The following is a 57,671-nucleotide window of genomic DNA, read 5'->3' on the forward strand; positions in this document are numbered from 1 at the left end:
ATGAGGTGGTAACGTTGCCGGATTTCGGAGAGCGTGCCCCCTCATCCCGCTGCCGCGGACTTCTCCCCGGCGGGGAGAAGAAACAAGTGGCGCCCGCTCTAGCTAGAGCCTCACCCACCCAGCCGTTTCGTCGTTTCCCGCACGATCAGCTCGAAGCCGACATCCACCCTTGCGCCTTCGGGAACAACGGCATCCTTTTCCGCCTCCAGTATCGAAAGCAGCAACTCGCCCGCCCTGCGGCCAATCATCTGGGCATCGACGCGGATCGTTGAAATCGCCGGGTAACATTGCCGGCCGATATCGAAGTCGCCGAAGCCGAGGATGGAAATGCGGTCCGGGACACTGATTCCCCGTCGATGACATTCCATCAGCGCGCCGACGGCGGAAATATCCGATACGGCGAAGATGGCCTCGACATCCGGGGCCTTGGCCAGTAGCGAGCCGAGGGTCTTTGCCCCGTGGTCATAGGAGACCGGGGCGCTGCCCTCGCGGATGATGAGATCGTCGGCAATGCCGGCTTCCCGCAGGGCCGCGCCAAAACCGAGCAGGCGGCTTTCGCCGCGCCAGTCCTTCACATCGCCATCGGCCCTCGATCCGAGCGCGCCGATTCTCTTGAAGCCAAGCGATATCAGATGCTTGGCGGCAGTTCTTCCCACTTCGTAGTTGGAAAAACCGACCGCATGGTCGATCGGGTGTTCGGGAACGTCCCAGATTTCCACGATCGGGATACCGGCGCGCATCAGCACCTCGCTCGCCATCTTGGTATGCACCGTGCCGGCGACGACGATGGCATCGGGTCGGCGCTCCATCATGGTGCGGATGACGCGTTCTTCCTCCTGCAGATCGTACATGGTGTAGCCAATCAGCAACTGGTAATCGGCGGCGCGCAGCGCATTGGCGAGCCCCTGAGCGCTATCGGCGAAGTTGGAGTTGGTGAGCGTCGGCAGGATGGCGGTGATGAAATTGGTGCGGCGGGAAGAGAGCGAACCGGCGATTCGATCCGGCACATAGCCCAGCTTCTCGATGGCTTTCATCACCTTCTGGCGGGTCTCTTCCGACACCAGTGCGGGATCGGCCAGCACCCGCGAAACGGTCATCTTGGAGACGCCCGCGAGTTTCGAGACATCGCTCATGGTAGCTTTTTTTGACGTGACTAACGCTGCGGCCAAGGGCGTGCGCTCCATCAAAGCATGTCTCCCTAAATTCGAACCGGTTCAGGACAAGACATACACGAAGACAATAAGGGAAAGCACGCCGTATGATTGCAGATCGATGCGGCGTGCACCGGATTTATGCGACGCGGCTATAGACGAGATGGTAAAAACGTCCGTCGCACATGCTCATCATCTCATCCGTCAGCACCCGGCCTTCCAGCCGGACGGGGGAAACCAGCGCTTCCTCCACTGCTTCCATCGACGGATAGTCGATTTCCTGCACCATGATGATCGAGGCCGCGTCCGGGTCCGTGCGCTCGGTGCGCATCACCCGCACGGCCTGCGCATTCGGCATGCGTTTCCAGACCGGCAGCAATTTTTCCTCGACGATGCGGAAAAACTCCTCCTCCCGACCGGGGTGAATCCTGCCTTCGAAAATTGCCGAGCGTGTATACATCTTTCCTCCCGAATGAATGCCGACCCAAACAGTTCTGTAGATCGGACTTGCAATGATACCGATAACATGCATTATTGATCCTGCCAAGAACGTGAAGCGGTGTCGAACAGAGGAAAATCGATAACCAGCAGAAAACATTGAATTTCATGAGAAATTCATCTGGTTTTGTGCTTTCGCGGTTTCTTGGGAGGAGTTTTTAGTCAATCGCGTTAAAATGTTATCGAGAACATTTTCGGGTTTGCGCAAGGCCGCTGTTCCATTCTGGGCAGCCACTTATAAGGTTGGAGGAGAAACCATGAGCATATCCAGATTTCTGAAGAACATGACCGTTGCCGTTGGTGTTGCAGCAGCAACGCTTGCCGCCACCACGTCCGCCCATGCCGTCTCGCTCAGCGAGATCACGGCGCGCGGCAAGGTCAAGATCGGTGTTCTGACCGGTGCGCCGCCGATGGGCATGGTGGATGAGAAGGGCAATCCTTCCGGTTACGACGTCGATGTCGCCAATCTCATTGGTTCCTACCTGTCGCTGCCGGTGGAACTGGTGCCGCTGACGCCGCCTGCGCGTATTCCTGCCCTTCAGACCGGTAAGGTCGATTTTCTTGTTGCCACGCTTGCGCCGACCGGCGAGCGCGCCAAGACCGTGATGTTCACGCAGCCTTACAGCGCCTTCAACATGGACATCATCTCCGGCAAGGACCAGAAGTTCGAAAATCTCGACAGCCTTAAGGGCAAGCGCGTTTCGGTCAATCGCGGTTCCTCGCAGGAAACCGCGCTGCGCAAGGCCAATGTCGAAGGTCTCGAAATCGTCGTTTACGAAGACGATTCCACCAGCGCCCAGGCACTGCTCGCCGGTCAGGTGGATGCCGTCGCCCTTCCGTCCACGGTTGGCGAAGCGATCATCAAGCAGCGTCCGGAAGCCGGTCTGCAGGTTGGTTTCACCTTCTTCCAGCAGGGCAACTCCATGGCGACCAAGCTTGAGGATTTCGAGCTGCGCCAATGGCTGAACACCTCCATCTATCTCATGAAGATGTCCGGCGATCTCGACCGCATCTCGGTCAAGTGGACCGGCCGTCCGCTGCCGCAATTGCCAAGCTTCTGATTGAGCCTTTCAACGCGCCCGCCAGGAAGACTTCCGGCGGGCCCGGGAAATGTCAACGGAGTGACGCATGTCCTATACATTCCAATTCGGCGCGCTCGCCCAGTATCAGAACGAGATTCTGAACGGCATATGGCTGACGATCAAGCTGTCCGTCCTGTCCATCGTGCTCGGCTGCGCTTTCGGCATTCTTTTGGCCTCGCTGCGGTCCATCAATGGCGGCATCGTCCGCATCATCGTGGACGGTTATGTGGAAGTCATCCGCAATACGCCGTTTCTCGTGCAGCTTTTCATTGTCTATTTCGGCCTGCCGGGCCTCGGCTTCAGGGTAGGGGCGGACACGGCGGCGCTGATCGGCATGACGATCAATCTCGCGGCCTATTCGACGGAAATCATCCGCGCCGGCATCGAGGCGGTGCACAAGTCGCAGATCGAGGCGGGCGAGGCGCTGGGTTTCACCAAGTATCAGATCTATCGCCACGTCATCATCGTGCCCGCCATCGCCAAGGTCTATCCCTCGCTTTGCAGCCAGTTCGTGCTGATGATGCTGGCATCGAGCATATGTTCGGCCATTTCCACCCATGAGCTTGCGGCTGCCGCAGCCTTCGTGGAATCGCAGACCTATCGCTCCTTCGAGGTCTATATCGTCGTCACGCTCATCTATCTTGCGCTGGCGCTCAGCCTGCGGCTCATCCTTGCCCTTGTCGGCATGTGGCTGTTCGGCCGTCGCGTTGCCCGCAAGACGATGACCGCCATGCCGGAGGTGCAGTCATGACTCTTCGAACTTTCGGCTGGAACGAATTCGGCTTCCTGCTGACCGCCCTGCAATGGACCGTGCTTCTGACGATCATTGCGCTTATCGGCGGCGGCATCGTCGGCTTCTTCGTGGCGCTCGCCCGCACCTCGAATTTCAAGGCGCTGCGCATTGCCGCCGGCACTTATATCCAGGTGATCCAGGGCATTCCGGTGCTGATGATCCTGTTCCTGTCCTATTACGGCCTCAGCCTTGCCGGGCTGGAACTGTCGCCGCTCTTTGCCGCCGGCGCCTCGATGACGATCTATACATCGGGTTATCTCGCGGAAATCTGGCGCGGCTGCATCCAGGCGGTGCCGAAGCAGCAATGGGAAGCGTCGGAATCGCTGGCGCTGACCCGCGCCCAGCAATATCGCTACGTCATCCTGCCGCAGGCTATCCGCATTTCGCTACCGCCGACCGTCGGTTTCGCCGTTCAGGTCGTCAAGAATACGTCCATCGCATCGATCATCGGTTTCGTCGAACTGGCGAGAGCGGGGCAGCTCATCAACAATGCCACGTTCCAGCCGTTCCGCGTCTTCGTCGCCGTGGCCGTGCTTTATTTCATCGTCTGCTACCCGTTGTCCCAGCTGTCGCGTTGGCTGGAAAGGAGGCTTCATGCCGGAAGTAATCGTTGAAAACGTTCACAAGAGCTTTGGCGCTCTGGAAGTCCTCAAAGGCGTGTCGCTGACGGTCGGCCGCGGTGAAGTCTTCGCCCTCATCGGCCGCTCGGGTTCGGGCAAGAGCACGCTGCTTCGCTGCATGAACGGGCTGGAGAAGATCAATTCCGGCCGTATCGAAATCGCCGGTCACGCCATCGGGGAAGATGCCAAGGCGCTGCGCAAGCTGCGCACCGATGTCGGCATCGTGTTCCAGAGCTACAACCTTTTCCCGCATCTGACGGTCGGCGAAAACATCATGCTTGCGCCGCGCATCGTCAAGGACGTGGCGAAATCGGAAACGAAGGATATTGCCCGCGAAGTTCTGCAACTCGTCGGCCTGTCGGAGAAATTCGATTCCTATCCGGATCAGCTTTCCGGCGGCCAGCAGCAGCGCGTGGCGATTGCCCGCTCGCTCGCCATGCGGCCGAAGGTGATGCTGTTCGATGAGGTGACCTCGGCTCTCGACCCAGAACTCACCGAGGAAGTGCTGACCGTCATGGAAAACCTCGCCAAAGACGGCATGACCATGATCCTCGTCACCCATGAAATGGCCTTCGCACGCCGCGTCGCGACCGAAACCATCTTCATGCACAAGGGCAAGATCTGGGAGCAGGGTCGTTCATCCGAACTCTTCGCCAACCCGCAAACGCCGGAACTCCGGCAATTCGTTAAGGCCGATGTGAAGTAGTTCACCGGCGCAAAGGAAACTTCATGACCACTGAAATCGTGCAATTGTGCCCGCTCATCCCGGCACTGGAACAGGAACTTGCGCAGCGCTTCACCGTGCATCGCCTGTTCGAGGCTGCTGACAAGGCGGCGTTCCTTGCTGAAAAGGGTGCTTCAATCCGCGGCGTCGTCACCGGCGGCCACATCGGCCTTCCGGCGGATATCGGCGCTGCACTTCCCAATCTTGAAATTGTCGCCATCAACGGTGTCGGTTTCGACAAGGTCGATCTCGCCGAAGCCAAGCGACGCGGTTTTCGCGTCTCCAATACGCCTGACGTGCTGACGGCCGATGTCGCCGACCTCGCGCTCGGCCTCGTTCTGGCGCAGGCACGCAAGCTGCCGCAGGCGGATCAGCATGTGCGCACCGGCCAATGGCTGAAGGGCGATATGGGGCTTTCCACCCGCGTGGCCGGCCGCCGTTACGGCATCTTCGGCCTCGGCCGCATCGGTCAGGCAATCGCAAAGCGGCTGGAAGGTTTCGATGCGCGCATTTCCTACACCGCCAGAAACCGCCGCGATGTCGCCTATGATTATTATGACAGCATCGAGGCGCTTGCCGCCAATTGCGATGTGCTGATCATCGCCGCCGCCGCTACTGCCGAAACGCGCCATATCGTCAATGCGGATGTGCTGAAGGCCCTCGGTCCCCAGGGCGTGCTCGTCAATGTGGCGCGCGGCTCGCTGGTGGATGAAAAGGCGCTTGTCGAGGCGCTTTCGAGCGGCACGATCGCAGGTGCTGCGCTGGATGTCTTCGAGGACGAGCCGCGTGTGCCGGAAGCGCTTTTCGCCTTCGACACCGTCACGCTCGCTCCGCACGTCGGCAGCGGCACGCACCAGACGCGCCGCGCCATGGCCGATCTCGTTCTCGCCAATCTCGATGCCCATTTTGCCGGTAAAGAACTGCCGACACCGGTGGTGTGACCGTCAACGAATTGCCGCCTGTGGCCTTGACGGCGCAGCTTCGGTTGCGCCGTTTTGATTCAAGCCGGCAGGGCTTCGGGGAGGCTGCTGCAAAAGGCGGGTTTCCCGGCAATCTCCCGCCGTTGTTCATATTTATATAATACGTATAATCCTACTATTCTGCTTCCTTATAAAATGATGAGGCGGAGAGGTGCGTTCCAAAGGCCCGAAGACACCCGAAGAAAACCGGATGTCGCGAAAAAAGCGCGATGTCACGCCATCCGCCACTCGTGACATGAGCGAAAACAGCAATCCTTCCGACCGGCACACGCTTCTGGAAGCGATGATCGACCACGTGCCGGATTTTATCTATGCCAAGGATCTGGAAGGGCGCTTTCTTTTTGCCAATCGCGCCATCGTCACCGAAAACGGCTTTGACACGGTCGAGCAACTGATCGGGCTCACCGACTACGATATTCACGGCGAAGCGGCGCGGCGTGCCGGCATTCCCGATACCGAGGCGCGAGTGATGCGCACCGGCGAACCGGATCTCGGTTACGAAGAGCGCGCCATGCGCGGGGATATCGACCGCTGGCTCATGATGTCGCGCGTGCCGCTGAAGGACAAGGCCGGCAACATCATCGGCGTGGTCGGCGCCTCGCGGGACATAACCCAGAAAAAGGCCTCTGAAAGACTGCTTCAGGCGCAGGCGCATATTCTGGAAATGATCGTCGCGGCAGCGCGTATCGAGGATTTTCTTGAGGAATTCGTCAAGGCCATCGAAAATCTCGCGACCGGACTGGCCTGCGCGGTGCGGGTGTTCGATGCGGTGGAAGGAGAACCTTCCGTTTACGCCTCGCCGACGCTTGCGCAGCAGAAGGGGCTGGCCGCGCTGGTTTCCAGCGTCAGCGATCCAGAGAGCCTTGTCCATCCGGCAGAACACATGGCCTTCAGTTTCGATATTCCCGCCAGCGAGGGCAAGGCGCATGGTTTCGTGTGGTGCATGCTGGTCGGCCGCCAGCCGGATGCGGCGCTGGTGGAATTCATAGGGGCGGCAGCGCGCATGGCGGGGCTGGCGATCGACCGCAAAAGGGCGGCGGAACATATCGCCTTCCTGGCGGATCACGACATGCTGACCCGGCTGCCGAACCGCCGTTTCCTCGATACGAGACTGCCGGAAATACTGGCGGCGGCGGCAAAGGCGAACCGAAGGGTCGGTATCGGTTTTCTCGATCTCGACAATTTCAAGCAGATCAACGATACGCTCGGCCACAGCATCGGCGACGCGTTGCTGTCGAAAACCGCCGAGCGCATTGCGAAAAGCCTCCGGAAGAACGATCTCGTTCTCAGGGTGGGCGGCGACGAGTTCGTCATCATTCTCGAAGAGCGCAGGGACGATGTCGAAAACCGCCTGCAGCGCATCCGCGCCGCTGTCTCGCAGCCCTTGCGTATCGGCAATTACGATATCAAGGTCACCTGCAGCATCGGCATGGCCTTTTTCCCGGAGCATGGGGAAACCACGGCGGAAATCGTCGCGGCGGCCGATCTCGCCATGTATGAAGCCAAACATACCGGGCGCGATAGCATTGCCACCTTCACACCGAATATGGCGGATGATCTGAGAAAGAAGTTCACCCGCATCGAGGAATTGCGAAAGGCAGTAAAGAGGGACGAGTTCGTGCTGCACTTCCAGCCGCAGGTCGATCTTGTCAGCGGCCGGATCAGCGGCGTGGAGGCGCTGGTGCGCTGGCAGCACCCCACGGAAGGTCTGCTCGGTCCTGCGGAATTCATCGGGCTTGCGGAAGAAACCGGCCTGATCGTCGAACTCGGAGAAAGCATTCTCGAAAAGGCCTGTCGTCAGGCGCAGGCATGGGCCGCAGCCGGCCTGTCGCCCGTCAAAATGGCGGTCAATATCTCTCCGCGGCAGTTTCAGGGCGGGCTGGTGCAGCAGATCAGGTCGGTGCTCAAGGAAACCGGCCTTGCGCCATCCCTGCTGGAAATCGAAATCACCGAGACGCTCATCATTCAGGATGTTGAAACATCGGTGCGGATCATGCGGGCCATCAAACAGATGGGTGTCAGCCTGGCGTTGGATGATTTCGGTATCGGTTATTCCTGCCTCGGCATGCTCAAGACATTCCCGCTCTCGTGCATGAAGATAGACCGCTCGTTCCTGACCCATCTGCCGGAAAAGACCAAGGACAGCGCCATCGTCTCGATCATGATCCAGCTTGCCGGGTCTCTGGGCATCGATGTCATTGCCGAAGGTGTGGAAGCCGGCGAGCAGGCGACATTTCTACGGGATGCCGGCTGCCCCTACGGTCAGGGTTATTACTTCAGCCGCCCGGTGCCGGCAGAGGCGATCGAAGACATGCTGGCGAAGACGACGATATTCGCGACCGGCCTACCCGAAGGCCGCCTATAGGCTGCCTCGGGCGACCGGTTGTTTCAGAGTTGCCAGATATGGCTTTTCTGAGAGGCCGGGCGGACGTTTTGCCGCCTGCATCCTTTCTTCTTCCTCGATGAAAACCACTTTGCTTCCCCATGCCCGCGCGTGCTGACGCCTCCTGATCCGGACGGGACGGAAGCGTTTGTTGTTTTTGTGTCTTATAATTTAGAAATTTAAGGCAATATTTAAAAGTAATAAATTCTATTATTTTGAAATAATAATAAGAAATATTATATTTTAAACTATTAAATTGTTGTAATTTTACTACGAAATTGAATTGTGTACTTTATCTGTATTTGTATTTTGTCGATTTAAATTGCGAGTCTGCGGCAACTTCTGTCATTTGCTGAATCAGCGCAGGGAAGCGGGCGGCAGGGAAAAGACCAGCCCTCAAATTTGCGCATTCGTTGAAAAATTTTTGACTGGAGATTACAAATGAACATCAAGAGCCTTCTTATCGGCTCCGCTGCGGCTCTCGCAGCAGTATCCGGCGCACAGGCCGCTGACGCTATCGTCGCTGCCGAGCCGGAAGCCATGGAATATGTTCGCGTCTGCGACGCTTTCGGCACCGGCTTCTTCTACATCCCCGGCACCGAAACCTGCCTGAAGTTCGACGGTTACGTCCGTTTCCAGACGGACTTCGGTCGCAACCAGTCCGGCACTTCCGACTGGGATGCTGCGACGCGCGGTCAGTTCAACATCGACCACCCGCACCGACACTGAACTCGGCGCTCTGCGCGGCTACATCGGTCTGCGCGGCCAGGCCGACAACGACACCGACCGTAACATCGTTCTCGATCAGGCTTTCATCGAACTCAGCGGCCTGAAGGTCGGTTTTTACTACAACTGGTGGGATGACGGTCTCTCTGGCGAGTATGACCAGCTCAGCTCCAACCGCACCCGTCTGAACGCTGTCCGTTACACCTACGACGCCGGCTCCTTCTACGTTGGTGCCGCTACTGAAGAGCTGGAAGGCTCGCGCAAGGGTACATCAGAGCTTGGCGTTTCAAAGGGTGGCAAGTTCAAGACCAACACGAACGATGTCGGCGTCAGTGCTATCATCGGCGGCAAGTTCGGCGGCGTTAAGGCCAACCTGCTAGGCGCGTACGACACCAACCAGGAAAACGGTGCAATCCGTGCAATCCTCACGGCTGACATCGGTCCGGGCACCCTCGGCCTCTCCGGCGTATGGGCTTCCGGCGCCAACTACTACTACGAAGAATCCGAATGGTCCGTTGCAGCTGAATACGCCATCAAGGCAACCGACAAGCTGACAATCACCCCCGGCTTCCAGTATTTTGGCACGATCGACATCGGCGCAAACAACGACTTCGTAGGCAACCGCGATGCATGGCGTGCTGGCGTCGCTGCTGGCTACAAGATCACTTCCGGCCTCTCCACGAAGGTTGCGGTTACCTATCAGGACGTCGACGGCCGCGAAGGTCGCGACAGTGGTGCTGGCGACAGCTGGACCGGTTTCGTTCGTCTCGAGCGCGCGTTCTAATAGTCTACAAAAAGCATAGTAGGGTTAGACAACTCAGATCCACCCCGTTTCCGAACGGGTGAGTCACTAGCTCCAGTCAAAGTTCCTGACATGATGTCAGGTTTACTCCCCGGACCCCTCCAGGCCGGGGAGTTTTTGCGCTTATAGTCGATACGTGGATGGCGGCTCCGTCCATTTGGTCGGAGAATGCGCGCAGGCTTGCTGCTCTTCCCTTGCTCGCAAATGTGATACAGCAAAATCGGCTATCCCGTGAGGAGGGCAATTGAGTAATTGTCTGCAATATGAAATATTATTGTATACAATAAATCAGGTACTCCCATGGAATTCGATTTTACCGCGCATGAGCCGCAAAGCCGTTATCGTTTGCTGACCAATTTTATCGGTCCACGGCCGATAGCGCTTGTCACGACGCGCTCGGCCGCTGGTCACAACAATGCCGCGCCGATGAGCTTTTTCAACGTTTTCTCCCATGATCCGCCGATCGTTGTTCTCGGCATCCAGCCGCGTGTGACGGGCGAGGAGAAGGATACGATGGCCAATATTCGTCGCACCGGCGAATTCGTCATCAACATGGTCGATATGGCTCTGTCCGAACAGATGCTCGTCTGCGGCCTGGGTTTCGAGAGCGAGGTCGATGAACTTTCGATTGCCGGACTGACGGCCACGCCCTGCAGCAAGATCGATGCAAGCTTTGCGGCGGAATCGCCCTGCGCCTTCGAATGCCGTGTGGAGCGTTTGATCGATTATCCGCGCCGTACCCTTGTCCTCGGGGAGGTGGTGCACATGCATGTCCACAAGGATTGTCTCGATGCGGAAGGGCGTTATGTCGATCCGGACCGATATCAGCCGATCGCGCGGCTGCATGCCGATAATTACATCAGCTCGGATCGCCAATTCGTCCTCAAGGCGCCCGCGATGACCGACTTCATCAAGCCGGATGGCGAGTGAAGGGTCCTGCTGCTGAAGCGCCGAATACCTTTTGCCTGCCGCCGCAAACTCGAGAAAATGAGAGGGTAGGGCATCGCGGCGGCGATGACGATTGGTTTCGTTCCCGGCGCTGTGCGGCAGGTCAGGCGAAACGACGGATGGGTCAATGCCGCGATAAAGCTGCGTCCAGTGCGGTTGGAGTGGTTGACCGAACGTCGCGCCCATGACTGCCCGTACCTGACGGAATCCAGTCTCGCCACCCCGCACGGTTTTCAGGAAAACAACGGCATCCATTTGCGGGCTTCCCCGCCTCGTTCTAGTGTTCTCCTGCTCGAACCCTCCGCAGGGTCGCGAGCCACGCGGGAGGACGCATGATCGACAAGCTGGAATTTTTCATTGCATTGGCGCGCGCAGGGCATTTTGGCCGCGCGGCGGAGGAGTGCGGCGTTTCCCAACCCAGTCTCTCCGCCGCGATCCGGCAACTGGAGGACCAGCTTGGCGTTGTTCTTGTGGTGCGTGCGGCGCGTTATCAGGGGCTGACACCGGAGGGCCAGCGTGTTCTCGAATGGGCGCGTCGCATCGTCGCCGATACGCGCACCATGCGTGAGGAAATGCGGGCGGCGCGCAAGGGTCTGGCGGGCCACATCCGCCTTGCGGTCATTCCGACGGCCCTTGCGATGGTGCCGCGATTGACGGAATCCTTTCAGGCGCGGCATCCCGACGTGACCTTTTCCGTGACGTCACGCACCTCGCTTCAGGTCCTGAGCCAGATCGAAAACCTCGAGATCGATGCGGGAATCAGCTATCTCGACAATGAACCTCTTGGCCGAGTGACCACGGTACCGCTCTATTCGGAGCGATATCACCTGATTGCAGCAGCCGGAACGCCGCTCGCCGATCAGGAAAGCGTTACCTGGAAGCAGGTTTCAGGTCTTAGGTTATGCCTATTGACTTCGGATATGCAGAACCGCCGCATCATCAACAAGCATATGGCTGAAGCGGGCGTTGAGGTGAAGCCGACATTGGAGTCCAACTCCATGATTGTGCTGTTTTCGCATATCCGAACCGGACAATGGGCTTCAATAATGCCGCGTAACATAGCGGAATCATTCGGTTTTCCAAAACAGATCAGAATGATACCGATTACCGAGCCGGATGCGGAGCACCTAGTGGGGCTGATCGCGACCTATCGTGAACCGCACACGCCACTCGTTTCTGCGCTTCTTCATGAGGCGCGTCAGCGCGCAGCGGCGATGGCTTTTGATAGGAATTTCCTATCGGTTGACGAAAACACATTATTGACCTGATCCGGCCGACCTCGCCATTCTTCCGAACCATGCAGGGGCTGCGCTGGCACTGAAACATGTGCCGTTCGCCATACCTGCCCCTGTCGGTTTGGGAGGACTGGCTTATGAATATCCGTGCGGTTGCCGCAGATGAGGCGGCTCGTGTTTCCACCATCATTGACGAACTTCTCCACCTGGAGGGGCCATTGCTGCCCATTCTGCACGCGGTGCAGGAAGAATTCGGCTACATACCGGAAAGCGCCAAGCAGATCGTCGCATCCGCGCTGAATATTTCGCGCGCCGAGGTCCATGGCGTCGTGACCTTCTATCCCGATTTTCGAGATCATCCGTCCGGCCGGCATGTGCTGAAGCTCTGTCGCGCCGAGGCTTGCCAGTCGATGGGTGGCGAGCCTCTTGCGGAAACCATCAAGAACCGGCTCGGCCTCGACTGGCACGAAACCGCAGCCGACGGTTCCGTCACGCTGGAGCCGGTCTTCTGTCTCGGGCTTTGCGCACAGGCGCCCGCGCTGATGCTGGATGGCGAGCTTCATGCGCGACTGGATGAGCACTGTCTTGGCGACATTCTGGCGGAGGCGCGCCGATGAGTGTCACCGTTTTTGTTCCAGGCGATTCCGCCGCGCTTGCCGTTGGCGCAGACCGTGTCGCCGAAGCAATCGGCCGCGAGGCGGCCAGCCGCAACCTCGAGGTTCATATTGTCCGCAATGGCTCGCGCGGCATGCTCTGGCTTGAAGTGCTGGTGGAAGTGCGCACCGAACATGGCCGTATTGCCTATGGGCCGGTCAAGGCCAGCGACGTTGCTTCACTTTTCGATGCGGGTTTTCTCACCGGCGGCGAGCATCGTCTCTGTCTCGGGCCGACGAAGGACATTCCGTTCCTGAAAAGCCAGACGCGCCTGACATTTGCCCGCTGCGGCGTTACCGATCCATTGTCGCTTGCGGATTACCGCGCCTATCAGGGCTTGAAAGGCCTCGAAAAAGCCGTCGCCATGGCGCCGGCCGATATCGTTGCGCAAGTGACCGAAAGCGGCCTGCGCGGACGCGGCGGCGCGGGTTTCCCGACCGGTATCAAATGGAAGACCGTCGCCGATGCGGTGGCCGACCAGAAATATATCGTCTGCAATGCCGATGAGGGCGATAGCGGCACCTTCGCCGACCGCATGATCATGGAAGGCGATCCCTTCGTGCTGATCGAAGGCATGGCGATTGCCGGCCTCGCCGTCGGCGCGACGAAAGGTTTCATCTATACGCGCTCGGAATATCCTTACGCCATCAAGGCCATGGAGCAGGCAATCGCAATCGCCCGCCGCGAAGGCATCATTGGCCCATCCGTGCTTGGTTCCGGGCGGGCCTTCGATCTCGAAGTGCGCATGGGTGCCGGCGCCTATGTCTGCGGCGAGGAAACCTCGCTTCTGAACAGTCTGGAGGGCAAGCGCGGAACCGTGCGCGCCAAGCCGCCGCTTCCTGCTTTGCAGGGCCTGTTCGGCAGGCCCACCGTCGTCAACAATGTGATTTCGCTCGCCTCTATTCCGGTCATCATGGATCGCGGCGCGGCGTTTTATCGCGATTTCGGCGTCGGCCGCTCGCATGGCACCATTCCCATCCAGCTTGCCGGAAACATCCGGCATGGCGGGCTTTATGAGACCGCCTTCGGCCTGCCGCTCGGGCAGCTGGTCAATGAGATCGGTGGCGGCACGATCACCGGCCGCCCAGTCAAGGCGGTGCAGGTGGGTGGTCCGCTCGGGGCCTATTTCCCGGTTTCGCTGTTCGACACGATCTTCGACTATGAAGCCTTCACCGCCGCCGGTGGCCTGATCGGCCATGCCGGCATCGTGGTTTTCGACGATACTGCCGATATGGTGCATCAGGCCCGGTTCGCGCTCGAATTCTGCGCCGTCGAAAGCTGCGGCAAGTGCACGCCCTGTCGCATCGGCTCCACACGCGGCGTCGAGACGGTGGACAGGATCGCGCTCGGCATCGAGCCGGAGAAAAATACGGCACTCCTCGCAGATCTCTGCGAAACCATGAAATTCGGTTCGCTCTGTGCGCTCGGCGGTTTCACGCCCTATCCCGTCATGAGCGCACTTCGGCATTTCCCTGATGATTTTGCCCCCATCCCACGTGTTGAAGCGGCGGAGTAAGACCATGGCCCTTGTAACAGAATTCGACTATGGAACCCCCAAATCCCACGCAACGGACATGGTGACGCTCACCATCGACGGCAGGCAGGTGACTGTGCCTGCGGGAACCTCGATCATGCGCGCCTCGCGCGAAGCGGGTATCGATGTTCCAAAGCTCTGCGCCACCGACATGGTGGATGCCTTCGGCTCCTGCCGCCTCTGTCTGATCGAGGTGGAGGGCCGCAACGGCACCCCTGCCTCCTGCACCACGCCTGTCGCCCCCGGTCTCGTCGTGCACACGCAGACGGAGCGGCTGAAGCAGATCCGCAAGGGCGTGATGGAGCTTTATATCTCCGATCACCCGCTCGACTGTCTGACCTGCGCCGCCAATGGCGATTGCGAGCTGCAGGATATGGCAGGCGCCGTGGGCCTGCGCGATGTTCGCTACGGATACGAAGGCGACAACCACGTCAAGGCCCGCACTGGCGATGGCGATCTTAACGCGCGCTGGATGCCGAAGGATGAAAGCAATCCCTATTTCACTTACGATCCTTCCAAATGTATCGTCTGCTCCCGTTGCGTGCGCGCCTGCGAGGAAGTGCAGGGCACTTTCGCGCTGACGATCGAAGGGCGCGGTTTTGAAAGCCGTGTGTCGCCCGGCGCGCATGAGGCGTTCCTCGATTCCGACTGCGTTTCCTGCGGCGCCTGCGTGCAGGCCTGTCCGACGGCGACGCTGACGGAGAAATCGGTGATCGAGATCGGCCAGCCGGAGCATTCGCTGGTCACGACCTGCGCCTATTGCGGCGTCGGCTGCTCCTTCAAGGCGGAAATGCGCGGTGAAGAGCTGGTGCGCATGGTGCCGTGGAAGGACGGGCAGGCCAATCGCGGCCATTCCTGCGTCAAGGGCCGCTTCGCTTATGGTTATGCCACCCACAGGGACCGCATTCTCAACCCGATGATCCGCGAGAAGATCAGCGATCCATGGCGGGAAGTCACATGGGAGGAGGCCTTCTCCCATGTCGCGTCAGAGTTCCGGCGTATCCAGGGTCAATATGGCCGGGAATCCATCGGCGGCATCACCTCGTCCCGCTGCACGAACGAAGAAACCTTCCTCGTCCAGAAACTCATCCGCGCCGGCTTCGGCAATAACAACGTCGATACTTGCGCCCGCGTCTGCCATTCGCCGACGGGCTACGGTCTTGGCCAGGCTTTCGGCACCTCCGCCGGCACGCAGAATTTCGATAGCGTCGAGCAGTCCGATGTGGTGCTCGTGATCGGCGCCAATCCGACGGATGGGCATCCTGTTTTCGGCTCGCGGCTGAAGAAGCGGCTGCGCCAGGGCGCGAAGCTGATCGTCATCGATCCGCGCCGTATCGATCTCGTCCGCACGCCGCATGTGGAGGCGTCCTTCCACCTGCCGCTGAAGCCCGGAACGAATGTCGCGGTGCTGACGGCGCTTGCGCATGTCATCGTCACGGAAGGTCTGTTCAACGAAGCCTTCATTCGCGAGCGCTGCGACTGGTCGGAATTCGAGGATTGGGCCGCTTTCGTCGCCGAGCCTCAGCATAGCCCGGAAGAAACCGAAAGCTTTACCGGTGTGCCGGCGGAAGAGGTGCGCGGCGCTGCACGTCTTTATGCCAGGGGTGGCAATGGCGCCATCTATTACGGGCTCGGTGTCACCGAACACAGCCAGGGGTCTACCACGGTGATGGCAATCGCCAATCTGGCCATGGCGACCGGCAATATCGGCCGCCCCGGTGTAGGCGTTAATCCGCTGCGCGGTCAGAACAATGTTCAGGGTTCCTGCGACATGGGGTCTTTCCCGCACGAGCTTCCCGGCTATCGGCATATTTCCGACGATGCCACGCGCGACATCTTCGAGAAACTCTGGGGCGTGAAGCTTATCAACGAGCCGGGGCTGCGTATTCCCAACATGCTCGATGCGGCCGTGGATGGCAGCTTCAAGGGCATCTATATTCAGGGCGAGGACATTCTCCAGTCCGATCCGGATACGAAGCACGTCTCGGCCGGTCTCGCCGCGATGGAATGTGTCGTGGTGCACGATCTCTTCCTGAACGAGACGGCGAATTACGCCCATGTCTTCCTGCCGGGGTCCACCTTCCTCGAAAAGGACGGCACCTTCACCAATGCCGAGCGCCGCATCAACCGCGTCCGCAAGGTCATGTCTCCGAAGAACGGTTATGCCGACTGGGAAGTGACGCAGAAGCTGGCGCAGGCCATGGGGCTTGCATGGAACTACGCGCATCCGTCCGAGATCATGGACGAGATCGCGGCGACGACACCGAGCTTTGCCGGTGTTTCCTATGACTATCTGGAGGAGAAGGGCTCGGTGCAGTGGCCCTGCAACGAGAAATTCCCGGATGGTTCGCCGATCATGCATGTGGACGGTTTCGTGCGCGGCAAGGGCAAGTTCATCCGCACCGAATATGTGGCGACGGACGAACGCACGGGGCCGCGTTTCCCCCTGTTGCTCACCACCGGCCGCATCCTGTCGCAATACAATGTCGGCGCGCAGACACGGCGCACCGAAAACGTCGTCTGGCATGAGGAGGATCGTCTCGAAATCCATCCGCACGATGCCGAACAGCGCGGCGTGAAGGATGGCGACTGGATCAAGCTCGCCAGCCGGTCGGGCGATACGACGCTGCGGGCGCTGATCACCGACCGTGTGGCGCCCGGCGTGGTCTATACGACCTTCCACCATCCCGGCACGCAGGCGAATGTCATCACTACCGACTTCTCCGACTGGGCGACCAACTGTCCGGAATACAAGGTGACCGCCGTGCAGGTATCGCCTTCCAACGGGCCGACGGAATGGCAGGAGGAATATGATGCACTTGGCCGACGTTCGCGGCGGATCAGCGGCAAGCTCGAGGCGGCGGAATAAGGAAAGCCGGGTGCGCCCGGCCTTGTCACACACAGAGGCGTCGGCCGGCAGCCGGCGCGGGGGAAGAGGTCATGTTGCTCAACCACACCGATGAAAAGCTGGTGAGAATGGCGAACCAGATCGCGACATTCTTTCTGTCGCAGCCGGAAGACGTTCGCATCGAAGGTGTCGCCACCCACATCAACAAGTTCTGGGAACCGCGTATGCGACGCCGGTTCTTCGAGATGGTGGATGCCGGGGCCGGTGATTTTCTGCCGCTTGTGCTTGCCGCGTCGAAGAAGATCAAGCGGCCCGACGATCCGGCGGCCGATGCCGTGGGTCTCGGCGACGACGCGAAGGGCGCGCCGGGCGGCAAAGGACCAATTGCGGGTGAGTCCCTTTCGGAACCGAGCGTCCCGGAAAGCACAGAGGCTTGAGCGGCGCGACCGCAAAATCACACTTTCGGCCGGACGGGGGACGTTCGGCGATATCGGTGTTCGCCCGGCGGGGCGAACGTGACATGTCCAGACATCCACGAGGGAGGTAATGTCAATGGCAGTAGCAGGTGCGACAGCGGGAGAGGCGGCGCAAGCCGGGTTTTTGGACCGCGAACGAATAATCGCAAGACCGGGTTTCAATCGCTGGCTGGTGCCGCCGGCGGCCCTTGCCATTCATCTATGCATCGGCATGGCCTATGGCTTCAGCGTGTTCTGGCTGCCGCTGTCGAAGGCGCTGCCGGCCACGGATCCCAGTTGCTCCAGCCTTACCCTTCTGGGTGCGCTGTTCACCACTGAGTGCAAATGGCGCGTGGCCGATCTTGGCTGGATCTATACGCTTTTCTTCGTTCTTCTCGGCTGCTCGGCGGCCATCTGGGGCGGCTGGCTGGAAAGAGTGGGGCCGCGCAAGGCCGGCTTCGTTTCCGCCTGCTGCTGGTGCGGCGGCATTCTGGTGGCGGCAGTCGGCGTCATCACGCATCAGCTGTGGCTAATGTGGCTGGGCGCCGGCGTCATCGGCGGTATCGGCCTCGGCCTTGGCTATATTTCGCCCGTATCGACGCTGATCAAATGGTTCCCGGACCGTCGCGGCATGGCGACGGGCATGGCCATCATGGGTTTCGGCGGTGGTGCGATGATCGGCGCGCCGCTTGCTAATCTGCTGATGAACAACTTCAAGACGGACGTTTCGGTCGGCGTCTGGCAGACTTTCGTCGTCATGGCCCTGATCTATTTCGTCTTCATGATGGCGGGCGCTTTCGGTTACCGCATTCCGCCATCGGGCTGGCGTCCGGAAGGCTGGACCGCGCCTTCCGCCAAAAGCGCCATGATAACCCATCGCCACGTGCATCTGCGCGATGCACATAAGACGCCGCAGTTCTGGCTCATCTGGGCGGTGCTGTGCCTCAACGTTTCGGCAGGTATCGGCGTTATCGGCATGGCCTCGCCCATGCTACAGGAAATCTTCGCGGGCTCGCTGATCGGCTTGCCGGGCGTGGGCTTTGCGGATCTGGATGCCGGGCAGAAGGCGCAGATTGCGGCCATTGCTGCCGGTTTCACCGGGCTGCTTTCACTGTTCAACATCGGCGGCCGCTTCTTCTGGGCGTCGATGTCCGACAAGATCGGCCGCAAGAACACTTATTTCTGCTTCTTTATTCTCGGCATCATTCTTTATGCGCTGGCGCCGACGCTTGCGACGATGGGCAACAAGGCGCTCTTCGTTCTCGCCTTCGGTATCATCCTGTCGATGTATGGCGGTGGTTTTGCGACCATTCCCGCTTATCTCGCCGATATTTTCGGCACCCAGTTCGTCGGCGCAATCCACGGCCGCCTGCTGACAGCGTGGGCGACTGCGGGCATCGCCGGCCCTGTCGTCGTCAACTACATCCGTGAGGCGCAGATCGCGGCGGGCGTGGCGCCAGGACCCGCGCTCTACACCAGCACCATGTATATTCTGGCGGGCATGCTGGCGATCGGCCTCGTGGCCAATGCCTTCGTGCGGCCGCTTTCGGACAAGTGGTTCATGTCGGATGCGGAGGTCGCGACGCTGCAGGCAAAGACGGCGGCCGCCAATGCCGGCCCGACAGGCTCCTTCGGCATCGGACGTGGCGGGCTGGACACCAAGGCGGCACTTGCCTGGGTTGCTGTCGGTATTCCGCTTCTGTGGGGCGTATGGGTTACCGTGAAGAGCAGCCTTGCACTCTTCGGCTGAGGCAATCAGGCCCGGAAAGCATATGCCGGCTCATGGCCGGCATATGATCTGATAAAAGCGAAAACGTGCAGCTTGCCGGTACGGCGTCCATCAACGCCAGCTGGCAAGCAGTCCTTCGAGTGTTGCGCGGTCTTCTTTGTCCAGACGGGCAAGTCCCGGCGCACGCACGGGGCCAACCTTCATCCCCAGAATTTCCATGGCTTCCTTCACCACGGTCACGTTTGCGCCGTTGCGATATCGTGTCCGCAGCCGTTCGAACAATTCGATCTTTTCGATGATCTTCCGTGCGGCCGGGAAATTGCCGGCCGTCAGGGCGTCGTGAACCTGCAGCGAAAATTGCGGCGCGACATTGACGAGACCGGATGTAAAGCCGCGCGCACCAACCGCCGCGAAGGCAGGCGCCCAGCTTTCAGCCAGTCCACAGACATATAGAGCGCCGTTCGGATCGGAAGCGGCAATCGCGCGCGACAGAAGCATGATGTCGGTCGTCGCGAACTTGATGCCGGCGACATTCGGGTGGCCGGCGAGCCTTACCATGTCATCGACCGAAAAGCCGTCCGCCCGGACATAGGCGACCAGCGGCAATTCGCTGCCCTCCGCAAGGCCGATAAAATAGTCGATCTGCGATTGCGGGGCTGCAAAAGGGTCGACCGGCTGATGCGACATGACGGCGGATGCGCCCATTTCTTTTGCCTGACGCGCCATGGAGAGCGCCTCGCGCTGCGAGCGGCCAATCGCCGCCGTAACCGGGGCTTTGCCGCTGACACCTTTTACTGCGGCCTCATAAACCTTCAGAATTTCCGCGGGCGTCAAGGCGTAGAATTCGCCCGTATTGCCCGCCGCGACGATATTGTGGATGCCTGCCTTCGCGACGCGGGCGTAAACCTCGGCGGTAACACCGGTCTCCACTTCGCCGCCTGCATCGTAAGCCGTTACCGGAACACCGGAGATGCCCTGCAGGGCCTGGCGAAAATCGAATGTCGTCATCAACTGGGTTCCTTAAGATCAAAAGTCATCTTCAGATGGAGAATTTGTGAACGGGCGTGCCGGCGACCGGGGCATCGAATGCGACAACCGTGCCTGCGGTGGTTATTCCGTCCGTCTCGGTGACGAGACTTGTGAGGTAGATTGTCTTGAGGTCGGGACCGCCGAAACACGGCATGGTCGGCCCCTTGAACGGCAGCCGGTAGACCTCGAACAATTCGCCGTCCGGTGAAAAGCGGTTGAGACGTCCCGCCTGAACGCCGGCGCTCCAGTAACAGCCTTCGCAATCGGTCGCCGCACCGTCCGGCCTGCCTTCATCCGGCGCGAAATCGTGCAGGCGTTCGGCCGGGCCGAGCCTGCCGGTCGCGACATCGAAATCGAACGCCTGATACATGAGGCCGCTGCTGTCGGAATGGTACATGCGCCTGCCGTCCGGGCTCCAGGCAAGCCCGTTCGATGTGAACATGTTGCCATCGATGATGCATTCGATGCCGCCATCCGGGGCGACGCGATAGAGGCGGGCATTGCCTGTCTGTATCGCGGCCTCGTCGCGGGTCCCCACCCAGAAATGGCCGTCCGGACCGACCTTTCCGTCGTTGAGGCGGCTGTCGGGCCGCCCGTCGTCCGGGTCGCAGAGAAGATCGAGCTTGCCGCTCGCGGGATCGAGAAGATGCACACCGGTCTTGAGGCCCGCCACGATCAAGCCATTGTCGCAAAGGCCGAGACAGCCCACCTGGGCGGGCATGTCGTATCTGTCGAGTTTTCCACCGGGATGCAGGCGAAAAATGGCAGGCGCGAGAATATCGACGAACCACAGATCGCCGGTTCGCTCGTCCCAGGCAGGCGATTCGCCGACCTTCAGCGGGGTATCGATCAGGGAACGGAGCTTCGGTTCTATGACGTGTGGCTGGCTCACTGGTTCCTCTCCCTCATCCGCCCTTTATGATTCTGTTTTCGACATTGCAGGGTGCGGCCTAGCTGCCGACGCCCTGAAACATGCGGGCGCGCGCCTTCAATATGTGGTCTTTCATCGCGTCATGCGCGGCCTGCTCACGCCGCGCAAAAATCGCTTCCACGATGGCCGTGTGCTCGTTCTGGACTTCGCGCACATGCTGCGGCGTCCGCTTGAGGCTGAGGCTGCGTGTCACCGACTGGCCGATGGCGAAATGGGGCTTGAACCAGATCCGCACCGTGATGTGGAACTGGTTATGGCTCGCCTTCGCGATGGCTTCGTGCAGGGCGAAGTCTTCCTCCGCGCCGAGATCGTTGCGCTCGAGACACTGTTCCAGCGCGGCTATCGCCTGCTCGATACGCACCCTGTCCGCTGCCTGCCAGTTGCGCGCCGCAAGCTCAGCCGCGGAAGCCTCCAATCCGGCCCTGAACTCAAAAAAACGCTGCACGTCGGCCAGCGAGCCGACCGGCACCTGTTGCAACACGGAAGAATCCGGCTGCTGGCGTACATAGGAGCCGGATCCCTTTTGCGAAACAATAAGCTCGTCGTTCCGAAGCCGCTCCAGCGCTTCCCGCACAACCGGCCGCGACGCGCCAAACAGCGACGCCAGATTCTGTTCCGATGGCAACCGCTCGTTCACGGGAAACCGCCCGTCCGAAATCATGCCCACGATTTTTTCGTAGATGATGTCGCTCAGCCGAGTCTCGCCTCGAGCGGCGGCAGATGCAGTGTGATTGTCCATCAGCAGCCCTTCCGTTGCAAATCGCTGAAGTTAATGGGTTTCCTGCATTTCAATCGCAACAGAAATACCGGGGTTTTTGTGAGCGAGAGGGCTGTCCTGCCGATTTTTTCTTTAAGCCTGATCCTGAAAACCGGCCTACAAATAAAAAAGATGTAAAAATCTGTCAATACTTGTAATCATCTGAAAACGCTCATATGGTCTGCCCCTGCCGATGGAGGATCGGCGTGCTGGCTGGCCGGGAGGGCCGTCGCGGTTCGGTGAAAGCCGTTTCGCTGCCGGTGATTTTTTGGGAGGATTGTCGATGCGCGATGGCGAAGCATTTTCACTGGGCGTAACGCGCCGAACCTTTATGGCGGGTGTTGGCGGCGTGGCCGCCCTTTCCGTCATCGGGACCTCGGCGCGGGCTGCCGCCGGCAAGCAGGCGCCGGAACTGGAGGCGCTGGTAAAGGACGGCAAATTGCCGCCTTTGGCCGAACGTCTGCCGAAAAATCCGATGGTGGTGACGCCGCACGAGAAAATCGGCACCTATGGCGGCACATTGCGCCGTGGCCTGCGCGGTTCGTCGGACCATAACGGCATCCTGCGCATGGTCGGCAATCAGGGCCTTGTCCGCTGGAACATGGATTTCACCGAGGTTCTGCCGAACCTTGCGGTGAAATGGGAAGTCAACGACGATGCCTCGCAATTCACCTTCCACTTGCTGGAAGGCGCAAAATGGTCGGACGGCCACCCCTTCACCGCCGATGACGTGGTGTTCGCCATCGAGGACTGCATCAAGAACAAGGAACTTTATAGCGCCACGCCGGCGCAGCTTTCCGTGGCCGGTAAGGCGGTCGATGTCGAAAAAGTCGACGATTTCACGGTAAAGTTCAAATTCGCCGCGCCGAATGCGCTTTATCTCGAAAACCTCGCCACGCCGCTCGGCCAGCATCCGACGCTGTTTCCCAAACACTATTGCAGCAAGTTCCTGCCGAAATACAACACGTCGCTCGATGCCGATGTGAAGGCGGCGGGTGTCTCGAGCTGGACCGAACTGTTCCGCGCCAAATGCGGCGATATCGAAATTCCGTCCCGCTGGTCGAATGTCGACAAGCCGACGCTTGATCCCTGGGTGGTTAAGGAACCCTATTCGGGCGGTGCGACCCGGGTGGTGATGACCCGCAACCCTTACTTCTGGCAGGTCGATACCGAAGGCAACCAGTTGCCCTATATCGATGAAATCAATTTCGGCATTTCGCAGGATGTGGAATCGCTGATGCTGAACGTCATTTCCGGCAAGATCGACATTCAGGAGCGCCATATCAGCGTGCTGGCCAACAAGCCGACCCTGTCTCAGAACATGAAAAAGGGTGACTACCGCCTGCTGACGCTGGTGCCGTCTGCCGCGCAGCAGTGCCAGATTTACCTGAACATCACCCATAAAGACCCGGCAATGCGCAAGATGTTCGCCGACAAGTCGTTCCGCCAGGCGTTGTCCATCGCGCTCAACCGGCAGGAAATCATTGACATCGTCTATTTCGGTCAAAGCGAGGGCTATCAGGCCGGGCCGCGCCCGACACACCCCTGGTACAATGAAAAGCTGGCGCGGCAATTCACCGAATATGATGCGGACAAGGCGAACGAGCTTCTCGACAAGGCCGGTTACGACAAGAAGAACGGCAACGGCATGCGGTTGCGGCCTGACGGTCAGCCCGTCTTCTTCTCGATTGACGTTATCCCGACGCTCTATCCCGATCTGGTCGATGCGCTGGAACTGGTGAAGGCGCAATGGGCGCAGATCGGCGTCGACATCAAGGTCAACACCATCGAACGCGCGCTCTATTACACGCGCGGCGATGACAATGCCCATGATGCGGCCGTCTGGCCCGGCCCCGGCGGTCTCGATCCGATGCTCGATCCGCGTGATTTCTTTGCCTTCCATCCGCAGGGGTCGCGTTACGCCATTCCGTGGGCGCTCTGGTACACCTCGAATGGCCAGAAGGGCGAAGAGCCGCCGGAAAGCCAGAAGCAGCGCTTCAAGCTGTTCGATGAGGCGCGCTCGACGGCCGACCTTGCCAAGCGCGGCGAGAAGATGAAGCAGATTTTCGACATTGCGGCGGAGGAGTTCGAGACAATCGGCCTCTGCCTTGCTGTGGGCGGTTTCGGCATCATCCGCAACAATCTGCGCAATGTGCCGGAAACGGAACCCGACAGCTGGACCTGGCCCAATCCCGGCCCGGCGCTGCCGCAACAGTTCACCTTCACAAGCTGATATCGCCACATGGGCGTCGCTGCCGCAACGCGGCGACGCCTCTCAGGTTGTTTCGACCACCCACAGCCGTCTCCTTAGTGGAGGGCGGCGCGTGCGGCACAATGTGATTGCGAGAACGACATGCTGCTTTTTATCGTAAAACGCCTGCTGTGGATGATACCGTCCCTGTTTGCCGTCAGTTTCCTTGCCTTTGTCCTAATCCAGCTGCCGCCCGGCGACTATGTGACGACCTATATCGCCACACTGGCCGCCTCCAACGAGGTCATCGACCACAATACGGCGGCGCAGCTGCGCGAACGTTTCGGCCTCGATGACCCGATGATCGTGCAATATCTGAAATGGATATGGGGCATCGTCAGCCGGGGCGATTTCGGCATTTCTTTCGAATGGCAGCAGCCAGTTTCAGGCCTCATCTGGGAGCGCATGGCGCTGACGCTGGTTCTGGCCATCGCCAGCCTTCTTGCAACCTGGGCCATCGCGCTTCCTATCGGCGTCTTCTCCGCTGTGCGCAAATATTCGATTGGCGATTATCTCTTCACCGCCTTTTCTTTCTTCGGCCTTTCCATACCCTCGTTCCTGCTGGCGCTGGTGCTGATGTATGTCGCGGCGGTGGAGTTCGGGGCCGATGTCGGCGGGCTGTTTTCAGCCGAATACGAGACCGCCTCATGGAGCATCGCCAAGATGATGGACCTCATGGCCCATATCTGGCTGCCGGTCGCCATTCTCGCCGTGTCTTCCACCGCAAGCCTCATACGTGTCATGCGCGCCAATATGCTGGATGAGTTGCCCAAGCCCTATGTCACCACCGCGCGGGCAAAAGGCTTGTCCGAGTTCAAGCTGCTGACGAAATATCCGCTCAGAATTGCGCTCAATCCGTTCATCTCCACCATTGCATGGCTGTTGCCCAATCTCATTTCGGGCTCCGTGGTTGTCGCCATCGTGCTCAATCTGCCGACGGCCGCGCCGCTGCTTCTGCAGTCGCTGATGGCGCAGGACATGTATCTCGCCGGCGCTTTCGTGCTGCTGATCTGCGCGCTGACGCTGATCGGATCGCTGATCAGCGACATCCTGCTTGCGCTGGTCGATCCGCGCATCCGTCTCGAATAGGAGGGCGCCATGAGCGATATCACCATGACCACCAATGCCCGGCAGGACCGCGCCGCCGTCGCCTCGCAGTGGCAGCTAATCTGGTGGGCTTTCAAGCGCCACAAGCTGGCCATGGCAGCCCTGTTCATCACCATCGCCATGTATATCGTTGCGCTCGTGCCCGGCTTTTTCGCCATCAACGATCCGGTGTTGCAGAATGCGCGGGCGACCTTCCATCCGCCGCAGCGCGTTCATTTCATCGATACAACCGAGGGTTTCTCGCTCGGGCTGCATTATTATCCGCTGAAGCTGACCCGCAATCCTGAAACGCTGGCGGCGGTCTTCGTTGAAGATACGGCGAAGAAAATTCCGGTCCAGCTTTTCGGTCGCGGTTACGAATATTCCGTCTTCGGCCTGTTCACCACGGATATCCACCTGCTGGCCTCCACCGATAAAACACGCCCGCTCTTCCTCTTCGGCGCGGATCGTCTCGGCCGAGATGTTTTCAGCCGCGTGGTGCAGGGGGCGCAGGTCTCCCTGTCCATCGGTCTTGTCGGCGTGTTCTTCTCGTTGCTGCTCGGCGTCGTTCTCGGAGGCATTTCGGGATATTACGGCGGCCGCATCGATTTCGTCATGCAGCGCGTGATCGACTTCGTGCTGTCGCTGCCCACCATTCCCATCTGGCTGGCGCTGGCCGCCGCCCTGCCGCAGGGCTGGCCTGCCACGCTGCAATATATGATGATTACCATCATCCTGTCGCTGACCGGCTGGGCGCAGCTTGCCCGCGTCGTGCGCGGCCGGTTTCTGTCGCTCAGGACCGAAGAATTCGTGGCCGCGGCGCGGCTGGATGGCGTGCCGGAAGGGCGCATCATCTTCCGCCATATGCTGCCCAGTTTTTCGAGCCATATCATCGCTTCTGTCACCCTTGCGGTTCCGGCGATGATCCTTGCGGAAACCTCGCTGTCCTTCCTCGGCCTCGGTCTCCAGCCGCCCACCATTTCCTGGGGCGTGCTGCTTCGCGAGGCGCAGAATATCCGCTCGATTGCGACTGCACCCTGGCTGTTCCTGCCCGGTGTGGCGGTCGTCATTGCCGTCATGGCGCTCAATCTGCTCGGTGACGGCCTGCGCGACGCGGCCGACCCCTATAACAAGTGAGGCCCCGGATGAGCGATATTCTCTCCATCAAGCCAGCCAAGCCACTGCTCGAAGTCCGCAATCTGGTCACTGAGTTTCCGGTCAGAAACGGTGTGTTCCGGGCGGTCAACGACCTGTCCTTCTCCATCGATCCTGGCAAGACGCTCTGCGTCGTCGGCGAAAGCGGCTCCGGGAAATCCGTCACCGCCCGTTCGATCCTGCAGATCATCGACAGCCCCGGCCGCATTGCGTCCGGCTCGATCATCCTCAACCGTGCCGACGGCACCTCTCTCAATCTGGCAAAGCTCGATCCGCGCAGCCGGGCCATCCGCTCGGTGCGCGGCGCTGATATCGCGATGATCTTTCAGGAGCCGATGTCGTCGCTTTCACCCGTGCATACCGTTGGTGACCAGATCACCGAAGTCCTGCGCCTGCATCTGAAAATGAGCAAGGCTGAGGCGCGGGCCGAGGCCATCGAACTGTTGCGGCAGGTGGAAATCCCTAACCCTGAAAAGGCGCTGGATCGCTACGCTTTCCAATATTCGGGCGGCATGCGCCAGCGTGCGATGATCGCCATGGCGCTGGCCTGCAAACCGCAGCTTTTGATCGCCGACGAACCGACGACGGCGCTCGATGTCACCACACAGGCCGAAATCCTCGACCTGATATCGCGGTTGCAAAAGGCGCATGGCATGGCGGTGCTCTTCATCACCCATGACATGGGCGTGGTGGCGCAGATTGCCGATGACGTGCTGGTCATGCATCACGGCGTTGCCAAGGAATATGGCACGGTCGACGAGATATTCCACAATCCGAAAGATCCCTATACCCGCATGCTGATCGGCTCCGTTCTAAAGCTGGAGCAGAAGGCGGAAATCCGGCTCGCCCGCCCGCCGCTCGATCTTGCGGCCGCGCCCATCCTCGAGGTCAACGACCTCTCCATGCATTTCGGCGAGATGAAGGCGCTGGACGGCGTATCGATCCGGCTGCTTCCCGGCGAAACGCTCGGCATCGTCGGCGAAAGCGGCTCCGGTAAGACCACCATGGGCCGCTCGATCATGCGCCTCTACGACCCGACCGGCGGCGCGATGCTCTATCGCCGTGCGGATGGCACGGTGGTCGATTTGGCGAAAATCGAGGGTGCGGAGCTGAAAGCCGCGCGGCGCGAATTACGCATGGTGTTTCAGGACCCGTTCGGTTCGCTCAATCCGCGCATGACGGTGGCGCAGGTGATCGGCGAGCCATTGCTCGTAAACGGTATTGCGAAGGGCAGGGAACTGGATGAACGCGTCTGCGCGCTGATGGAGCAGGTGGGTCTCGACCCTGCCGGGCGTGAACGTTACCCGCACGCCTTTTCCGGCGGCCAGCGCCAGCGCATCGGCATCGCCCGCGCCATCACCCTGAAGCCGCGCATCATCGTCGCGGATGAGGCGACCTCGGCGCTCGATGTCTCGGTGCGGTTCCAGGTGCTGGATCTTTTGATGCGGCTGCAGGATGAGCTGGGGCTCGCCTATATCTTCATCAGCCACGACATCGGCGTCATCCGCTATATGTGCGACCGCGTCGGGGTGATGTATCGCGGCAAGCTGGTGGAAGTGGGAGACGCCGAAAAGGTCTGCAACGCGCCGGATCACCCTTACACACAGGCGCTTCTTTCCGCCATTCCACGCCCGGACCCGCGCGACCGGGATCGCACCCGCAGATTCCGCTACGTCGAACCATCCGAAGTCAAGAACGGGGCCGTCGCGCGATAGTGCCGGCCTTGTTGCACGCTGCAATTCATGAGGAAGACTGAAGCATGAAAATCGATCGCATGCGGGTATTCGTCACCCGCGACAAGGACCGCCCTCGCGTCATCGTCGCCCTCGATACCGATGACGGTTTGACCGGCTGGGGTGAATGTTACAATCACGGCCCCGATCTCGCCCTGCCGCCGGTGCTGGACTACCTCTATAGCTTCCTTGCCGGGCAGGACCCGACGCGGGTGGAGTATCTCTATAATCTCCTGCTCCAGCAGAACCGCTTTCCGCCCGGAGCGCTCGGTCTGTCGGCAATCTCGGCGCTCGATCATTGCCTCTGGGATCTCGCGGCCAAAGCGGCGGGGGTGCCGGTCTACAAACTGCTGGGCGGCGAAGTACGCGACCGTATCAAGGTCTATGCCGGTGTCTATACGGCCCCGGACGCACCGGCGGCGAAGGAGGAGTTCGACCGGCTGAACGAGGACTGGGGCTTCACAGCCTTCAAGCTCAGCCCTTGGCGCCTCGATATCCACGCCCATCGCTGGGGGGAGGTGGTGCGCAGTTCGGCCGAATATTTCCGCTCGCTTCGCGAAACGGTGCGGCCCGACTACGACATCGCCTTTGACGCCCATGCCAAGATTTTCGAGCCAGTGGCCGCCCGCCAGCTCGGCAATGCGCTTGCCCCTTACGACCCGCTGTTCTTCGAAGAGCCTTTGCGTCCCGAAAATATCGAGGTGTGGGGAGACCTGAAACAGGGGCTGAGCTGCACGTTGGCGACCGGTGAAAGTCTCTATAATCGCAATGAGTTCCTGCGTCTTCTTCAGGTAAAGGGTGCGGATATCATCCAGCCCGACATCTGCGTTGTCGGCGGCATTTCGGAGATGCGCCGCATCGCCACGCTGGCGGAAGCGCATTTCGTGAGCATCGCGCCGCATAACCCGATGGGACCGCTCGCCACCGCCGTCAATGTGCACTTCTCCGCCGCCCAGCAGAATTTCCGCATTCTCGAATACCGACTGCCGAAAGGGCAATGCTACGTTTATGGCGGCACCGATCTCGAAAAACGCGAGGATGAAACCCGCTATGTCGTCGACCCCTACCTGCCGAAGGACGGATATCTGGAACTGAGGCCGGACCGCCCCGGCTGGGGCGTGGAGATGGATGAAAAAGCCATGCAGGAGGATGGCTATGTTCACTGGCAAAGACGGGTGCCGAAACGGCCTGACGGCTCCTATGCCTTCGCCTGAAACCGTTGCGATTGCCTGCGGGCCGCTTTTGGCCCTCTTGCGCCCCGCCTGGGGTGGCAGGATGACCCATCTGCGGCACGCGGACTACGGCGATATTCTAGCGCCCACAACGGAGCAGGAGTTCGAGCCGTTCAACTGGCCGAGGGCCGGCGCATACCCGCTGTTTCCCTATCACAACCGGCTCTATGACGGGTCCTTTGTCCATGCGGGTATCCGCCACGATCTGCTGCCGCATCCGGTGCTTGCGCCTGACGCCATGCATGGTCCGGCTCACCGCCGGCCGTGGGAGATTTCAGATCTGTCTTCGGATCGGGTCTCACTGGTACTGGACTACGAGGCTGACCGGGAGTGGCCTTTTTCCTTCCGCGCCGAGCAGTCTTTTCTGCTGGAAGACGACAGCCTCACCGTGGAACTGTCGATAACCAATCGCGCGAATGGGCCAGCGCCGATGTCCCTGGGCTGGCATCCTTATCTGGCGGCCGGGCTCGGTTGCGATGCGCGGACGGACGCCAAATTGCAATATCCTCTGGACGGGCAGAACGTGCCAACCGGCCAGCCGCCGGCACCTCGCCCGAAACCCGCCATTCCCGCCGCAACGGGATACACATTGCATTTCACCGATTGGTCAAGCGCACAGGTAGACTTCGACAGGTTTTCACTACGGCTCGAAGCCGATACCGTTTTCGGCCATCTCGCCGTGCACCGCATGGAGCGCTATCTCTGTCTTGAGCCCGTTTCCATGGCCGCCGGAGCGCTTGGTTTGCGGCAGGCACAGCGGGAAGGGCGGGGTCTCGCGACGGTTGCCCCCGGCGAGCGCCTGTCGGGGCGCATCAGGCTCTCCATCGATCTTTAGGAGGGGCGGGTGCGTCTATGACGCCCACCCTTCACCTTCAAAAAAAAGCCGTATGCCCATATTTTGAGCGCCAAATATTGCCGCTCAAAAATAAGCTTGACGACAGCAAAAATTTCTCACCAAATGAACCAATATAGGATTGGTTCATTAAATGGTGCGACTTGACGGTAAACCCCAACGATAACTCCAACTACGCGCTGGCGAAGTTGCGGGAGTACATTCAAACGCAGAATCTTGCGAAAGACCGTCGCCTGCCGACGGAGCGGGCCTTCGCGGAAACCTTCAATGTCGGCCGGCGTGCGGTCCGTCGTGCTCTTGAGGTTCTGGAAGCCGAAGGTCTGATCTGGCGACGGCAGGGGGCGGGAACCTTTGTGGGTGAAAAGCCGGACGATTGGTCCGCCCAAGTGACGGAACTGGTCGCCGGCACGGATATCATGGAAATTATGGAAGTGCGCCTGCGCATCGAGCCGCAGCTGGCGCAGCTTGCGGCCATGCGCGCCAAACCCGCCGAGGTGGAACGCATGCGCGCCCTCGTCCAGAAGACCGGCCAGAGCACGGATGCCGACGCCAAGGAGTTGTGGGATGGTTCGCTTCACCGCCAGATCGCCCAGAGCGCCGGCAACAAATTGTTCCTGTCCATCTTCGATGTCGTCAACCGCATTCGCCAGGACGAGGCGTGGCAGTCGATACGGGAACTGGCGCGCCGCAGCGGCACGAACGGCAAGGCTTCCTTCGAGCAGCACATAGCGATCGTCGATGCCATCGCCGATCGCGACCCCGCAAGAGCCGGCGAAGCGATGCGCCAGCACCTTCTCATGCATCAGGAAAGGCTGATCCGCGCCACCTCGCTCGGCTTTCTGGAGGAGAAAACCGGAGAAGACATTGCCGCCCGCAGCACGGGCGATGCCGATAATCCGCTCACGCCGGCCTCATAGGCAGCAGGGCAGAGCTGCCGGCCTTTCAGGGCCGGCCAATGAAAAACAAAGATAACCAGACCAGAGGATAGAACATGAAGAAAATCAAGATATTGACCGCCGCCTTATTGGCAGGTGCATTCCTGTCCACGCCGGCTATTTCGTCCGAATTGCGCATCGGCCTTAACGATGACGCCGACGTTCTCGACCCCGCGCAATCGCGCACCTTCGTCGGTCGTATCGTTTATACCGCCATGTGCGACAAGCTCGTCGACATCTCGCAGGACATGAAGATCGTTCCCCAGCTTGCCACCGAATGGGCCTGGTCCGAGGGCGGCAAGGTGCTGACGATGAAGATCCGCGACGGCGTGAAATTCCACGACGGCGAGACACTGGATGCGGCGGCTGTGGTCGCCACCATCGAGCGCAACATGACCCTGCCGGAATCCCGCCGCAAGAGCGAGCTTTCCTCGGTCGAAAAGGTCGAGGCCACCGGGCCTCTGGACGTCAAATTCACCCTGAAGACGCCTGACGTCACGCTGCTGGCGCAGCTTTCCGACCGCGCCGGCATGATCGTCGCGCCGAAGGCGGCCAAGGAACTGGGCGCGAATTTCGGTTCGAAGCCGGTCTGCGCCGGGCCGTTCAAATTCGTCGAGCGCATCCAGCAGGACCGTATCGTGCTCGAGAAATTCGCCGATTATTGGGACAAGGACAAAATTCTGGTCGACAGGGTCGTTTATCTGCCGATCCCCGATACGACCGTGAAGCTTGCCAATCTTCGCTCGGGAGACCTCGATATCGCCGAGCGCATCTCGGCCTCCGATGCCGAGTCCGTCAAGAACGACGCCAATCTGACCTATGCGGATGTCATCGGACCGGGCTACATGGCCATGTATGTCAATATCAACAATGGTTCGCGTGCGGATAATCCGCTCGGCAAGGACAAGCGCCTGCGTCAGGCCTTTTCTTATGCGATAGACCGGGAAGCGATTGGCCAGATCGTCTTTGAGGGCACGTCAAAGGCAGGCAATCAGGCCTTCCCGCCCACAAGCCCGTGGTTCAACCAGAATCTGCCGGTGCCAGCGCGCGATATCGACAAGGCCAAAGAGCTGATGAAGGAGGCGGGTTACGAAAAGCTCGATATCGAGCTTCAGCACGCCAACAACACGACGCAGACGCAGATGATGCAGGTCATCCAGTCCATGGTGGCCGAGGCCGGCTTCAACGTCACCCTCAAGGCCACGGAATTTGCGACGCTTCTGTCCGAACAGACGGCCGGCAACTACCAGCTCAGCCGTTCCGACTGGTCGGGACGTATCGATCCGGATGGCAATCTGCATCAGTTCGTCACCTGCAAGGGCGGCATCAACGATGTGAAATATTGCAATCCCGAGGTCGACAAGCTGCTGAACGAGGCCCGCGCCTCGACGGAGGATGCGGTGCGCAAGGAAAAATACGATGCCGCAAGCGTCATCCTCAACGATGACATGCCGATCATCTATCTCGGTCACCAGCCCTATGCCTATGCCATTTCCAACAAGGTCAAGGGCTGGGCGCCGTCGCCGGATGGCATGATCCGCCTTCTCGGCGTCTCCAAGGACTGAACGCTTCGCATGCGCCGCACGGCCTTGCCGTGCGGCCCTCACGAATTGGCACGAACGAGGGCCATGCCATGCCTGTTTATATCGGCAAGCGACTGCTGGTCGCGATCCCGACGCTTCTGATCATCTCCATCTTCGTCTTCTCGCTGCAGAAACTGCTGCCGGGCGATCCGGTGCTTGCCATGGCGGGCGAGGAGCGCGATCCGGCGACGATTGAATTCCTGCGGGAGAAATATCGCCTGAACGACCCTGTGCCGCTGCAATATGTCAACTGGCTGGGCGGCGTGGTGACGGGCGATTTCGGTATTTCGCTGCGCACCAACCAGCCGGTGCTGGAGCTTATCGGTCAGAAGCTGCCGGTCACCATTCAACTGGCGGTTATGGCGATGTTCTTTGCTATGGTCATCGGCATTCCCATCGGCATTCTGGCCGCCGTCAAGAAGAACACATGGATCGACTACACGGCCAATATTGTGGCGCTTTCCGGCCTCTCCATCCCGAACTTCTGGCTCGGTATCATGCTGATCCTGCTGGTGTCGGTCAAACTCGGCTGGCTGCCGGCATCCGGTTATGAATCGATCTTTGTCGATCCCGTCCGCTCCATCGAAACCATGATCATGCCGGCCTTCGTGCTGGGCAACGCGCTTGCGGCGACGCTGATGCGCCATACACGTTCGGCGATGGTGGCGGTGCTCAGTTCCGATTATATCCGCACCGCCCGCGCCAAGGGTCTTTCGCCGCGCGAGATCATCCTGTCGCATAGTTTCCGCAACGCGCTTCTGCCCGTCATCACGCTGCTGGCGCTGCTCTTCGGCGAATTGCTGGCCGGGGCGGTGCTGACGGAGCAGATATTCACCATTCCCGGCTTCGGCAAGATGACGGTCGATGCGGTGTTCACCCGCGATTACGCGGTCGTGCAGGGCATCGTTCTTTGCACCGCCGTCGGCTTCATCCTCATGAACCTTCTGGCCGACATTGCCTATGTCCTGCTCAACCCCCGCCTCAGGGCGACGATCTGAGGCCCCGATATCATGACCGTTCTCGATCAAAACCTCTCCGTAGCGGTAACGCGGCAGGAAAGCCGCGCCTGGAAGAAGATGAAGCGCAACAAATCGGCGCTTGTCGGCATGGTTATCGTGCTGTTTTTCGCCGTCCTTGCCATCGCCGCGCCGATCCTGCCGATTGCCGATCCGGTGGCGACCAGTTGGTCGGCCATCCGCAAGGCGCCCTCGGCGGCCCATTGGCTCGGCACCGACGATCTCGGTCGAGACATCCTTTCCCGTATGATCTATGGCGCGCGCGCCTCGCTGATGGCGGGCGTGGTCTCGGTGATGATCGCCGTGGTCATCGGCGTGCCCTTTGGCCTGATTTCAGGTTATTTCGGCGGCTGGGTGGATATGGTCATATCCCGCATCACCGAAGCGTTGCTGGCCATGCCGTTCCTCATCATGGCGATTGCGCTTGCCGCCTTCCTGGGCCCGAGCCTCACCAATGCGATGATCGCCATCGGCCTTTCCGCCATGCCGATTTTCGTGCGGCTGACGCGCGGGCAGGTGCTGGCGGTCAAGACCGAAGATTATGTCGAAGGCGCAAGGTCCATCGGCCTCAACCACATCGACATCATGACGCGTTACATCCTGCCGAATGTCTTCGCCCCCATCATCGTGCAGGCGACCCTGACGGTGGCGACCGCCATCATCGCGGAGGCGAGCCTTTCTTTCCTCGGCCTCGGCCAGCAGGCGCCGGCGCCCTCCTGGGGTTCGATGCTGAACACCGCGAAGAATTTCCTCAGCCAGGCGCCATGGATGACGATGTGGCCCGGCATCGCCATCTTCCTCGTCGTCATCGGCTTCAATCTTCTGGGCGACGGCCTGCGCGACGCGCTCGATCCGCGCGAAGCATGATCTTTTACAAGGAAATATCCGAATGAATGAATTCACCACACGCCCTGAAATCCTTGGCACCTTCGGCGTCGTCACCTCAACCCACTGGATCGCATCGGCCGTTGGCATGGCCATTCTAGAAAAGGGCGGCAATGCTTTCGACGCGGCCGTCGCCACCGGTTTCGTCCTGCAGATTGTCGAGCCGCATCTGTGCGGCCCCGGCGGAGATATGCCCGCCGTGTTTTATTCGAAGCAGAAGGACAAGGTGGAAGTCATCTGCGCACAGGGCCCGGCCCCGAGCGGTGCGACGATTGAACATTACACGTCGGAAGGGCTGAAGCTGATCCCCGGCGACGGGCTGCTCGCCACCGTCATCCCCGGCGCTTTCGACGGCTGGATGCTGATGCTGCGCGACTATGGCACGATGAGCGTGCGCGACGTGCTGGAACCGGCCATCTACTATGCCGAACACGGGCATCCGACATTGCCGCGCGTCTCCGCCACCATCAAGGGTCTGGCCGATTTCTTCGAGAAGGAATGGCCGACATCCCATGAGACGTGGCTGCCGGGTGGCGCGGCACCCGAGCCTCACGCCAATTTCCGCAATCCGGTTCTGGCCGCGACCTATCAGCGGATCGTCACCGAAGCCGAAGCGCGCTCCGGCCGTGAAAACCAGATCGAGGCGGCACGCGATGCCTTTTATCGGGGTTTCGTTGCGGAAGCTATTGACGGTTACGTGAGGACCGCGGAAGTCATGGATGCCAGCGGTGCTAAGCACAAGGGCGTGCTGACGGCGCAGGATATGGCGGATTGGAGCGCGACCGTCGAAGCGCCGCAGACACTCGACTATCACGACTGGACGATTGCCAAGACGCCCGCCTGGGGGCAGGGTCCGGTTCTGCTGCAATCGCTTGCGCTTCTGAAAGGCTTCGACATTGCGGCCATGGACCCCTCCGGTCCCGATTTCATCCACACCATCGTCGAAGCCATGAAGCTCGCCTTTGCCGACCGCGAGGTCTATTACGGCGATCCGGAATTCGGGCAGATCCCGACGGAATATCTCCTGTCGGAAGGTTACAATGCCGGCCGCCGCGCGCTGATAAGCGGCGAGGCCTCGCTGGAGCTGCGCCCCGGCACCGTGCCGGGTTACGAAAAGCAGGTGGACGCCACCATGGCCATGCTGGCCGAGATGAGCGGCACCGGTACGGTCTACGAGCCGACCATGTCGCATCTGACGGAGAAGCGCGGCGATACGGTGCATATCGATGTCATCGACCGCTGGGGCAACATGGTCTCCACCACGCCTTCCGGCGGCTGGCTGCAATCCTCGCCCATCGTGCCCGGCCTCGGTTTTGCGCTCAATTCCCGCGCCCAGATGTTCTGGCTGAAGGAAGGCCTGCCGACCTCGCTTGCACCGGGCAAACGTCCGCGCACCACGCTGACGCCTTCGCTTGCGCTGCATCAGGGGCGTCCCGCGATGGTGTTCGGCACGCCGGGCGGCGATCAGCAGGACCAATGGCAACTGCCTTTCTTCCTGCGTTACGCTCATCACGGCAAGAACCTGCAGGCCGCCATCGATATGCCGCTGTTCCACACCGCGCATTTTCCGGGCTCGTTTTATCCGCGCACCAGTTCGCCGGGTGAGATTACCGTGGAAAGCACGGTGGGCGAAGCGACCCTGCAGGAGCTTCGCCGCCGCGGGCACCGCGTCACTGTTGCCGATGCATGGTCGGTCGGGCGGCTCACCGCCGCGCGTCGCGATGCGGATGGTCTGCTGCGTGCCGCTGCAACACCGCGGCTGATGCAGGCCTATGCGGTAGGGCGGTGACACCATGGAGACAAACCCCGTCCTTTCCGTCCGTAACCTCACCACCTCCTTCCTCGTTGATGGCGCATGGAAGAGCGTCGTGCGCAACGTGTCCTTCGATGTCGCGCCCGGCGAAACCGTTGCGATTGTCGGCGAATCCGGCTCCGGTAAATCGGTAACGTCGCTGTCTCTCATGCGCCTGCTTGCCCCGGCCTCCAGCCGGATCGAGGGTGAAGTGCTGCTCAACGGGCGCGATCTTCTTGCGCTTTCCGAAAGAGAAATGCGCGGCGTGCGCGGCAACGATATCTCGATGATCTTTCAGGAACCGATGACCTCGCTCAATCCGATCTTCACCATCGGCCGCCAGATTTCCGAAGTCCTCATCCGGCACAAGGGGCTTTCGAAGCAGGAGGCACGGGCGGAGACGGTGCGGCTTTTGGAAAAGGTTCGCATTCCCAACGCCTCCGGCCGTTTCGATGAATATCCGCACCAGTTTTCCGGCGGCATGCGCCAGCGGGTGATGATCGCCATGGCGCTCGCTTCACGGCCGAAACTGCTGATCGCCGACGAGCCGACGACGGCGCTCGACGTGACCATTCAGGGCCAGATCCTCGACCTGATAAAACTGCTGCAGGAAGAGGAGGGCATGTCGGTGCTCTTCATCACCCATGACATGGGCGTCGTGGCCGAAATCGCCGACCGGACGATCGTGATGTATCGCGGCGATGAAGTCGAGACCGGACCGACCGAGGACATCTTCCGGCGCGGCGAGCACCCCTATACGCGGGCGCTGCTTTCGGCGGTGCCGAAGCTCGGCTCAATGCGCGACCGGCAATGGCCGACACGGTTTCCGGTGCTCGACATGAAAACCGGCCTTTCGAGCGAGCCGCGGGAGGTGGCGGGGACGGTTGCGAGCGGGCAGACGCCGGTTCTGTCGGTCCGAAACCTTGTGACGCGTTTTGCCATCCGCTCCGGCCTGCTGGCACGCCAGACGGGTGCGGTTCACGCCGTCGAAAACGTCTCCTTCGATCTGTTTCAGGGCGAAACGCTGTCGCTGGTGGGTGAATCCGGCTGCGGAAAATCCACCACCGGCCGCTCGATCATGCGGCTTGTGGAGCCGACGGCCGGCGACGTGTCGCTCGACGGTTACGATGTGATGCGGCTCGATACGGTCGGCCTGCGCAATATGCGCAAATCCGTGCAGATGATCTTTCAGGACCCGTTCTCCTCGCTCAATCCGCGCATGACGATAGGCACGGCTATTTCCGAGCCCTTCATCAAGCACAAACTCGGCAGCAGCAGACAGGCGAAGGAAAAGACTGCCGATCTTCTTGAAAAGGTAGGCCTGTCCGCCGATATGGCCAGCCGCTACCCCCATGAATTTTCGGGCGGCCAGCGCCAGCGCATTGCCATTGCCCGTGCGCTTGCGCTCGATCCGAAGGTTATCGTCGCCGATGAGAGCGTCTCGGCGCTCGATGTTTCCATCAAGGCGCAGGTCTGCAATCTGCTGCTCGACCTGCAACAGAGCCTCAACCTCGCCTTCCTGTTCATCAGCCATGACATGGCGGTGGTGGAGCGCGTCAGCCACCGGGTGGCGGTGATGTATCTCGGGGAGATCGTCGAAATCGGGCCGCGTGCGGCGGTTTTCGACAATCCGCAGCATCCCTATACGAAAAAGCTGATGTCCGCCGTGCCGGTGCCGGACCCGGCAAGGCGCGGGATAAGGCGCGGCATATCCAATGACGAGCTGAAAAGCCCGATACGGGCCATGGGATATGAAACGCCGGTGCGAAACTACAGGACGGTTTCGCCCGGCCACCTGGTGCAGGTGGCCTGAGACGACGGCTGCTGTATGAATGCTCCGAAGAAGAAGCCGCTATGCGGGGTTCTTGGGCGGAACGCCGCGCAGGTGCTCCATAAGATAGGCATGGGTCGCGGCATTGGCGACGATCAGCGTACCGGTCTTTTCATAGAACTCCGGTCCGCGGCCCCACCAGTCGGTCACGATGCCACCGGCCTCCTGCACCAGCAGAATGCCGGCTGCCGTGTCCACGAAGCCCGTTTCCTCGTAATAGCCGGTCAGCCGGCCGCAGGCGACGTAAGCGCAGGAATTGGCGGCGCTGCCGACCACACGGACCGCGCCGATGGGCGCACGAATGGCGTCAAGGCGTTGATAGGCGCCGGGATAAAGCTGGAGATTGGGCGTGGGCAGGCCCGTGCCGACGCACATCAGGGCGACATCGGTGCTGGCATTGACCCGCAGGCGCTCGCCGTTGAGATAGGCGCCGTCTCCCTTGATCGCGGTGAACATCTCGTCGGAAACGGGATTGTAGACCAGCCCGCAGATCGTTTCATTGCCACGGCGAAGCGCAATGGTGATTGTATAGTGCTGGCCGAAAAGGAAATTGGTGGTGCCGTCGATGGGGTCGACCAGCCAGCGGTGATCCTGATCCGTCCCTTCGACGGGCGCGAATTCCTCGCCGGTCAGTCCCCAGGGATATTGCCCGAGCAGACGGTCGCGGATCAGTGTTTCGGAATCCCTGTCCGCGTCGGAAACGAAGTCCCCCGGTCCCTTGACGCCGATCTCGATCTCGCGGAAGCGCCTGAAATGGTCGAGCGTCAATGCGCCGGCTTCGCGGGCGGTGGCGACCATATGGTCGAGGATGGTGCTGTAATTGACTGTCATCGGCTGAAAACCTCGGCGAGCCCTTCCGGATCGTCGGTGGTGATCTGGTCCACCTTAAGCCGCAAGAGGCGTTTCACCTGTTCTATGGATTGCGGTGTGACGCTGTTGATCGTCCACGCGTCGACCCGGCGACCGGCGGCGTGGATGGGGGCGATGATATCGACACCCGCATCCTCGGCGGCAAGCACGATCTCGTAGGCGAGGTAGATCATGTCGGCATCGGGTGCCGTGGCAAGGGCGTCTGCGATGAAGCCCGGATAGTTTCCGCTTGCCTTCAGGGCGGCTAGCGTGCCGCGATGGCATGGATCATATCCGGTGCGAAGGCCGGGGGCTGACCCGGCAAGCGTCGCGATGGCGTCGAAATCGCCGCCCGACAGGATCACGGACTTCGCCAAGGGCGAAACGCTCGCCCCGAAACCGGCGACCACCTGCGGAGTAAGCGCTTGCCGGTCTTCCTTGAAATCGAGCTGGAGCAGGGCGTCGGGATGAACGGCGCCCTCGGCAAGCAGGGCGCAAAGGTCTTCGAGCAGCATTACCTTCGCATCGATGGGCTGGCCGTCATTGTCGCGCAAATGAAGCTGGCGCAGGGCGGCGGCGGATGTGTCGCGCACCCGGCCGGTGCCGGTGGTCTCCCGATCCAGCGTCCGGTCATGCAAAACGGCGCAGCCGTGATCGGCGTGAATGACGAGATCGACCTCGATGCTTGCACCGAGCCGCATCGCCTCGATGATACGCTCGCCGGTAAAGACCGGATCGTCAGCGCGGCGGCGGGCGCGATGCCATTTGAGCCATGTTCTGTGGCCGTCGCGGTCGATATGGATCGGCTGGTTCATGTCAGCTCCGGTAGATTGGGCGGTTGTCGCGATAGGCCGTGATGGCACGGGGCGAAATCCGTACGCCCTGTCCCGTCTGGAACATATCCGGGTGGGCGACCATGGATTTGATCCTTGTACCATCGGCAAGATCAAGGTCGACAAGCCCGTGGGTGCCGTAATCCGTCACCCGATGCACACTTGCTTCCGGCGTTTCGGAAATCGTCAGATCGATGGCTTCCGGGCGAACGGCGAGAATGGCCGGTCCGTCGGAGACCGGAAGCGGCAGGGTGAAGTCGGCGCGCATGAAGTTTCCGTCTGAAACCGCGCCCTCTATCAGGTTCATGGTGCCGATGAAGCCGGCGACGAACGGGGTCTGCGGTTCGCGATAGATCACATTCGGCCGGTCGATCTGTTCGGTCTTGCCGTTCGCCATCACGACGATGCGGTCGGCCATGGAAAGGGCCTCATCCTGACCGTGGGTGACGAACAGCGTGGTGATGCCGAGACGCTGCTGAATATCGCGCACCTCTTCCCGCAGCCGCTCGCGCAGATGCTGGTCGAGGCTGGCGAAGGGCTCGTCAAGCAGGAGTATTTTCGGTTCGAGAACCAGCGAGCGGGCGAGCGCTACGCGCTGCTGCTGGCCGCCGGAAAGCTGGCTGGTGGCGCGCTCGCCATAACCGGAAAGCCCGACGAGCTCGAGCACAGCCTCCACTTTCTCTCTGATGACTGCAGCCGGCATGCGGCGCAGCCCGAGGCCGAAAGCGAGGTTTTTGAAGACGTTCATATGGCTCCAGAGCGCGTGGCTCTGAAACACCATGCCGGTTGGCCGCCGCTCTGGCGGCAGGTGGGTGACATCTTCGCCATCGATGGTGATCTGCCCGCCCGTCGGCTGCTCGAAGCCGCCGACCATGCGCAGCAGCGTCGATTTGCCCGAACCGGAAGGGCCGAGAAGGCAGACGAGTTCGCCATCGGCGACATCGAGCGAGAAACTGTCGACTGCCTTGGTCCCGCCGGAATAGGTTTTCGTGACCTGGCGGATGTGAAGTACGGACATGATGATTTCCTAACCGCCGAAACCGCGGGCGAATGCGCCGCCACCGATGACGCGGCGGGCGAACATGAGGGCAATGAAGGACGGCACCCAAAGCAGGACGGAGAGGACCGCGCCATACTGGATAACCATCTGGTTGTTGATGTAGCTGATCATCAGCACCGGCATCGTGCGAATGCCGGGCGCACCGATCAGCCATGCGCCTTCCGTCTCGTAAAAAGTGCCGACAAAGCTCAGCAGCACGGCAGCGGCGATGGTCGGTCCCGCCTGCGGCAGCGTAATCGACCAGAAGACCCTGAGCGGACTGGCGCCGACATCGCGGGCCGCCTCTTCCATGCGCCGGTCGACAGCCTGAAATGCCGCCACGGGAATCCAGATCATGAACATCAGCGTGCCGACTAGCTGGATGAGAACGACGCCCCAGAAGGTGCCGATGAGGTTGAGCTGCAGGAAAATGGCGGCAATCGCCACCAGAAGCCCGAATTTCGGGAAGGCGTGGCCCGCAAGGAAGGAGAAGAACAGCAGGTTGCGGCCGGGAAAGCTCATGCGCGCAAAGGCATAGGCGGCGGGAAGGCAGATCACCGCTGAAAGCAGCGTTACCACAGTCGTCAGCCGCAGGCTCAGCATCAGCGCGTTCCACACGTCGGCGCGGCCGAGCGTCTGGCCCCAGAAGCGGAAACCGAACTGCTGGGGAATGACGTTGGGGAAACGCCAGACCTCGGTGAATGCCCAGGTGCCCACGACAAGCAGCGGCCCGACGATGGCGACGGTGAGAAGGGTGGCGAAAAATATGCCGGGCCAGTCCATGCGGGTTCGCGCCGGCGTGAGGGTCGTCATGTCATTTCCCCTGGTTGCGTGCGACCGAACGCACGTAGAACAGGCCGAATGCGATGCAGAAACCGAAAGCGATGACGGCCTGGGTCATGGCGCCGATGGGATCCTGCACTTCGCGCAGCGTGCGCTGCATGAAGGGGCCGAGCATTTCGGGAGAGGCCGGTCCGAGAAGATAGGGCAGGGTGAAGGAGGAAAAAATGCCGAGCACCGAAAAGGAAAGCGCCACGAGAATGGAATTGGAAATGCGCGGCAGGATGATGTGCCAGAAGACCTGAAGCGCGTTTGCACCCACATCCCGCGCCGCCTCCACCGACTGGTTGGCGACGCTGCCAAGCCCCGCGAGCAGGATCAGAACGGTCAGCGGAATATTGTCCCAGACGAGACCGATGACCGGTCCCCACGGGGTGAGATAGGGCGTGCGGATTTTCGGTAGATCGACCGCATTGAGCAATATGTCCGCCATGCCGTTGGGCCCGAGAACGCGGATGAAGGCGAAGGCGAGGATGATGGAAGGCACGAACATCGGGAAGATGGCGAGCGCCTGCACATAAGCCGAAAGGCGGCCTTGCGAAAAGCGCAGGTAGAGCGCGATCGGCAGGCAGATCGCCAGCAGGAGGATCGCGCAGACCATTGTCGTCCACAACGTCACGGCAAGATTGTCGAGGCTGTAGCGGTCCGAAAAGAAGAAGCCGTAGCTCGAAAGATCGAAACCCGTTTCACCGTTCGCTCCGGTGCGCCAGACGGTGCGGCCGATGGCGTTGATGGCAGGCCAGATGACGAGCCACATCATCAGGAACACGGGGATGGCGACGAGCAGGAGGCCGACTGGCCTCCTGCCTGCCGTATTGTCGATGAGCGGGCGAACCGCTCCTTCCGCAACCTTGGTCACGACTTGCGGTCGACGTTGGGAGCGACGTTGCGATACCAGCCATCATTGATGGCGGTTTCCCATTTGCCGGCCGGGAAGGTCGGAATGGTCTGCGGGATGATGTCGGCGAAACGCTTGCGCAGTTCGGCCGGCACATAGTCCCAGGAAACGCCGGGGAAACCGCCGAGTTCGGTGAGGATCGCGCCCTGAATTTCTTCCGACAGCACGAAATTGGCGAGCTTCAGGGCGGCGTCGCGATTGGCGCCGTTGGCAAGCACCACGGCGCGCGAGAAATCACCGCAAAGCGCCAGATCCTGAAGCTGGACGAGGCCAGTTTCTTGCGGCAGAACGCCCTGATCGATGGCCTTCAACACCTGATCGGACCAGACGGGAGTCATGGTGACGACGCCCTGCGAAAGCAGCTGCAGCGACTGTGTGTTGCCGGAGGAATATGCGCCCTTGTCATAGAGCGACGGGGCGATATCGTTCAGCAGCGCCCATGCCTTGCCGAGAGCCTTGTCACCGGCTTCCTGCGTGTAATTATCGACCGTGAAGGCCTTGGGGTCGAGGCCGTTGGCCTGATGGATGGCGCGGCGGACGAAGTTACCGCCGGAGCCGCCCTTGTCGGGACGGTTATAGACGAACTGGCCGGGATTGGCCTTGATCCACTTGACGAGCTCATCCCAGGTCTTCGGTGCATCCGCCGGCTTGAGCTTGCTGGTGTCATAGGCGAGCAGAACCTGGCTGCCGCGATAGGGCAGGCTATATTCGCTGCGGATGGCAAGCGGATTGACGCGCGAATAGTTGGAGAGGCCGGCTTTCGCCATGTTCACATAGATGCCGGCATCGATGCCGCCGGTGGGCAGCAGCGGATCGGCCGTTTCGAAATAATCGGCCTGCGGATCGGTGCCCGTCTGCTTTGCGGCGATGGCGCGCTCGCCGATGGCGGTGATGCCCGCGCTGTCGCCGGCATCGACGAGGTTGAGCTTCAGGCCGGGATTGGCGGCTTCAAAGGCGGGCTTGATCGTATTGGACCAGAAATCGAGGATATTCGTATCCGAACTGGTGTACCAGTCGATCATGCCCGGAGCGGCGAAGCTCATGCGCGGTGCAAGGGCGAGACCGGCGGCGGCGCCTGCGGCGGACATCATAAAGGTGCGGCGTTTCATCTATGTCTCCGATGTTTTCGGCGCGAGTGGAACTGCTGAGCGCTGACCCCGGGGAAGATGGGGAAGGCTCTGGCCGGTCGTTGCACAGCCGTGCATTTTTTGAACGGGCCGGCGGCGGTTCTAATGTCTTTCCATAACGCTTTCGTGACGGTTGCTGCCGACAGCATCGCCGGCGCACACTGTTCGTGTCGCCGTTCGAAAGCAGGCCCTACTCAAGGCGTTGCCGGGCAGGTAGAGTGATCGCGATTGGATTGGAGGGAGGGGAGCGATGATTGCAGCCTATATCGACGAACTTATCATGTTCTGTGCCGGCCTGTGGATGACATGTGTCGGCTTCGGTTATCTGCCGCTGTCAAAAAACATGGTCAGTCAGCCGCCGGTTGTTCGTCACTTCAGATGGATGGGGTCTCTGCTGATCGTTATTGCAGCCGTTCTGGCTGCTGCCAGCTGACCGGAGAATCTTCCGCAAAGAAAAACCCCGCCGAAGCGGGGTCTCGTCTTACCAGGGCTGACGTCCATACCAGTCGTCGATGTCTTTCCTGGCCCGGTCCTTTTCGTAACCGTAGCGCTCCTGAATCTTGCCTTCGAGCTGTTCGCGTTTGCCGTTGATGACATCGAGGTCGTCGTCGGTGAGTTTACCCCACTGCTCCTTGACCTTGCCCTTCATCTGCTTCCAGTTGCCTTCAACGCGGTTCCAATCCATTGGTGCTCTCCCTTTTTTGGCTTGCACTGGTAAATGTCCGAACCTCCGCAGGGTTCCGCCGAGCGGCCGAAATGTTCGGCGTAACTGTGGCCTGCTGCCACGAAAAGATCACGATTCATTCAGCCGCAGTTCACCCGGCGGGGCGCTAAATCGTCTCATCCCACAAGGAGGGAGATAAGATGCGCAAGATGATTCTAACCGCCGGATTAATTCTCGGCGCCCTGTTCGGCACCGGCGCCAACGCCATGCCTGTCGGTCAACCGTCTGCACCTTCGGCATCCCACATTCAAAAGGTGGATTATGCCTGCGGCCGCGGCTTCCATTTGACTCCGCGCGGCTATTGCCGTCCGAACGGACCGCGTTATGAGCGCGGCTGGGACCGGCGCGACCGCTGGGAAGCTCGCCGTGAATGGCGCGAGCGTCAGGCCAGACGGGAATGGCGTGAGTGGCGCGACCGCAGAGATTATCGCGACTACCGCGATCGTCGCGATTATTATCGATACTGATCGGGCAAGGCCCTCTCTACGTCGGGAGGGCCTTTCTCATATGGCCTGGTGAGGGCCATCCGCTCTCGGGGAGGGTGTGAATACAGCGTCCCTGCTCCAAATCAGCATGGGCTTAGACAGAATTGCCTTCAATGTGAGGAAACCCTGACGGCAGTTCGGGGTTAGTCCCGTATCACCGTTCATAAGGAGGATACGATGGACATCACCAGACGCACGATTCTCACCGCCGGTGCAGCAACCGCCGCCGCTGCAATCTTTCCCCGCCCGCACGTCGCGCGTGCCGCACTGCCCTTGATGCAGCCCAAACTTCCTTTCGCCGAGGCCGATCTCGCGCCAGTGATTTCGGCGAAAACGGTGGGTCTTCATTATGGAAAACACCACAAGGCCTATTACGACAAGCTGAATGCGCTTGCCGCCGGCACGCCCTATGCCGACATGGAGCTGGCGGATATCGTGACGACATCCGCCAAGTCGAAAGAGGCGGCGGACGTCAAGATCTTCAACAATGCCGCACAGGCGTGGAACCATGTCGCCTATTGGGATCAGTTCGTACCGGGCGGGCCGAACCGGCCGACGGGCGATCTCGCCACTTCGGTAGACGAGACCTTCGGTGGCTATGATGGTTTCATCAAACGTGCGGTCGATGTCTCCGACACGGTCTTCGGCACCGGCTGGGTGTGGCTCACGCGCGGCGACGACGACCGGCTCGCGCTGATCGGATATGAGGACGGCAAAAATCCCGTCGCTGTCGGTCGCCCGGCCTATCTCGGCATCGACATATGGGAGCATGCCTATTACGTCGATTATGAAAATCGCAAGGCCGACCATATTCGCGCCGTGCTCGACAAGCTGGTTAACTGGCGGGTCGTCGAAGAACGCCTGAAATCATAACGATCCTCTTTCTCCTGAAACCTGCCGGCAGCGGCCGGCCGCCTGCGGGTTGCCCTGAGGTGCATTTTAGCTACTATGCGCCCATGGCGAGGAGGCCATGTTACAGGAGGGTTCATGATTTACCGGTCTTCAAAACGGCGCATGATTTTGAAACTTGCCGCTGCGGCGGTTTCTTTCGGTATGCTGGGAACGGCTGCGCTCGCGCAGGGTTTCCCCGATCGAACGATTACTCTGGTCGTTCCTTTCGCGGCGGGCGGCTCCACCGATGTGGTCGCGCGTGTTATCGCACAGAAGATGGGTGATGAGCTCGGCCAGCAGATCGTTGTTGAAAATGTCGCCGGGGCCGGCGGCAATCTCGGTGCCGACCGCGTGGCCCGCGCCGATCCTGACGGTTATACGATCCTGATGGGAACGGTTGCCACCCACGCCCTCAACCCGCTCATTCTCAAGACCAAGCCTTACGATCCGGAAAAGGATTTCACGCCGGTTTCGCTGCTCGTGGTGGTGCCGAATGTGCTGGTCGTCAATCCGAAGCTCAACGTCAACAGCGTGGCGGAACTGATTGCCCTCTTGAAGGCCGAGCCGGACAAACATGCCTACGCCTCTTCCGGCAATGGCACCCCGCTGCATCTTTCCGGCGAACTTTTCAAGAGCATGGCCGGCGTCAGCATGCAGCATGTTCCCTACAAGGGTGCAGGCCCGGCGCTCAACGATCTGCTCGGCAATCAGATTTCCATCATGTTCGACAATCTGCCGTCTTCGTCCGGACATATCAAATCCGGCACGTTGCGGGCGCTCGGCGTCACGACCAAGGAGCGCGCCTCGTCCTTCCCGGATCTGCCGACAATCGCCGAGACGGTGCCGGGTTATGAGACCTACACCTGGAATGCGCTCTTTGCGCCTGCCGGCACGCCGGCCGAGGTGGTCGACAAGCTGAATGCCGCGGCCAAAAAGGCGCTTGCCGATCCGGGAGTTGCCGCACGCATGGCGGAGTTCAGCGCCAAGATCGTCGCCTCTTCGCCGGATGAGCTGAAAACCCACGTTGCTGCGGAAATCGCCAAGTGGGGACCGGTGGTCAAGGACGCGAATGTGCAGATGGACTGACCGGTAACGGCAGATACCATCCTCATTTTCCGCCACACATCCTGCCGGTTGCGGACGGAAATAACGACCTGACGAAATCGTGGCCGATGCCGTTGTCGCATCGGCCGCGATTCATAGTGACGCACCCAACCGGTGTGGCCATTCCGCATCACTCACCAGCCGGTTGCAAAAACCCGCTTGGCAAGCTCCAACGGCTGAGTTACAAATCTCACTACCGCGTCAGATCGAACAAAGGGAGGCGTTGCATGACACCAGCATTCTTCGAAACCCTCCCGCAGGGAATGACCCGACACTAGGTCATATCCATTCGCGGCCCGCCATCGCGCGCCCGACATGCGGTTTTACTTCCCCCATAGCCCGATTGATCTGACGGGATCACTTCGTCTCCCGCCCGGGCTGTGCCATCCAACTTCCGTTTTGAGGACCGGTCGCCGATTACATGGCGCTGGGCTGGTAAAAATGACTCGCAAGAAGCTCGATTTCCGCGCCGATGCCTATCGACATGTGCTCGGCTTTGTTTTCAACCATTGGCGTCATCGGCCGGCGCTGGTGGGTTTCATCATCGTTCTGGTGATTGCCAGCACGCTGGCCGAAGTGATGGTGCCGGTCTTTTCCGGCCAGATCGTCGATGCCATTGCCGGTGGCAACGGGGCAGACAAGGCGCTGCGCGCCTTCGTCATTGTGGTGGCGCTGGGGCTGGTGAGCGTTGTGCTGCGCTGGTTCATATTCAACGGCATCATCCGGTTGACGTTGAAAATCATGGCGGATGTCGCCAATAACGGCTTCCACAAGGTGCAGCGCTTCTCCACCGACTGGCATGCGAACAGCTTCGCCGGCTCCACGGTCCGCAAGATCACGCGCGGCATGTGGGCGCTGGATTCGCTGAACGACCTGCTGCTCGTCGCGCTTTTGCCATCCATCGTCATGCTGGTGGGCGCCACCATCGTGCTCGGCAGCTACTGGCCGGTCATGGGCCTGATCGTCGGTCTCGGATCGCTGATCTATATCGGCGTTACGGTCGGCCTTTCCATGGGATATGTGTCGCCGGCGGCAAGGCTTGCCAATGCCTGGGATACCAGACTTGGCGGCGCGCTGGCGGATGCCATCAGCTGCAATTCGGTGGTCAAGGCCTTCGGTGCCGAGACCCGCGAAGAAACGCGGCTGGGCCATGTGCTGGTGAAGTGGGACAACCGCACGCGCAGGACATGGAAGCGTGGCACGCTGAACGGCACGATCCAAAGCTTCATGATGGTCTCCATGCAGGCCGGCATTCTGGGTACGGGCCTCATCATGTGGCAAAAGGGGCTGGCGACGCCGGGCGACATTACCTTCGTGCTTGCGATGTTCTTCGTGCTGCAGGGTTATCTGCGCGATGTGGGGCAGGATATCCGCAACCTGCAACGCGCCGTCAACGACATGGAAGAGCTGGTGCTGCTGGACAAGATGCCGCTCGGCATCGAGGACAGGCCGGATGCGGGGCCTATCAAAATTGGAAAGGGCGAGATCGTCTTCGATCACGTTACCTTCCAGTATGGCGCGCATCCCACGCCGCTTTACGATGACTTTTCGGTCACCATCAAGGCGGGTGAACGGGTGGGTCTGGTCGGCCATTCCGGTTCGGGCAAGACAACCTTCGTCAAGCTCATCCAGCGGCTTTACGACATCAAGTCGGGCGCGATCCGCATCGACGGCCAGAATATCGCAGGCGTCACGCAATCGAGCCTGCGCGGCCAGATCGCCATCGTGCAGCAGGAGCCCATCCTGTTCCACCGCACGCTGGCGGAAAACATCGCTTACGGCCGGCCGGACGCCACGCGGCGTCAGATCGAGCAGGCGGCGAAACAGGCCAGCGCCCATGATTTCATCATGTCCCTTCCCAAGGGTTATGAGACGATGGTGGGCGAACGCGGTGTCAAGCTGTCCGGCGGTGAGCGTCAGCGTGTCGCCATCGCCCGTGCATTCCTTGCGGATGCGCCGGTGCTGATACTGGACGAGGCCACTTCCAGCCTCGACAGCGAAAGCGAAGTGCAGATCCAGCAGGCGATGGAACGGCTGATGGTCGGCCGCACCACACTCGTCATCGCCCATCGGCTCTCCACTGTCCGGGCGCTGGACCGGCTGCTTGTCTTCGACAAGGGCAGGATTGTCGAAGAGGGTGATCATCAGGCGCTGATCCGCCTCAATGACGGCATCTACCGCCGGCTGTTCGAACGGCAGGCGCTGGAGCTGACCAAGGGCCTGGTGGCCTGAAAAAACCAAACGCCGGGGGTATCCTCCCGGCGTTCCCTTCCCGAACATTGACCCCGCGCCACGAACACGCCGCTTTTTTCGCGTAAGTGGGTGTTCTGCGCAACACCAACAGGACGGTGAACCATGGATTTCCACCCGATCACAAAGCCGCAACGCCTTGTCATCAGGGGAACCCATATCCATGCCGCATTCCATCACTCTCTCGGACCTCTCGTGGTCGACACCTGACGGTCATCCGCTCTTTTCCGACATCAATCTTCGCTTCGGACCTGAACGCACCGGCCTCGTCGGGCGCAACGGTGTCGGCAAGACAACGCTTCTGAAACTGATCGCCGGCGAACTGTCGCCGTCCGCGGGCACGGTGTCCGTCTCGGGCAGCGTCAATCTGCTGCGCCAGAGCGTGCAGGTCGTGTCCGACGAGACCGTCGCCGACCTGTTCGAAGCGCGCGATGCGCTGGAGGCGCTTGCCCGTGCGCAGGCGGGAACGGCCACTCTGGAAGAGCTTGAAGACATCGACTGGATGCTGGAGGAGAAAATTGCCGGAGCGCTCGCGCAGGTCGGGCTGGACGCCTTGCCCTCCACGCCGCTTTCGGCGCTATCCGGCGGCCAGCGCACGCGGGCCGCACTTGCGGCTCAAATTCATGCCGCGCCGGATTTCCTGATCCTCGACGAACCGACCAACAATCTCGACCGGGACGGACGCATTTTCGTTGCCGATTTTCTGGCGGGCTGGCGCGGCGGAGCGATCGTCGTCAGCCATGATCGGGAGCTTCTCGAAACCCTCGATGCAATTGTGGAAATGACCACGCTCGGCGCCACCCGCTACGGCGGCAACTGGAGCCACTATCGCGCACAAAAAGCGCTGGAACTTGCCGCCGCCGAACAGGACTTCGCGAATGCGGAAAAACGTCTGTCGGATGTCAAGCGCCGGTCGCAGGAAGCCTTGGAGCGCAAGGCTCGCCGTGATAGCAGGGGTGCTGCAAAAGCGGCGAGGGGAGACATGCCCCGTATCCTTGTCGGTGCGATGAAAAGGCGTGCCGAAAAGACGAGCGGCGACAATGCCAATCTGGCCAGCCGCCTGACAGCCGAGGCGACCGAAGACCTGAAGACGGCGCGTGAGCGGATCGAAATCCTGCAGGGCGTCAGTGTCACATTGCCGCCCAGCGGGCTGCACGCGACAAAAACCGTGCTCAGCCTGCAAAATCTGACTGCGGGATATCAGGCCGAACACCCCGTGCTTCGCGATCTGTCCTTCGAGATCATCGGACCGCAACGGGTTGCCGTCACCGGTCCGAACGGATCGGGAAAAACGACGCTGCTTTCGGTGATCACCGGGGAATTGCCGCCATTCGAAGGCGCGGTGCATATCGGGGTGAAGGCTGTGTTTCTCGACCAGCAGGTCAGCCTGCTCGACGCGAGCCTGTCCATCCGCGACAACTTCCTTCGGCTTAACCCTAAGGCCGGGGAGAATGCCTGCCGCTCCGCGCTTGCGCGCTTCATGTTTCGTGCCGATGCCGCCTTGCAGATCGTTTCAACGCTCTCGGGCGGGCAGATGCTCAGGGCCGGTCTCGCCTGTGTTCTGGGAGGCCCGCAGCCTCCGCAATTGCTGATCCTCGACGAGCCGACCAACCATCTGGATATCGATTCCATCGCGGCCGTGGAGGCTGGCCTTCAGGCCTATGACGGCGCCTTGCTGGCGGTCAGCCACGATGAGGCTTTCCTCGCCGCCATTGGCATCGAAAGGCGGCTGGAACTTGGGAAGTCAGAGATGCGTTCAGGCGCTCAGTAGTTCACCGTCACGACGACCGTATCGGAGTAGTTTCCCGGCGCTGGCGTGTTCTGCGCCGGGACGCGGCCATAGACTGTCAATGTCTGCAGGCTGCCCGTTCCGGTGCCGGTGGCTATTTCGCCCGCCGCACTTCCCCAGACATACGTGCGGTTCACATCGCGGTAGAGACCATAGGTTATCGAACCACCCGCCTGCACCATCTGGCGCGTGGCGGGCGGGCTGTTGCTCAGGCCGCCATTGAGCGCCACACTGTAGCTCAGATTGGTGGTGCAGGTCAGATTGATCGCTCCGGTCGCATTGACTGCCGTGTTCAGCACCCCGTGACTGCCGAAATCGATGTTCTGGGCCGAGATGATGCAGGTGGGCGCCACGGCGGCCGACACGTTGAACGGCACCTGCGTGGGGTTCTGGGTCACGGAAGAGCAGCTCGGTGCAAGCAGGGTAAAGGTCGTATAGGTGAAGCTCGTTTCCGCGCCGGCGAAGCTGGAAAGATAAAGGCCGCGCGCTGCCGAGGCCTGACCGGCGTTGATCCGGCCATAGACCGTGCGGCTCGTGGTGTTGATCAGGAGCGGCAGTGCCATATCGATTGGCGGAGGCGAGCCGAGTGCGGGCTGCGTGACCGATCCCCATGAGGTTGTCCGCGCCGAGTTCTGGTAAAGCTGATAATTGAGGATGTTGCTGCCCTGAAGCATGCGACGGATGCCGCCCGACTGCCCGCCGCTTCCGGCATTGATGTTGGGGCAGATGCGGATGGAAAGCGCCAGCGACAGGGGATTGGAGCAGGTGACTGACAATGTCGCCGTCGTGTCCACGGCGCTGCCGCTTGCAAGATTGACGAAACCGAAATTCATATCCGACATGCTGAAGGTGCAGCTTTGCGCCAGTGCCGGTGAAGCCGGGAGGAGAGCGGCGATGGCAAGGGCGGTGCGGGTCAGGACCTTCATGGAATGCTCCTGCATAGGGTTTCGAAAGTTGCGCGTGAATTGCCGGCGGAAGGCACGGTGATCTGGGCTTCGCATTCGCCCTTCGTCGGCTGCATGATGCGGAGCCGATGCGTCTTGCTGATATTGTCGAGATAGGCCTGTCCGTCATAACCGACGATGAAATCGCGCTTGCCGTCGATTTTGCCGGTCGATCCGGTTTCGATGAATTCGCCGCTCTCGTCTTTCAGCGTCACCAGCGCCACCTGACCCTCGGTTTCCACCTTGAAATTGACCACCGCGCCGGCCTGTTGCGTCGGCCTGACCGTCTGTTTCGTCCGGTCGATGCGGGCGTCGACCGGAAGATTGCTCGGATCGAGCGTGATGTTGTTGACGTCATAGGAGCGCAGGTTCGGAAGCAATATCTTGCCGCGGCGGTTGGTCTGGCCGATGGGGCGGTTTTCCAAAAGGATATCGACACCGGGCGCGCCCGCATCCACCACGGCGAAAGCGTCGTCGATCCGGCTGCCGACAAAGACATCGCCGCCGGCGAGCGCTATCGATCCTTCGATCTGCGCATAGGCCTGTGTCGTGCGGTTGAATTGGTCGACGCCGGCCGAAACGCGCGCGGCGCTGCCGCGGTAGCTGCCGGAAACGGAGGCGATGTCGTTGCCGCCGGTCGAGCCGCGCAAACGCCAGCCATAACTTCCCTCGGCCTGCTCTTCGGATTTTCCGACCTCGGCCGTCAGCGAATATCCATCCGCATCCGACGACATGCCGGCCGAGCCGGAGACGCCGCCGCCGAACGACCAGGAGAGGCCCGCGAAGATGCCGTAGGATTTGTTGTCCTCAAGGTCCTTATAGGCGGTGATGAAAATATTGCCGTTCTCGCCGAACGGCCGCGTGGCGGAAAGGCCGAGCAGCCGGGATCGTCTTTCATCGAATGTTTCGAGTTCCGTATAGGAGAAATTGAGGCTGGTCTCATCGAAACCGAGCTGGGTGGAAACGGAAATCTGGTCGAGGGCACGCGGCGGCCGCGCGCTCAGCAGCCCGGATGCCGTGCGGATATCGGACAGGTCGGCGGAGACGGAGGCCATATCGTGATAATCGCCGAATGTCCTTTGTGACCGTCCGTGAAATTTTACCCCCAGCAATTCCGCTTCGACGCTTGCGGAAAGCTGATAACCGCTTTCCGCGCCAAAGCGGCTCGATGCGCCCGAAACCGCCGCCAGTCCCTGCGCTCCAAGGGTGAAGACGCCGCCAAAGCCGATATTGTAGAAATTCTCACCGCCTTCCGCATGGCCTTCCAGCGTCAGACTGTCCGACACGCCATAACGCAGCGTCGCAGACCCCAGCGGTTTGTCATCGTAATCGAAAGACGAGGTTCCGTAATTGCGCCGGGCAAAGCCAAGTTCGGCCGAAAAATCGATGAGGCCCCGCGCCAGCAGATCCGGTGAAGCATAAAAGGGCGTTTCGGACACGGTTTCGCGCCCCAGCGCATCCCGCACCACCAGCCGCGCATTGCCCGCGCCGCTGATGACAGGGAGATTGGTGATCGAGAACGGCCCTTCGGGAACATCCTGCGACAGGCGGCGGACATTGTTGACATAGACGTCGACGGTGGAGGGCACGGCTGCGGAACCGGCAAATTCCGGCATCGGCATGGTGACGATATCCGGCCGCAGGTCGAAATTGCGGCGTATCTGCAGGCCGCCCAGCCGTGTCGGGCGTGTCCAGCTCAGCCCGCCGGTGATGAGATCGCCGGCCCGATAGCTCGTCAGCGTGTCCTCGTCCGAGTAGCTCCAGGTGGTATCGAGGCGCTGGGTATCGAACTCCGACAGGCGCGATGTGCTCAGAACCTGCGATGAGGAGAGCACGCCGAGCGGACCGAAGGCCCTGCTTTCCAAAAGGGCCGAGACGCCGTTGAAATCGGCGATATCCGACCATTTGTTGCCGCCGGAGGAACCATAGATCGTGTAATTCACCAGACCTCCAAAATCGCTCGTGGCCTTTTCCTGGGTCTCTTCGTCTTCTTCCCGCGCAATCTTGCCGGAGGCGTCGATCACCCTGTTCGCCCGCGCCGCCATCGGCAGGGTGAAATGCATGGACTGGGTGCCTTCATCGTAGCGCGCCACAACATCCGGCAGCCGGGAAATATCGATCCAGCCATCATCGCCGGCAGCGCTTTCAACCGGGGAAATCCCGATATTGGTGAGCTGTTCCGGCTCGATGAGAAACGATCCGGCGTCGTTTTGACGAAATGTGGCGATCATTTCTGTCGAAACATCGTTGATGTAGACTTCGAGCTGCAACTGTCCGGCTTCTTTTGCGGCAAAAGAGGCCGGTTGCGCCGCAGGGGGTATATCCTGCGCCACGGAGAAATTGCCCGATGAAATGACCGTCAGAGCGGCAATCGTCAAAACGGCGAGATCAGCCGCCCGAGACGCGCGCCGTCGCATTGACGGGGCCGCCTTCGCTGTCTGCCGAAATCTTCAGCGTGCCGCCGCCTTTTTTGCCGCCCGTTGCCGGAACCACAAAGCTTGCGGCGGATCCGCCAAGCACATATCCCACCAGCCCCTGCTGCCGGGCAAGCGCCTGCCCGTTGCTACCGGAAAGCATCAGGTTGGCGATCCTTATGCGCTTTGCGCCCGTGTTGGACACAGAGACCCGGTAGCCATTGCCCTGCGGCGTTACCTTCCAGGCAGGTTCTGCGTCGCCTGTGGAGGCGGGTGAGAAGAAAACGGGTATGGAGTGGCGCACCACCAGATTGACCGTGCCGGATTGCGGTCTTCCCGCCGGCGGCAATTCGTCGACGATGACGCGGTAACTCTCTTCGGCCCGAAGCGGCGCCTTGGAAAGGCGGACGATGCGGATGAGGTTTTCCGCGCCTCCCTTCAGTTGCGTCATCGGCGGGCTGGCGACGACGTCCTGCGCCGCCGTATAGACGTCCTGCCCGTTCTGCTGGGTCCAGCGGAATATCCTGACCTGAACGTTGATCGGGGTTTTCGCATCGTTCCAGATGCGGAGGCTGGAGGCCGCCGTGGGCGCTTTGAGATCCAGAAGCACGGGTGCGACCCGTAGCGATGCAGACTGTGAAGGTGAAACACTCAAACCGGCAAAAAACGCAGCCGCTAAGGTAAAAACACGCATGCGCGATCCTCCCTGTGGCGATCAGTAGTTGAGCGTGGCCGTCACCGTATCGGTATAGACGCCGACCGCGGGTGTCGTCTGGGCAGGAACGCGCCCATAGACCGTGAATGTCTGCGGCGCCCCAGTTCCGGTTCCCGTTTGCCGGTCCGTTCCCACGGTGTTCCCCCACACCGTGCTATGTGCCGCAGTCGTATAAAGCGAGTAGGAAATGGTCGCGCCCGCAGGCGATGTCATCAGACGGTTGGCGACCGTCGCCCCCGAGCCGGCACCGGCGCTGAGACCCAGGCTGAAGGGTGTGCTGGCCGTGCATTGAACGACAATATTGCTGGTCGCATCGATATTGCTGCCGATCACACCATTGGTGCCGAAATTGAGGTTGCCGGCGGAATTGATCTGGCACGCCGCCTGAATGGTGATCTGGACGTTGAAATTCGTCGTGGCGACCTGCGCGACGCCCGATGCCGGTGTAAGGACCAGTGCCGCAAATGATAATAAATAGCCTGATGCTGCAAACTTCATGCTGCCTCCCCAAGCTGCTGCGCTGCTGATTTTCCGATGCGCAACATGGAATTACTCCAATAACGGGTAATTAGAATAATCTAATACTCGCGCCGATTTGGTTAATAAATCCTTAATGGGGGAGGCCTAAAAAACCACTGGCTGAAATGCAGTAGGCGCCACAATCAAAAGTGTCGCGACGTGGTTGCAAAGCACAGGATCGACGCTAAATCCCGTCTACGAGTTTTTTACTGAAATGCGACATCTTGTCAGCCGGCCCCGGTTGGCGTACTCGAAATCGATAGAAACCCGGGCCGATCAACAGTACCGTTCGGTGACGCTGCGTTCGGCTCCATAGACATCATGACGTTGGGATTGCGATGAACCTTTACTTGGATTACCTGGCTGAAATCAAAAGCAGAGAACCACAGGGTCTCGCGCCCAAGCCGATCGATGACGGTGCACTGACCGCCGAAATCATTGAACTGATCAAGGATGCAGGCAGCGAACACCGCGCCGATGCCCTGAAGTTTTTCATCTATAACACATTGCCGGGAACCACGAGCGCCGCCGGCGTGAAGGCTGCGTTTCTGAAGCAGATCATTCTCGGCGATGTCATCGTCCCTGAGATCACCCCGACCTTCGCGCTGGAACTGCTGTCGCACATGAAGGGCGGCCCGTCGATCAAGGTGCTGCTCGACATCGCGCTCGGCAACGATGCTGCAATCGCCTCCAAGGCGGGTGAAGTGCTGAAGACCCAGGTCTTCCTTTACGATGCCGACATGTTCCGCCTGCGGGATGCCTACAAGGCCGGCAACGCCATCGCCAAGGCCGTGCTGGAAAGCTACGCCAAGGCCGAATTCTTCACCAAGCTTCCGGATGTCGAAGACGAGATCAAGATCGTCACCTTCATTGCCGCAGAAGGCGATATTTCCACCGACCTCCTGTCTCCCGGCAATCAGGCGCATTCGCGCTCCGACCGCCAGCTGCACGGCCAGTGTATGATCTCGCCGGAAGCGCAGGCGCAAATCGTCGCGCTGCAGAAGCAGCATCCCGACAAGCGGGTGATGATGATCGCCGAGAAGGGCACGATGGGCGTTGGCTCCTCGCGCATGTCGGGCGTCAATAACGTGGCGCTGTGGACTGGCAAGCAGGCCAGCCCCTACGTGCCCTTCGTCAACTATGCCCCCATCGTTGCGGGCACCAACGGCATTTCGCCCATTTTCGCCACCACCGTCGACGTGACGGGTGGCATCGGCGTCAATCTGAAGAACTGGGTGAAGAAGCTCGGTGAAGACGGCAAGCCGATCCTCAACAATGACGGCAACCCCATCCTCGAGCAGAAATATTCGGTCGAGACCGGCACGGTCCTCAAGATCGACGCCAAGAACCGCAAGCTGCGGGACGAAAACGGCACCGAGCTGGTCGACCTCGCTTCGTCCTTCACGCCCCAGAAGATGGAATTCATGAAGGCGGGCAGCTCCTACGCCATCGTCTTCGGCAAAAAGCTCCAGACTTTTGCCGCTGAAACGCTTGGCGTCGAGGCGACCCCTGTCTTTGCACCGAACAAGGAAATTTCGATCGAAGGCCAGGGCCTCACGGCCGTCGAGAAGATTTTCAACCGCAACGCCGTTGGCGTGACGCCTGGCAAGGTGTTGCACGCCGGCTCCGACGTTCGCGTCAAGGTCAACATCGTCGGCTCGCAGGATACGACCGGTCTGATGACCGCGCAGGAACTGGAAGCGATGGCGGCCACCGTCATTTCGCCGCTGGTGGACGGCGCCTATCAGTCCGGCTGCCATACGGCGTCCGTCTGGGACAAGAAGGCTCAGGCCAACACGCCGAAGCTCATGGCCTTCATGCACAATTTCGGCGTCATCACCGGCCGTGATCCGAAGGGCATCTATCACTCCATGACGGACGTGATCCACAAGGTGCTGAACGACATCACCGTCGATGACCGGGCAATCATCATCGGCGGCGATAGCCACACCCGCATGTCCAAGGGCGTCGCCTTCGGTGCGGACTCCGGAACCGTCGCGCTTGCGCTAGCCACCGGCG

The 57,671-nt window shown here is 60.6% G+C and carries 48 protein-coding genes and 1 pseudogene (1 of these 49 running past the window's edge); 33 read left to right on the top strand and 16 right to left on the bottom strand.

Annotated elements, in window-relative coordinates; all coding sequences use genetic code 11:
* Positions 1 to 110: 110 nt before the first annotated feature.
* Both AGR7B_RS23250 and AGR7B_RS23255 read right to left on the bottom strand, forming a co-directional pair.
* Positions 111 to 1,133: a LacI family DNA-binding transcriptional regulator gene (locus tag AGR7B_RS23250; RefSeq protein ID WP_065657691.1), complete on the bottom strand. Its 1,023-nt coding sequence runs from the start codon at positions 1,131 to 1,133 to the stop codon at positions 111 to 113.
* Between the two features lie 157 nt (positions 1,134 to 1,290).
* Positions 1,291 to 1,611, bottom strand: a complete 321-nt coding sequence (locus AGR7B_RS23255) for a hypothetical protein (RefSeq protein ID WP_003505663.1) — start codon at positions 1,609 to 1,611, stop codon at positions 1,291 to 1,293.
* 295 nt (positions 1,612 to 1,906) lie between these two features.
* On the opposite strand from AGR7B_RS23255, the gene AGR7B_RS23260 reads away from it, so the two are divergent.
* From AGR7B_RS23260 to AGR7B_RS23325, 14 genes and pseudogenes are all read left to right on the top strand, one after another.
* The gene (locus AGR7B_RS23260) at positions 1,907 to 2,710 is read left to right on the top strand and encodes a transporter substrate-binding domain-containing protein (protein WP_046801225.1); all 804 of its coding nucleotides are present in this window, start codon (positions 1,907 to 1,909) and stop codon (positions 2,708 to 2,710) included.
* Positions 2,711 to 2,777: 67 nt separating this feature from the next.
* The gene (locus AGR7B_RS23265; RefSeq protein WP_003505665.1) at positions 2,778 to 3,482 is read left to right on the top strand and encodes an amino acid ABC transporter permease; all 705 of its coding nucleotides are present in this window, start codon (positions 2,778 to 2,780) and stop codon (positions 3,480 to 3,482) included.
* Positions 3,479 to 4,138: an amino acid ABC transporter permease gene (locus tag AGR7B_RS23270; protein WP_080858052.1), complete on the top strand. Its 660-nt coding sequence runs from the start codon at positions 3,479 to 3,481 to the stop codon at positions 4,136 to 4,138. Before AGR7B_RS23265 ends, AGR7B_RS23270 begins: the two co-directional genes overlap by 4 nt.
* On the top strand, positions 4,119 to 4,850 hold the full coding sequence (locus tag AGR7B_RS23275; protein ID WP_003521699.1) for an amino acid ABC transporter ATP-binding protein: 732 nt from the start codon (positions 4,119 to 4,121) through the stop codon (positions 4,848 to 4,850). The genes AGR7B_RS23270 and AGR7B_RS23275 overlap by 20 nt, the downstream gene beginning before the upstream one ends.
* Positions 4,851 to 4,873: 23 nt before the next feature.
* Positions 4,874 to 5,809, top strand: coding sequence for a 2-hydroxyacid dehydrogenase (locus AGR7B_RS23280; protein ID WP_080858053.1), 936 nt, complete (start codon positions 4,874 to 4,876; stop codon positions 5,807 to 5,809).
* 229 nt (positions 5,810 to 6,038) lie between these two features.
* Positions 6,039 to 8,213, top strand: a complete 2,175-nt coding sequence (locus tag AGR7B_RS23285; protein ID WP_080858054.1) for a putative bifunctional diguanylate cyclase/phosphodiesterase — start codon at positions 6,039 to 6,041, stop codon at positions 8,211 to 8,213.
* A gap of 459 nt (positions 8,214 to 8,672) precedes the next feature.
* A pseudogene (locus AGR7B_RS23290) lies at positions 8,673 to 9,741 on the top strand (porin).
* Between the two features lie 318 nt (positions 9,742 to 10,059).
* Complete coding sequence (locus tag AGR7B_RS23295; protein WP_080858055.1) at positions 10,060 to 10,689, top strand: flavin reductase family protein; 630 nt, start codon at positions 10,060 to 10,062, stop codon at positions 10,687 to 10,689.
* A 350-nt stretch (positions 10,690 to 11,039) separates the two neighbouring features.
* Positions 11,040 to 11,975, top strand: coding sequence for a LysR family transcriptional regulator (locus AGR7B_RS23300; protein ID WP_003521693.1), 936 nt, complete (start codon positions 11,040 to 11,042; stop codon positions 11,973 to 11,975).
* Positions 11,976 to 12,079: 104 nt separating this feature from the next.
* On the top strand, positions 12,080 to 12,559 hold the full coding sequence (locus AGR7B_RS23305; protein ID WP_080858056.1) for a formate dehydrogenase subunit gamma: 480 nt from the start codon (positions 12,080 to 12,082) through the stop codon (positions 12,557 to 12,559).
* On the top strand, positions 12,556 to 14,112 hold the full coding sequence (locus AGR7B_RS23310) for a formate dehydrogenase beta subunit (protein WP_080858057.1): 1,557 nt from the start codon (positions 12,556 to 12,558) through the stop codon (positions 14,110 to 14,112). Before AGR7B_RS23305 ends, AGR7B_RS23310 begins: the two co-directional genes overlap by 4 nt.
* Before the next feature lie 4 nt (positions 14,113 to 14,116).
* A complete protein-coding gene (gene fdhF / locus AGR7B_RS23315) occupies positions 14,117 to 16,999 on the top strand; it encodes a formate dehydrogenase subunit alpha (protein WP_080858058.1) in 2,883 nt (960 codons plus the stop codon).
* Positions 17,000 to 17,070: 71 nt separating this feature from the next.
* The gene (locus AGR7B_RS23320; protein WP_080858059.1) at positions 17,071 to 17,415 is read left to right on the top strand and encodes a formate dehydrogenase subunit delta; all 345 of its coding nucleotides are present in this window, start codon (positions 17,071 to 17,073) and stop codon (positions 17,413 to 17,415) included.
* Between the two features lie 115 nt (positions 17,416 to 17,530).
* Positions 17,531 to 19,183, top strand: a complete 1,653-nt coding sequence (locus AGR7B_RS23325; protein WP_080858060.1) for an OFA family MFS transporter — start codon at positions 17,531 to 17,533, stop codon at positions 19,181 to 19,183.
* A gap of 90 nt (positions 19,184 to 19,273) precedes the next feature.
* On the opposite strand, the gene AGR7B_RS23330 is transcribed toward AGR7B_RS23325, so the two are convergent.
* The 3 genes from AGR7B_RS23330 to AGR7B_RS23340 are packed head-to-tail and all read right to left on the bottom strand — an operon-like array spanning position 19,274 to position 21,861.
* On the bottom strand, positions 19,274 to 20,170 hold the full coding sequence (locus AGR7B_RS23330) for a dihydrodipicolinate synthase family protein (RefSeq protein WP_080858061.1): 897 nt from the start codon (positions 20,168 to 20,170) through the stop codon (positions 19,274 to 19,276).
* A gap of 31 nt (positions 20,171 to 20,201) precedes the next feature.
* The gene (locus AGR7B_RS23335) at positions 20,202 to 21,083 is read right to left on the bottom strand and encodes an SMP-30/gluconolactonase/LRE family protein (protein WP_080858062.1); all 882 of its coding nucleotides are present in this window, start codon (positions 21,081 to 21,083) and stop codon (positions 20,202 to 20,204) included.
* A gap of 58 nt (positions 21,084 to 21,141) precedes the next feature.
* Positions 21,142 to 21,861 carry a FadR/GntR family transcriptional regulator gene (locus AGR7B_RS23340; protein WP_003521683.1) on the bottom strand — a complete coding sequence of 240 codons (720 nt, stop codon included), beginning with the start codon at positions 21,859 to 21,861 and terminating at the stop codon, positions 21,142 to 21,144.
* Between the two features lie 301 nt (positions 21,862 to 22,162).
* Between AGR7B_RS23340 and AGR7B_RS23345 the strand changes: the two genes are divergently transcribed.
* The 12 genes from AGR7B_RS23345 to AGR7B_RS23400 all read left to right on the top strand — a co-directional run bounded on the left by AGR7B_RS23345 (position 22,163) and on the right by AGR7B_RS23400 (position 38,213).
* A complete protein-coding gene (locus AGR7B_RS23345) occupies positions 22,163 to 24,112 on the top strand; it encodes an ABC transporter substrate-binding protein (RefSeq protein WP_078053887.1) in 1,950 nt (649 codons plus the stop codon).
* A gap of 120 nt (positions 24,113 to 24,232) precedes the next feature.
* On the top strand, positions 24,233 to 25,219 hold the full coding sequence (locus tag AGR7B_RS23350; protein WP_003521681.1) for an ABC transporter permease: 987 nt from the start codon (positions 24,233 to 24,235) through the stop codon (positions 25,217 to 25,219).
* Positions 25,220 to 25,228: 9 nt separating this feature from the next.
* Positions 25,229 to 26,353, top strand: a complete 1,125-nt coding sequence (locus AGR7B_RS23355; protein WP_020810601.1) for an ABC transporter permease — start codon at positions 25,229 to 25,231, stop codon at positions 26,351 to 26,353.
* Positions 26,354 to 26,361: 8 nt separating this feature from the next.
* Entirely contained in the window at positions 26,362 to 28,086 is a 1,725-nt protein-coding gene (locus AGR7B_RS23360; RefSeq protein ID WP_162934242.1) for an ABC transporter ATP-binding protein, read from the top strand.
* Between the two features lie 44 nt (positions 28,087 to 28,130).
* Positions 28,131 to 29,318 (top strand): galactarate dehydratase, encoded by a 1,188-nt coding sequence (locus AGR7B_RS23365; protein ID WP_080858063.1) that lies wholly within the window; start codon positions 28,131 to 28,133, stop codon positions 29,316 to 29,318.
* Positions 29,305 to 30,171, top strand: coding sequence for an aldose 1-epimerase (locus AGR7B_RS23370; RefSeq protein WP_080858064.1), 867 nt, complete (start codon positions 29,305 to 29,307; stop codon positions 30,169 to 30,171). Before AGR7B_RS23365 ends, AGR7B_RS23370 begins: the two co-directional genes overlap by 14 nt.
* A gap of 161 nt (positions 30,172 to 30,332) precedes the next feature.
* Positions 30,333 to 31,106, top strand: coding sequence for a FadR/GntR family transcriptional regulator (locus tag AGR7B_RS23375; RefSeq protein WP_162934243.1), 774 nt, complete (start codon positions 30,333 to 30,335; stop codon positions 31,104 to 31,106).
* A 74-nt stretch (positions 31,107 to 31,180) separates the two neighbouring features.
* The gene (locus AGR7B_RS23380) at positions 31,181 to 32,689 is read left to right on the top strand and encodes an ABC transporter substrate-binding protein (protein ID WP_020810605.1); all 1,509 of its coding nucleotides are present in this window, start codon (positions 31,181 to 31,183) and stop codon (positions 32,687 to 32,689) included.
* A 68-nt stretch (positions 32,690 to 32,757) separates the two neighbouring features.
* A complete protein-coding gene (locus AGR7B_RS23385) occupies positions 32,758 to 33,705 on the top strand; it encodes an ABC transporter permease (RefSeq protein ID WP_020810606.1) in 948 nt (315 codons plus the stop codon).
* A gap of 12 nt (positions 33,706 to 33,717) precedes the next feature.
* Positions 33,718 to 34,590: an ABC transporter permease gene (locus tag AGR7B_RS23390; protein WP_003521670.1), complete on the top strand. Its 873-nt coding sequence runs from the start codon at positions 33,718 to 33,720 to the stop codon at positions 34,588 to 34,590.
* Between the two features lie 22 nt (positions 34,591 to 34,612).
* Positions 34,613 to 36,397 (top strand): gamma-glutamyltransferase family protein, encoded by a 1,785-nt coding sequence (locus AGR7B_RS23395; protein WP_065657711.1) that lies wholly within the window; start codon positions 34,613 to 34,615, stop codon positions 36,395 to 36,397.
* Positions 36,398 to 36,401: 4 nt separating this feature from the next.
* Positions 36,402 to 38,213 carry an ABC transporter ATP-binding protein gene (locus tag AGR7B_RS23400; protein WP_080858066.1) on the top strand — a complete coding sequence of 604 codons (1,812 nt, stop codon included), beginning with the start codon at positions 36,402 to 36,404 and terminating at the stop codon, positions 38,211 to 38,213.
* A 39-nt stretch (positions 38,214 to 38,252) separates the two neighbouring features.
* Here the strand turns inward: AGR7B_RS23400 and AGR7B_RS23405 are convergent, their stop codons facing one another.
* Genes AGR7B_RS23405 through AGR7B_RS23430 form a run of 6 tightly spaced genes read right to left on the bottom strand, consistent with a single transcriptional unit; the run spans position 38,253 to position 43,799 of the window.
* On the bottom strand, positions 38,253 to 39,062 hold the full coding sequence (locus tag AGR7B_RS23405; protein ID WP_080858067.1) for an inositol monophosphatase family protein: 810 nt from the start codon (positions 39,060 to 39,062) through the stop codon (positions 38,253 to 38,255).
* The gene (locus AGR7B_RS23410) at positions 39,059 to 39,895 is read right to left on the bottom strand and encodes a glycerophosphodiester phosphodiesterase (RefSeq protein ID WP_080858068.1); all 837 of its coding nucleotides are present in this window, start codon (positions 39,893 to 39,895) and stop codon (positions 39,059 to 39,061) included. The genes AGR7B_RS23405 and AGR7B_RS23410 overlap by 4 nt, the downstream gene beginning before the upstream one ends.
* A gap of 1 nt (position 39,896) precedes the next feature.
* Positions 39,897 to 40,931 (bottom strand): ABC transporter ATP-binding protein, encoded by a 1,035-nt coding sequence (locus AGR7B_RS23415; RefSeq protein ID WP_080858069.1) that lies wholly within the window; start codon positions 40,929 to 40,931, stop codon positions 39,897 to 39,899.
* Between the two features lie 9 nt (positions 40,932 to 40,940).
* Entirely contained in the window at positions 40,941 to 41,765 is an 825-nt protein-coding gene (locus AGR7B_RS23420; protein WP_003521664.1) for an ABC transporter permease, read from the bottom strand.
* Between the two features lies 1 nt (position 41,766).
* A complete protein-coding gene (locus AGR7B_RS23425) occupies positions 41,767 to 42,651 on the bottom strand; it encodes an ABC transporter permease (RefSeq protein WP_080858070.1) in 885 nt (294 codons plus the stop codon).
* The gene (locus AGR7B_RS23430; protein WP_080858071.1) at positions 42,648 to 43,799 is read right to left on the bottom strand and encodes an extracellular solute-binding protein; all 1,152 of its coding nucleotides are present in this window, start codon (positions 43,797 to 43,799) and stop codon (positions 42,648 to 42,650) included. The genes AGR7B_RS23425 and AGR7B_RS23430 overlap by 4 nt, the downstream gene beginning before the upstream one ends.
* A gap of 268 nt (positions 43,800 to 44,067) precedes the next feature.
* Between AGR7B_RS23430 and AGR7B_RS23435 the strand changes: the two genes are divergently transcribed.
* Positions 44,068 to 44,250, top strand: a complete 183-nt coding sequence (locus AGR7B_RS23435; RefSeq protein WP_080858072.1) for a hypothetical protein — start codon at positions 44,068 to 44,070, stop codon at positions 44,248 to 44,250.
* Positions 44,251 to 44,298: 48 nt separating this feature from the next.
* On the opposite strand, the gene AGR7B_RS23440 is transcribed toward AGR7B_RS23435, so the two are convergent.
* Positions 44,299 to 44,502, bottom strand: coding sequence for a CsbD family protein (locus AGR7B_RS23440; RefSeq protein ID WP_080858073.1), 204 nt, complete (start codon positions 44,500 to 44,502; stop codon positions 44,299 to 44,301).
* Between the two features lie 179 nt (positions 44,503 to 44,681).
* On the opposite strand from AGR7B_RS23440, the gene AGR7B_RS23445 reads away from it, so the two are divergent.
* From AGR7B_RS23445 to AGR7B_RS23465, 5 genes are all read left to right on the top strand, one after another.
* Positions 44,682 to 45,008, top strand: coding sequence for a GCG_CRPN prefix-to-repeats domain-containing protein (locus tag AGR7B_RS23445; protein ID WP_020810616.1), 327 nt, complete (start codon positions 44,682 to 44,684; stop codon positions 45,006 to 45,008).
* A 195-nt stretch (positions 45,009 to 45,203) separates the two neighbouring features.
* Positions 45,204 to 45,899, top strand: a complete 696-nt coding sequence (locus AGR7B_RS23450) for a superoxide dismutase (protein ID WP_080858074.1) — start codon at positions 45,204 to 45,206, stop codon at positions 45,897 to 45,899.
* Positions 45,900 to 46,013: 114 nt separating this feature from the next.
* Positions 46,014 to 47,003 carry a Bug family tripartite tricarboxylate transporter substrate binding protein gene (locus tag AGR7B_RS23455; protein WP_080858075.1) on the top strand — a complete coding sequence of 330 codons (990 nt, stop codon included), beginning with the start codon at positions 46,014 to 46,016 and terminating at the stop codon, positions 47,001 to 47,003.
* 459 nt (positions 47,004 to 47,462) lie between these two features.
* A complete protein-coding gene (locus AGR7B_RS23460) occupies positions 47,463 to 49,253 on the top strand; it encodes an ABC transporter ATP-binding protein (protein WP_080858076.1) in 1,791 nt (596 codons plus the stop codon).
* A 181-nt stretch (positions 49,254 to 49,434) separates the two neighbouring features.
* Complete coding sequence (locus AGR7B_RS23465) at positions 49,435 to 51,042, top strand: ABC-F family ATP-binding cassette domain-containing protein (protein WP_080858077.1); 1,608 nt, start codon at positions 49,435 to 49,437, stop codon at positions 51,040 to 51,042.
* Here the strand turns inward: AGR7B_RS23465 and AGR7B_RS23470 are convergent.
* Genes AGR7B_RS23470 through AGR7B_RS23485 form a run of 4 tightly spaced genes read right to left on the bottom strand, consistent with a single transcriptional unit; the run spans position 51,036 to position 55,631 of the window.
* Positions 51,036 to 51,986, bottom strand: a complete 951-nt coding sequence (locus tag AGR7B_RS23470; RefSeq protein WP_080858222.1) for a Csu type fimbrial protein — start codon at positions 51,984 to 51,986, stop codon at positions 51,036 to 51,038. The two genes, AGR7B_RS23465 and AGR7B_RS23470, sit on opposite strands and share 7 nt — an antisense overlap.
* Positions 51,983 to 54,421: a fimbria/pilus outer membrane usher protein gene (locus tag AGR7B_RS23475; protein WP_080858078.1), complete on the bottom strand. Its 2,439-nt coding sequence runs from the start codon at positions 54,419 to 54,421 to the stop codon at positions 51,983 to 51,985. Before AGR7B_RS23475 ends, AGR7B_RS23470 begins: the two co-directional genes overlap by 4 nt.
* Entirely contained in the window at positions 54,393 to 55,112 is a 720-nt protein-coding gene (locus tag AGR7B_RS23480; protein ID WP_026363542.1) for a fimbrial biogenesis chaperone, read from the bottom strand. Before AGR7B_RS23480 ends, AGR7B_RS23475 begins: the two co-directional genes overlap by 29 nt.
* 21 nt (positions 55,113 to 55,133) lie before the next feature.
* Positions 55,134 to 55,631, bottom strand: coding sequence for a Csu type fimbrial protein (locus AGR7B_RS23485; RefSeq protein WP_065657727.1), 498 nt, complete (start codon positions 55,629 to 55,631; stop codon positions 55,134 to 55,136).
* A gap of 359 nt (positions 55,632 to 55,990) precedes the next feature.
* On the opposite strand from AGR7B_RS23485, the gene AGR7B_RS23490 reads away from it, so the two are divergent.
* A protein-coding gene (locus AGR7B_RS23490; protein ID WP_080858079.1) for a bifunctional aconitate hydratase 2/2-methylisocitrate dehydratase crosses the window boundary here: on the top strand, positions 55,991 to 57,671 show its 5' portion. It continues 1,109 nt past the right edge of the window; 1,681 of the gene's 2,790 nt are visible here — the first part of the coding sequence; the start codon lies at positions 55,991 to 55,993; its stop codon lies beyond the right edge, outside the window.

The sequence above is a fragment of the Agrobacterium deltaense RV3 genome (assembly GCF_900013505.1).
In the GTDB taxonomy this organism is placed as follows: domain Bacteria; phylum Pseudomonadota; class Alphaproteobacteria; order Rhizobiales; family Rhizobiaceae; genus Agrobacterium; species Agrobacterium leguminum.

Excerpts from the sequence above, each read along its gene's own strand:
- AGR7B_RS23250 (WP_065657691.1), bottom strand. The coding sequence starts at position 1,133 with ATGAGCGATGTCTCGAAACTCGCGGGCGTCTCCAAGATGACCGTTTCG.
- AGR7B_RS23255 (WP_003505663.1), bottom strand. The coding sequence starts at position 1,611 with ATGTATACACGCTCGGCAATTTTCGAAGGCAGGATTCACCCCGGTCGG.
- AGR7B_RS23260 (WP_046801225.1), top strand. The coding sequence starts at position 1,907 with ATGAGCATATCCAGATTTCTGAAGAACATGACCGTTGCCGTTGGTGTT.
- AGR7B_RS23265 (WP_003505665.1), top strand. The coding sequence starts at position 2,778 with ATGTCCTATACATTCCAATTCGGCGCGCTCGCCCAGTATCAGAACGAG.
- AGR7B_RS23270 (WP_080858052.1), top strand. The coding sequence starts at position 3,479 with ATGACTCTTCGAACTTTCGGCTGGAACGAATTCGGCTTCCTGCTGACC.
- AGR7B_RS23275 (WP_003521699.1), top strand. The coding sequence starts at position 4,119 with ATGCCGGAAGTAATCGTTGAAAACGTTCACAAGAGCTTTGGCGCTCTG.
- AGR7B_RS23280 (WP_080858053.1), top strand. The coding sequence starts at position 4,874 with ATGACCACTGAAATCGTGCAATTGTGCCCGCTCATCCCGGCACTGGAA.
- AGR7B_RS23285 (WP_080858054.1), top strand. The coding sequence starts at position 6,039 with ATGTCGCGAAAAAAGCGCGATGTCACGCCATCCGCCACTCGTGACATG.
- AGR7B_RS23295 (WP_080858055.1), top strand. The coding sequence starts at position 10,060 with ATGGAATTCGATTTTACCGCGCATGAGCCGCAAAGCCGTTATCGTTTG.
- AGR7B_RS23300 (WP_003521693.1), top strand. The coding sequence starts at position 11,040 with ATGATCGACAAGCTGGAATTTTTCATTGCATTGGCGCGCGCAGGGCAT.
- AGR7B_RS23305 (WP_080858056.1), top strand. The coding sequence starts at position 12,080 with ATGAATATCCGTGCGGTTGCCGCAGATGAGGCGGCTCGTGTTTCCACC.
- AGR7B_RS23310 (WP_080858057.1), top strand. The coding sequence starts at position 12,556 with ATGAGTGTCACCGTTTTTGTTCCAGGCGATTCCGCCGCGCTTGCCGTT.
- fdhF (WP_080858058.1), top strand. The coding sequence starts at position 14,117 with ATGGCCCTTGTAACAGAATTCGACTATGGAACCCCCAAATCCCACGCA.
- AGR7B_RS23320 (WP_080858059.1), top strand. The coding sequence starts at position 17,071 with ATGTTGCTCAACCACACCGATGAAAAGCTGGTGAGAATGGCGAACCAG.
- AGR7B_RS23325 (WP_080858060.1), top strand. The coding sequence starts at position 17,531 with ATGGCAGTAGCAGGTGCGACAGCGGGAGAGGCGGCGCAAGCCGGGTTT.
- AGR7B_RS23330 (WP_080858061.1), bottom strand. The coding sequence starts at position 20,170 with ATGACGACATTCGATTTTCGCCAGGCCCTGCAGGGCATCTCCGGTGTT.
- AGR7B_RS23340 (WP_003521683.1), bottom strand. The coding sequence starts at position 21,861 with ATGGACAATCACACTGCATCTGCCGCCGCTCGAGGCGAGACTCGGCTG.
- AGR7B_RS23345 (WP_078053887.1), top strand. The coding sequence starts at position 22,163 with ATGCGCGATGGCGAAGCATTTTCACTGGGCGTAACGCGCCGAACCTTT.
- AGR7B_RS23350 (WP_003521681.1), top strand. The coding sequence starts at position 24,233 with ATGCTGCTTTTTATCGTAAAACGCCTGCTGTGGATGATACCGTCCCTG.
- AGR7B_RS23355 (WP_020810601.1), top strand. The coding sequence starts at position 25,229 with ATGAGCGATATCACCATGACCACCAATGCCCGGCAGGACCGCGCCGCC.
- AGR7B_RS23360 (WP_162934242.1), top strand. The coding sequence starts at position 26,362 with ATGAGCGATATTCTCTCCATCAAGCCAGCCAAGCCACTGCTCGAAGTC.
- AGR7B_RS23365 (WP_080858063.1), top strand. The coding sequence starts at position 28,131 with ATGAAAATCGATCGCATGCGGGTATTCGTCACCCGCGACAAGGACCGC.
- AGR7B_RS23370 (WP_080858064.1), top strand. The coding sequence starts at position 29,305 with ATGCCTTCGCCTGAAACCGTTGCGATTGCCTGCGGGCCGCTTTTGGCC.
- AGR7B_RS23380 (WP_020810605.1), top strand. The coding sequence starts at position 31,181 with ATGAAGAAAATCAAGATATTGACCGCCGCCTTATTGGCAGGTGCATTC.
- AGR7B_RS23385 (WP_020810606.1), top strand. The coding sequence starts at position 32,758 with ATGCCTGTTTATATCGGCAAGCGACTGCTGGTCGCGATCCCGACGCTT.
- AGR7B_RS23390 (WP_003521670.1), top strand. The coding sequence starts at position 33,718 with ATGACCGTTCTCGATCAAAACCTCTCCGTAGCGGTAACGCGGCAGGAA.
- AGR7B_RS23395 (WP_065657711.1), top strand. The coding sequence starts at position 34,613 with ATGAATGAATTCACCACACGCCCTGAAATCCTTGGCACCTTCGGCGTC.
- AGR7B_RS23400 (WP_080858066.1), top strand. The coding sequence starts at position 36,402 with ATGGAGACAAACCCCGTCCTTTCCGTCCGTAACCTCACCACCTCCTTC.
- AGR7B_RS23405 (WP_080858067.1), bottom strand. The coding sequence starts at position 39,062 with ATGACAGTCAATTACAGCACCATCCTCGACCATATGGTCGCCACCGCC.
- AGR7B_RS23410 (WP_080858068.1), bottom strand. The coding sequence starts at position 39,895 with ATGAACCAGCCGATCCATATCGACCGCGACGGCCACAGAACATGGCTC.
- AGR7B_RS23415 (WP_080858069.1), bottom strand. The coding sequence starts at position 40,931 with ATGTCCGTACTTCACATCCGCCAGGTCACGAAAACCTATTCCGGCGGG.
- AGR7B_RS23420 (WP_003521664.1), bottom strand. The coding sequence starts at position 41,765 with ATGACGACCCTCACGCCGGCGCGAACCCGCATGGACTGGCCCGGCATA.
- AGR7B_RS23430 (WP_080858071.1), bottom strand. The coding sequence starts at position 43,799 with ATGAAACGCCGCACCTTTATGATGTCCGCCGCAGGCGCCGCCGCCGGT.
- AGR7B_RS23435 (WP_080858072.1), top strand. The coding sequence starts at position 44,068 with ATGATTGCAGCCTATATCGACGAACTTATCATGTTCTGTGCCGGCCTG.
- AGR7B_RS23440 (WP_080858073.1), bottom strand. The coding sequence starts at position 44,502 with ATGGATTGGAACCGCGTTGAAGGCAACTGGAAGCAGATGAAGGGCAAG.
- AGR7B_RS23445 (WP_020810616.1), top strand. The coding sequence starts at position 44,682 with ATGCGCAAGATGATTCTAACCGCCGGATTAATTCTCGGCGCCCTGTTC.
- AGR7B_RS23450 (WP_080858074.1), top strand. The coding sequence starts at position 45,204 with ATGGACATCACCAGACGCACGATTCTCACCGCCGGTGCAGCAACCGCC.
- AGR7B_RS23455 (WP_080858075.1), top strand. The coding sequence starts at position 46,014 with ATGATTTACCGGTCTTCAAAACGGCGCATGATTTTGAAACTTGCCGCT.
- AGR7B_RS23460 (WP_080858076.1), top strand. The coding sequence starts at position 47,463 with ATGACTCGCAAGAAGCTCGATTTCCGCGCCGATGCCTATCGACATGTG.
- AGR7B_RS23465 (WP_080858077.1), top strand. The coding sequence starts at position 49,435 with ATGCCGCATTCCATCACTCTCTCGGACCTCTCGTGGTCGACACCTGAC.
- AGR7B_RS23470 (WP_080858222.1), bottom strand. The coding sequence starts at position 51,986 with ATGAAGGTCCTGACCCGCACCGCCCTTGCCATCGCCGCTCTCCTCCCG.
- AGR7B_RS23475 (WP_080858078.1), bottom strand. The coding sequence starts at position 54,421 with ATGCGACGGCGCGCGTCTCGGGCGGCTGATCTCGCCGTTTTGACGATT.
- AGR7B_RS23480 (WP_026363542.1), bottom strand. The coding sequence starts at position 55,112 with ATGCGTGTTTTTACCTTAGCGGCTGCGTTTTTTGCCGGTTTGAGTGTT.
- AGR7B_RS23485 (WP_065657727.1), bottom strand. The coding sequence starts at position 55,631 with ATGAAGTTTGCAGCATCAGGCTATTTATTATCATTTGCGGCACTGGTC.